Origin of the sequence: Phytopseudomonas dryadis, from assembly GCF_004327355.1 — a bacterium.
GTDB lineage: Bacteria > Pseudomonadota > Gammaproteobacteria > Pseudomonadales > Pseudomonadaceae > Aquipseudomonas > Aquipseudomonas dryadis.
Genome location: NZ_QJUM01000028.1, coordinates 1 through 57,671, shown reverse-complemented (window position 1 = coordinate 57,671; position 57,671 = coordinate 1). Strand labels below are relative to the sequence as shown.

The 57,671-nt window shown below is 65.9% G+C and carries 46 protein-coding genes (1 of these 46 running past the window's edge); 24 read left to right on the top strand and 22 right to left on the bottom strand.

The window, feature by feature from the left end; genetic code table 11:
• From DNK34_RS20445 to DNK34_RS20435, 3 genes are all read left to right on the top strand, one after another.
• A protein-coding gene (locus DNK34_RS20445; RefSeq protein ID WP_131177095.1) for a glycoside hydrolase family 94 protein crosses the window boundary here: on the top strand, positions 1-3,610 show its 3' end. The gene continues 5,015 nt to the left of window position 1, outside the view; only the last 3,610 of its 8,625 coding nucleotides appear in the window; the start codon falls outside the window, past its left edge; the stop codon is at positions 3,608-3,610.
• A gap of 519 nt (positions 3,611-4,129) precedes the next feature.
• Entirely contained in the window at positions 4,130-4,321 is a 192-nt protein-coding gene (locus DNK34_RS20440; RefSeq protein WP_131177094.1) for a hypothetical protein, read from the top strand.
• Positions 4,322-4,433: 112 nt separating this feature from the next.
• On the top strand, positions 4,434-5,162 hold the full coding sequence (locus tag DNK34_RS20435) for a Crp/Fnr family transcriptional regulator (protein ID WP_131177093.1): 729 nt from the start codon (positions 4,434-4,436) through the stop codon (positions 5,160-5,162).
• 193 nt (positions 5,163-5,355) lie between these two features.
• Here the strand turns inward: DNK34_RS20435 and DNK34_RS20430 are convergent, their stop codons facing one another.
• The 11 genes from DNK34_RS20430 to DNK34_RS20380 all read right to left on the bottom strand — a co-directional run bounded on the left by DNK34_RS20430 (position 5,356) and on the right by DNK34_RS20380 (position 17,584).
• Positions 5,356-5,901 (bottom strand): GNAT family N-acetyltransferase, encoded by a 546-nt coding sequence (locus DNK34_RS20430; RefSeq protein ID WP_131177092.1) that lies wholly within the window; start codon positions 5,899-5,901, stop codon positions 5,356-5,358.
• Positions 5,902-6,178: 277 nt separating this feature from the next.
• Entirely contained in the window at positions 6,179-6,538 is a 360-nt protein-coding gene (locus DNK34_RS20425; RefSeq protein ID WP_131177091.1) for a hypothetical protein, read from the bottom strand.
• A 10-nt stretch (positions 6,539-6,548) separates the two neighbouring features.
• Complete coding sequence (locus DNK34_RS20420; protein ID WP_131177090.1) at positions 6,549-7,781, bottom strand: SfnB family sulfur acquisition oxidoreductase; 1,233 nt, start codon at positions 7,779-7,781, stop codon at positions 6,549-6,551.
• A gap of 1,102 nt (positions 7,782-8,883) precedes the next feature.
• Positions 8,884-9,660, bottom strand: coding sequence for an ABC transporter ATP-binding protein (locus DNK34_RS20415; protein WP_131177089.1), 777 nt, complete (start codon positions 9,658-9,660; stop codon positions 8,884-8,886).
• A gap of 44 nt (positions 9,661-9,704) precedes the next feature.
• Positions 9,705-11,039, bottom strand: coding sequence for an ABC transporter substrate-binding protein (locus DNK34_RS20410; RefSeq protein WP_131177088.1), 1,335 nt, complete (start codon positions 11,037-11,039; stop codon positions 9,705-9,707).
• Between the two features lie 73 nt (positions 11,040-11,112).
• Positions 11,113-12,453, bottom strand: coding sequence for an ABC transporter substrate-binding protein (locus tag DNK34_RS20405; RefSeq protein WP_131177087.1), 1,341 nt, complete (start codon positions 12,451-12,453; stop codon positions 11,113-11,115).
• 28 nt (positions 12,454-12,481) lie between these two features.
• Complete coding sequence (locus DNK34_RS20400) at positions 12,482-13,546, bottom strand: branched-chain amino acid ABC transporter permease (protein ID WP_131177086.1); 1,065 nt, start codon at positions 13,544-13,546, stop codon at positions 12,482-12,484.
• Between the two features lie 4 nt (positions 13,547-13,550).
• Positions 13,551-14,432 (bottom strand): branched-chain amino acid ABC transporter permease, encoded by an 882-nt coding sequence (locus DNK34_RS20395; RefSeq protein ID WP_131177085.1) that lies wholly within the window; start codon positions 14,430-14,432, stop codon positions 13,551-13,553.
• Positions 14,432-15,208, bottom strand: a complete 777-nt coding sequence (locus DNK34_RS20390; RefSeq protein WP_131177084.1) for an ABC transporter ATP-binding protein — start codon at positions 15,206-15,208, stop codon at positions 14,432-14,434. Before DNK34_RS20390 ends, DNK34_RS20395 begins: the two co-directional genes overlap by 1 nt.
• Positions 15,205-16,164 carry an AMP-binding protein gene (locus DNK34_RS20385; RefSeq protein ID WP_131177083.1) on the bottom strand — a complete coding sequence of 320 codons (960 nt, stop codon included), beginning with the start codon at positions 16,162-16,164 and terminating at the stop codon, positions 15,205-15,207. Before DNK34_RS20385 ends, DNK34_RS20390 begins: the two co-directional genes overlap by 4 nt.
• A gap of 16 nt (positions 16,165-16,180) precedes the next feature.
• The gene (locus tag DNK34_RS20380) at positions 16,181-17,584 is read right to left on the bottom strand and encodes an LLM class flavin-dependent oxidoreductase (RefSeq protein WP_131177082.1); all 1,404 of its coding nucleotides are present in this window, start codon (positions 17,582-17,584) and stop codon (positions 16,181-16,183) included.
• Positions 17,585-17,924: 340 nt separating this feature from the next.
• On the opposite strand from DNK34_RS20380, the gene minC reads away from it, so the two are divergent.
• The 5 genes from minC to DNK34_RS20355 all read left to right on the top strand — a co-directional run bounded on the left by minC (position 17,925) and on the right by DNK34_RS20355 (position 21,381).
• A complete protein-coding gene (minC, locus tag DNK34_RS20375) occupies positions 17,925-18,662 on the top strand; it encodes a septum site-determining protein MinC (RefSeq protein WP_131177081.1) in 738 nt (245 codons plus the stop codon).
• Positions 18,663-18,889: 227 nt separating this feature from the next.
• Positions 18,890-19,705 (top strand): septum site-determining protein MinD, encoded by an 816-nt coding sequence (gene minD, locus DNK34_RS20370; RefSeq protein ID WP_131177080.1) that lies wholly within the window; start codon positions 18,890-18,892, stop codon positions 19,703-19,705.
• A complete protein-coding gene (gene minE, locus DNK34_RS20365) occupies positions 19,702-19,956 on the top strand; it encodes a cell division topological specificity factor MinE (protein WP_070883881.1) in 255 nt (84 codons plus the stop codon). The genes minD and minE overlap by 4 nt, the downstream gene beginning before the upstream one ends.
• Positions 19,957-20,167: 211 nt before the next feature.
• Positions 20,168-20,803 (top strand): RluA family pseudouridine synthase, encoded by a 636-nt coding sequence (locus DNK34_RS20360; RefSeq protein WP_131177079.1) that lies wholly within the window; start codon positions 20,168-20,170, stop codon positions 20,801-20,803.
• Entirely contained in the window at positions 20,803-21,381 is a 579-nt protein-coding gene (locus tag DNK34_RS20355; RefSeq protein WP_207401622.1) for a class I SAM-dependent methyltransferase, read from the top strand. The genes DNK34_RS20360 and DNK34_RS20355 overlap by 1 nt, the downstream gene beginning before the upstream one ends.
• A gap of 403 nt (positions 21,382-21,784) precedes the next feature.
• On the opposite strand, the gene DNK34_RS20350 is transcribed toward DNK34_RS20355, so the two are convergent.
• The 3 genes from DNK34_RS20350 to DNK34_RS20340 are packed head-to-tail and all read right to left on the bottom strand — an operon-like array spanning position 21,785 to position 26,007.
• On the bottom strand, positions 21,785-22,684 hold the full coding sequence (locus DNK34_RS20350) for a TauD/TfdA dioxygenase family protein (protein ID WP_131177077.1): 900 nt from the start codon (positions 22,682-22,684) through the stop codon (positions 21,785-21,787).
• Positions 22,685-22,713: 29 nt separating this feature from the next.
• Positions 22,714-23,607 carry a TauD/TfdA dioxygenase family protein gene (locus DNK34_RS20345; RefSeq protein WP_131177076.1) on the bottom strand — a complete coding sequence of 298 codons (894 nt, stop codon included), beginning with the start codon at positions 23,605-23,607 and terminating at the stop codon, positions 22,714-22,716.
• A 39-nt stretch (positions 23,608-23,646) separates the two neighbouring features.
• Entirely contained in the window at positions 23,647-26,007 is a 2,361-nt protein-coding gene (locus DNK34_RS20340) for a TonB-dependent receptor (protein ID WP_131177075.1), read from the bottom strand.
• A 337-nt stretch (positions 26,008-26,344) separates the two neighbouring features.
• Between DNK34_RS20340 and DNK34_RS20335 the strand changes: the two genes are divergently transcribed.
• Complete coding sequence (locus DNK34_RS20335; protein WP_131177074.1) at positions 26,345-27,262, top strand: LysR family transcriptional regulator; 918 nt, start codon at positions 26,345-26,347, stop codon at positions 27,260-27,262.
• Between the two features lie 261 nt (positions 27,263-27,523).
• On the opposite strand, the gene DNK34_RS20330 is transcribed toward DNK34_RS20335, so the two are convergent.
• From DNK34_RS20330 to DNK34_RS20320, 3 genes are all read right to left on the bottom strand, one after another.
• Positions 27,524-28,579 (bottom strand): ABC transporter substrate-binding protein, encoded by a 1,056-nt coding sequence (locus DNK34_RS20330; protein ID WP_131177073.1) that lies wholly within the window; start codon positions 28,577-28,579, stop codon positions 27,524-27,526.
• A gap of 276 nt (positions 28,580-28,855) precedes the next feature.
• Positions 28,856-30,463, bottom strand: a complete 1,608-nt coding sequence (locus DNK34_RS20325) for an ATP-binding protein (RefSeq protein ID WP_131177072.1) — start codon at positions 30,461-30,463, stop codon at positions 28,856-28,858.
• The gene (locus DNK34_RS20320) at positions 30,460-31,182 is read right to left on the bottom strand and encodes a response regulator (RefSeq protein WP_131177071.1); all 723 of its coding nucleotides are present in this window, start codon (positions 31,180-31,182) and stop codon (positions 30,460-30,462) included. The genes DNK34_RS20325 and DNK34_RS20320 overlap by 4 nt, the downstream gene beginning before the upstream one ends.
• A gap of 816 nt (positions 31,183-31,998) precedes the next feature.
• Here DNK34_RS20320 and DNK34_RS20315 point away from each other — a divergent pair.
• The 5 genes from DNK34_RS20315 to DNK34_RS20295 all read left to right on the top strand — a co-directional run bounded on the left by DNK34_RS20315 (position 31,999) and on the right by DNK34_RS20295 (position 38,944).
• Positions 31,999-34,914, top strand: a complete 2,916-nt coding sequence (locus DNK34_RS20315; protein ID WP_131177070.1) for a ribonucleoside-diphosphate reductase subunit alpha — start codon at positions 31,999-32,001, stop codon at positions 34,912-34,914.
• A 154-nt stretch (positions 34,915-35,068) separates the two neighbouring features.
• Positions 35,069-36,322 carry a ribonucleotide-diphosphate reductase subunit beta gene (locus DNK34_RS20310; RefSeq protein ID WP_131177069.1) on the top strand — a complete coding sequence of 418 codons (1,254 nt, stop codon included), beginning with the start codon at positions 35,069-35,071 and terminating at the stop codon, positions 36,320-36,322.
• A 159-nt stretch (positions 36,323-36,481) separates the two neighbouring features.
• On the top strand, positions 36,482-37,207 hold the full coding sequence (locus DNK34_RS20305; protein WP_131177068.1) for a hypothetical protein: 726 nt from the start codon (positions 36,482-36,484) through the stop codon (positions 37,205-37,207).
• 152 nt (positions 37,208-37,359) lie between these two features.
• A complete protein-coding gene (locus tag DNK34_RS20300) occupies positions 37,360-37,884 on the top strand; it encodes an REP-associated tyrosine transposase (protein WP_131177067.1) in 525 nt (174 codons plus the stop codon).
• Positions 37,885-38,527: 643 nt separating this feature from the next.
• Positions 38,528-38,944 carry a hypothetical protein gene (locus DNK34_RS20295; protein ID WP_131177066.1) on the top strand — a complete coding sequence of 139 codons (417 nt, stop codon included), beginning with the start codon at positions 38,528-38,530 and terminating at the stop codon, positions 38,942-38,944.
• Between the two features lie 75 nt (positions 38,945-39,019).
• Here the strand turns inward: DNK34_RS20295 and DNK34_RS20290 are convergent, their stop codons facing one another.
• Entirely contained in the window at positions 39,020-39,643 is a 624-nt protein-coding gene (locus DNK34_RS20290; RefSeq protein WP_131177106.1) for a DJ-1/PfpI family protein, read from the bottom strand.
• 422 nt (positions 39,644-40,065) lie between these two features.
• On the opposite strand from DNK34_RS20290, the gene DNK34_RS20285 reads away from it, so the two are divergent.
• Positions 40,066-40,413: a cupin domain-containing protein gene (locus DNK34_RS20285; protein ID WP_131177065.1), complete on the top strand. Its 348-nt coding sequence runs from the start codon at positions 40,066-40,068 to the stop codon at positions 40,411-40,413.
• A 454-nt stretch (positions 40,414-40,867) separates the two neighbouring features.
• The gene (locus DNK34_RS20280) at positions 40,868-42,514 is read left to right on the top strand and encodes a methyl-accepting chemotaxis protein (protein ID WP_131177064.1); all 1,647 of its coding nucleotides are present in this window, start codon (positions 40,868-40,870) and stop codon (positions 42,512-42,514) included.
• Between the two features lie 632 nt (positions 42,515-43,146).
• On the opposite strand, the gene DNK34_RS20275 is transcribed toward DNK34_RS20280, so the two are convergent.
• Complete coding sequence (locus DNK34_RS20275) at positions 43,147-43,563, bottom strand: transcriptional regulator (RefSeq protein ID WP_131177063.1); 417 nt, start codon at positions 43,561-43,563, stop codon at positions 43,147-43,149.
• 119 nt (positions 43,564-43,682) lie between these two features.
• Between DNK34_RS20275 and DNK34_RS20270 the strand changes: the two genes are divergently transcribed.
• The 6 genes from DNK34_RS20270 to DNK34_RS20245 all read left to right on the top strand — a co-directional run bounded on the left by DNK34_RS20270 (position 43,683) and on the right by DNK34_RS20245 (position 49,693).
• Positions 43,683-44,030: a BRO family protein gene (locus DNK34_RS20270; protein WP_165496955.1), complete on the top strand. Its 348-nt coding sequence runs from the start codon at positions 43,683-43,685 to the stop codon at positions 44,028-44,030.
• Positions 44,031-44,199: 169 nt separating this feature from the next.
• Positions 44,200-46,203: a peptidase U32 family protein gene (locus DNK34_RS20265; protein WP_131177061.1), complete on the top strand. Its 2,004-nt coding sequence runs from the start codon at positions 44,200-44,202 to the stop codon at positions 46,201-46,203.
• Between the two features lie 1,257 nt (positions 46,204-47,460).
• Positions 47,461-48,069: a hypothetical protein gene (locus tag DNK34_RS20260; RefSeq protein WP_131177060.1), complete on the top strand. Its 609-nt coding sequence runs from the start codon at positions 47,461-47,463 to the stop codon at positions 48,067-48,069.
• A gap of 14 nt (positions 48,070-48,083) precedes the next feature.
• Complete coding sequence (locus DNK34_RS20255) at positions 48,084-48,662, top strand: hypothetical protein (protein ID WP_131177059.1); 579 nt, start codon at positions 48,084-48,086, stop codon at positions 48,660-48,662.
• Positions 48,663-48,736: 74 nt separating this feature from the next.
• Positions 48,737-49,219, top strand: coding sequence for a DUF3592 domain-containing protein (locus DNK34_RS20250; protein ID WP_131177058.1), 483 nt, complete (start codon positions 48,737-48,739; stop codon positions 49,217-49,219).
• Positions 49,220-49,267: 48 nt separating this feature from the next.
• Positions 49,268-49,693, top strand: a complete 426-nt coding sequence (locus DNK34_RS20245; protein ID WP_131177057.1) for a thiol-disulfide oxidoreductase DCC family protein — start codon at positions 49,268-49,270, stop codon at positions 49,691-49,693.
• 44 nt (positions 49,694-49,737) lie between these two features.
• Here the strand turns inward: DNK34_RS20245 and DNK34_RS20240 are convergent, their stop codons facing one another.
• From DNK34_RS20240 to DNK34_RS20230, 3 genes are all read right to left on the bottom strand, one after another.
• On the bottom strand, positions 49,738-51,687 hold the full coding sequence (locus DNK34_RS20240) for a rhomboid family intramembrane serine protease (protein WP_131177056.1): 1,950 nt from the start codon (positions 51,685-51,687) through the stop codon (positions 49,738-49,740).
• A 163-nt stretch (positions 51,688-51,850) separates the two neighbouring features.
• The gene (gene hglS, locus DNK34_RS20235) at positions 51,851-53,248 is read right to left on the bottom strand and encodes a 2-oxoadipate dioxygenase/decarboxylase HglS (RefSeq protein WP_131177055.1); all 1,398 of its coding nucleotides are present in this window, start codon (positions 53,246-53,248) and stop codon (positions 51,851-51,853) included.
• Positions 53,249-53,372: 124 nt separating this feature from the next.
• Positions 53,373-54,278 (bottom strand): LysR substrate-binding domain-containing protein, encoded by a 906-nt coding sequence (locus DNK34_RS20230; protein ID WP_131177054.1) that lies wholly within the window; start codon positions 54,276-54,278, stop codon positions 53,373-53,375.
• 135 nt (positions 54,279-54,413) lie between these two features.
• Between DNK34_RS20230 and amaB the strand changes: the two genes are divergently transcribed.
• The gene (gene amaB / locus DNK34_RS20225; protein ID WP_131177053.1) at positions 54,414-55,904 is read left to right on the top strand and encodes an L-piperidine-6-carboxylate dehydrogenase; all 1,491 of its coding nucleotides are present in this window, start codon (positions 54,414-54,416) and stop codon (positions 55,902-55,904) included.
• A 66-nt stretch (positions 55,905-55,970) separates the two neighbouring features.
• Positions 55,971-57,257, top strand: coding sequence for an L-pipecolate oxidase (gene amaA / locus DNK34_RS20220; RefSeq protein WP_131177052.1), 1,287 nt, complete (start codon positions 55,971-55,973; stop codon positions 57,255-57,257).
• The last annotated feature ends 414 nt before the right edge of the window (positions 57,258-57,671 follow it).

Genomic DNA, 57,671 nt, shown 5'->3' with positions numbered 1-57,671 from the left:
CGCGCATACCGAGATCGTCGTCTCGCCGGAAGACGACATCGAGCTGCGCCGCCTGCACCTCAGCAACCGCGGCGCACGGCGCCGCACCCTGGAGCTGACCAGCTATGCCGAGGTGGTGCTGGCGCCGGCGCTCAGCGACGCCCTGCACCCGGCGTTCAGCAAGCTGTTCGTGCAAAGCGAGCTGCTGACGCCGCTGCAGGCGATTCTCTGCAGCCGCCGGCCGCGCGCCAGTGAAGAGCGGGTGCCGTGGCTGTGTCACCTGCTGGCGGCGCACGAGGTCGATATCGCGGCGATTTCCTACGAAACCGACCGGGCCCGCTTCATCGGTCGCGGGCGCAACCTGACGCACCCGGCAGCGATGGACGACGAGGCGCTTTCCGGCACGGCCGGCGCGGTGCTCGACCCGATCGTGGCGATCCGCTGCCGGATCGACCTGGAACCCGGGCAGAGCGCGACCATCGACCTGGTGACCGGGGTCAGCGACAGCCGCGAGGGTTGCCTGCAACTGATCAACAAGTACCGCGACCGGCACCTGGCCGACCGCGTCTTCGACCTCGCCTGGACCCACAGCCAGGTACTGTTGCGCCAGCTCAATACCTCCCACGCCGAAGCCCGCCTGTTCGAGCAGATGGCCGCCTCGATCCTCTATGCCAACCCCTCGCTGCGCGCCGCGCCCGGCGTGCTGGCGGCCAACCGGCGCAACCAGAGCGGCCTGTGGGGCCAGGCGATTTCCGGCGACCTGCCCATCGTGCTGGTGCAGATCGGCGCCATGGCCAATATCGACCTGGTGCGGCAACTGGTACAGGCCCATGCCTACTGGCGGCACAAGGGCCTGAGCGTGGACCTGGTGATCTGGAACGAAGACCGGGCCGGCTACCGACAAGACCTGCAGGACGTGATCATGGGCCTGGTCACCTCGGGCAGCGGCGCCCATCTGCTGGACAGGCCCGGCGGTATCTTCGTGCGCCCGGCCCAGCAGCTCTCCAGCGAGGATCGCGTCCTGATGCTGGCCGTGGCGCATCTGCTGCTCAGCGATGAACGGGGCAGCCTGGCCGAACAGATCCACCGGCGCCGGGCCGAGCCGGCCCTGCCCGCCTTCGACGCGCAGCTGATGCCCGAACCGGTGCTGGCCGAAGTCGTCCCCCTGAACGATCCGTCGCTGATCCTGGGCAACCCCCACGGTGGTTTCAGCGCCGATGGCCAGGAATACGTCATCCACCTCAGCGCCGGCCAGCCCACCCCGGCGCCCTGGGTCAACGTGCTGGCCAATGCGCATTTCGGCAGCGTGGTCTCGGAAAGCGGCGGTGCCTATACCTGGCATGAAAATGCCCACGAATTCCGCCTCACGCCCTGGCGCAACGACCCGGTCAGCGACCCCAGCGAAGAAGCGCTCTACCTGCGCGACGAAGACAGCGGGCACTACTGGTCGCCGACGCCGCTGCCGCGCCCCGGAAAGGGCCGCTACGTGACCCGCCACGGCTTCGGCTACAGCGTCTTCGAACACGAGGAAGACGGCATCCGCAGCGAACTCTGGGTCTACGTGGCGCTGCAGGAGCCGGTCAAATTCTCGCACCTGAAGCTGCACAACCGCTCCGGCCGCCCGCGGCGTCTGTCGGTGACCGGCTATGTCGCCTGGGTGCTGGGCGACCTGCGGGAAAAATCGGCCCGCCACGTGGTCAGCGAGGCCGACCCCAACAGTGGCGCGCTGCTCGCGCGCAATGCCTATTCCATCGAGTTTCCCGGGCGGGTGGCGTTCTTCGATGTCGATGCGCCGCAGCGCAGCAGCACCGCCGAGCGCAGCGAGTTCATCGGCCGCAACGGCAACCTGAGCGCGCCCGCGGCCATGGCCCAGGCGCAGCTGTCCGGGCGCAGCGGCGCCGGGCTCGATCCCTGCGCGGCGCTGCGGGTCGAGCTGCAACTGGCCCACGGCGAAAGCCGCAGCGTGATCTTCCGCCTGGGCGCCGAACAGGACGCCCAGGCCGCCTCGCGTCTGCTGCAGCGTATGCGCGGCACGACCTCGGCAGAGACCGAACTGGAACGGGTACGCGCGCACTGGCGCTCGACCCTGGGCGCGGTACGCATCGAAACCCCCGAGCCCGCCGTCGATGTACTGGTCAACGGCTGGCTGATGTACCAGGTGATCGCCTGCCGCTTCTGGGCACGCAGCGGTTACTACCAGTCCGGCGGCGCCTTCGGCTTTCGCGACCAGTTGCAGGACAGCATGGCCATGCTGCATGCCGATCCGGCGGCGGTGCGCCGGCATTTGCTGTTATGCGCCGCGCACCAGTTCGTCGAAGGCGACGTGCAGCACTGGTGGCACCCACCGCTGGACCGCGGCGTGCGCACCGGCTGTTCCGACGACTACCTGTGGCTGGCGCTGGCGACCAGCCGCTACGTGCAGGTGACCGGCGACCAGAGCGTGCTCGGCGAAGCGGTGGGCTACCTCGAAGGCCGCGAGCTGAATCCTGGCGAGGAGTCCTACTACGACCTGCCCAGCCAATCGGCCCTGCGCGAAAGCCTGTACCAGCACTGCGTGCGCGCCATCGAGCGCAGCCTGGCGCGCGGCGTGCACGGCCTGCCGCTGATGGGCCATGGCGACTGGAACGACGGCATGAACCGCGTCGGCGAACAGGGCCGGGGCGAAAGCGTCTGGCTCGGTTTCTTCGGCTACGACGTGCTGCGTCGCTTCGCCGACACCGCCCTGGGCAACGGCGACGCGGTGTTCGCCCGGCGCTGCACGGAGCAGGCCGAGGCCTTGCGCCTGAGCCTGGACGCCCACGCCTGGGACGGCGCCTGGTACCGCCGTGCCTACTTCGACGACGGCACGCCGCTGGGCTCGACCGACAATGACGAATGCCGCATCGACTCCATCGCCCAGAGCTGGTCGGTGCTGTCGGGCGCGGCGCCCGACGCGCGCAGGCGCAGCGCCATGGACTCGCTCGAACAGCACCTGCTGCGCCGCGATATCGGCCTGGTGCAACTGCTCGCGCCGCCGTTCGACCGCGGCGCGCTGGAACCCGGCTACATCAAGGGCTATGTGCCCGGCGTGCGCGAGAACGGTGGCCAGTACACCCATGCGGCCGTGTGGGCGGGCATGGCGTTCGCCGCCCTCGGCGAGCGCGAACGGGCCTGGGAACTGCTGCGCCTGATCAACCCGGTCAGCCATGGCGACAGCGCCGCGGCCATCGCCACCTACAAGGTCGAACCTTATGTGCTGGCCGCCGACGTCTATGGCATGCCGCCCCATGAGGGGCGTGGCGGCTGGAGCTGGTACACCGGCTCGGCCGGCTGGATGTACCGCCTGATCGTCGAATCGCTGCTCGGCGTGCAGCGCGACGGCACCCGGTTGCGCCTCCAGCCGCTGTTGCCGGCGCACTGGCCCGGTTTCACCCTGCACTACCGCCATGGCGCGACGCCTTACCGCATCAACGTGCGCGCCGCCGACGCCGCCGAGCCGACCCTGCACCTGGACGGCATCCGCCAGCCCGGCGACAGCATCGCCCTGCTCGACGACGGGCGCGAGCACCGGGTCGACATCCTCTGGCCGCACAAGGAGGGCGCAGCACAAGCTGTCATGCCTGGCAATCGGCTCCTGCCTACACCCGAATAGAAGCCATGAGCAGCCCCCCGGGTAGCCCGGGTCGAGCGCAGCGATACCCGGGAGCCGTGGCCGCGGTATGGCTGCGGTCCTGGGTTACGCCTGCGGCCAACCCAGGCTACGGGGAGGTCTTGGCCATGAGGGCTATGGGCACTGCCGGGCGCCCGCCTTCGAGTCTCGCCATGGGCGGCGTTGCTACAAGGGTTCCCTGGCTGAAGTCGGCCAACATGGTCTTCGAAAGACGGCTATCGGGTAACAACAGCCATAAAGCCGCAAAGAGCGCAGAAGGCTGGACGAGAACAACAACGCCGCCTTTCGTCCAGCCTCAAGCCTCCAGCGCTCTTCTCGAGCCACCAACATGTTGAAAGGCATGGTCCTAAGGGGTCTGGCGCACCGACGGGCGCAGCCGAAGCTGTCATGCTCGGCGCTCGGCCTCTGCATACCTCGGAGCAGAGACCATGAGCCCCGGCCGGGCTGATCAAGTCCGGGCTGGGCACCGCACAACCTGACAGACAATCCCGGAGGCTTGACATGCTCGACTCCTACTTCGTCGTTTCGCGCAGCTCGGGCAACATCATCCGCGTCATCCAGCGCAGCGCCACCCCCGAAGACTCGGCCACCGTCACCAACGTCTATGCTTCACTGAGTCACGTCGAGCGTTATGAACAGTTGTTCGCCGCCGGCCAGGACCTGATCGACGTCGACAGCGTGTTGCACAGCTAGGGGCTGCTGGCGGTTCAGCACGAGCCCGGCGGGCTATGTACGCTAGCGAACGGAACCCGGTTTTTCCCAGATGTATGCTGGCCGTTTGCCAATCCACCACAGAAGGGACGCCATGCTCGACGACTGCATGCCACAGCAGAACCACTTGCTGGCGGCTCTATCCGGCGAAGTCCAGCAGCGCCTGTTCTGCCATCTCGAACATGTCGCCCTGCCCCTCGGTCAGGTGCTCTACGAATCCGGCGAGACCATGCGTCATGTGTACTTCCCCACCGACTCGATCATCTCCTTGCTCAACGTGATGGAAAGCGGCGCCTCGGCGGAGATTTCCGTGGTCGGCAACGAAGGGCTGGTGGGCGTTTCCCTGTTCATGGGTGGAGAAAGCACGCCGAGCCGGGCCGTGGTGCAGAGCGGTGGCCATGCCTACCGCCTGCAGGGGCAGCGCCTGAAGGATGAATTCAATCGCCATGGCGAGCTGTTGGTGCTGATGCTGCGTTACACCCAGGCCCTGATCACGCAGATGGCGCAGACCGCCGTGTGCAACCGCCACCACTCGATCGACCAGCAGCTGTGCCGCTGGCTGCTGCTGTCCCTGGACCGCCTGCCCGGCAACCAGTTGACCATGACCCAGGAACTGATCGCCAATATGCTCGGGGTACGCCGCGAGGGCGTGACCGAGGCCGCCGGCAAGCTGCAGCGCCAGGGGGTGATCGAGTACAGCCGGGGGCATATCACCGTGCTCGACCGCCCGCGGCTCGAACAGCTGAGTTGCGAGTGCTACGCCGTGGTGAAAAAGGAAAGCGACCGCCTGCTGTCCTACATGTCGCCCCGCCCCCCGCACTGATCGGAGGCCAGGGTGGTAGCCGGGGCAATCGTAATGGGGATGGCAGCCATAGGGCGCAAGCGGACGGCCGATAGGAGCGCCAGAGGCTGGAGGCTGAACGACAAGCAAACCCCATGGGCTCTTTCGTCCAGCTTTCCAGCCTCAAGCGTTTTTTATCGAAGGCCGAAGGCCGCTTGCGCCTTTGAGCGACCACTCAACCCGTTCGCTCGGATACGGCATTTGATCGCTGATGTGGCGCCAGCCGGCACTGCATATGGGTGGTCTGCCACAACGGATCGGCCTCCACGTCGACGATGGCGAAGCCCTGCTTCTCCCAGAAGCGGATGGCGCCGGGCAGAAAGGGATGGGTATGCAGGTACAGCACCTGCACCCCGGCGTTCGCCGCGTGGCGGCGCAGCCTGGCATACAACGCGCCGGCCAGGCCCGAGCGGCGAAAATCCGCGGCCACGAACAGGCGCACGATCTCCACCACCCGGCTGCCGGCGTAGTCGAGCTGGCGGAAGCGCTGGTCGTAGGGCAGATAGCCGATGGCGGCGACGATCTCGCCGGCACAGCGGGCCAGCCAGAAGCGTCCATCACGGCCGTTCAGGTACACCTCGTCGAAGCGCTGCAGATCCGCCGGCAGCGTGCCGCCATCGAGCCAGGGAAAGAGCTCGGCCCGGGCGCGCATGGCGAAGTCGATCGCCTCGGCGACGTCCTCCGGCCCGGCCTCGGCGATATGCAAGGCTGGCTGGCTCATGCCGCGGCGCCGCCCGAGCCCCCGGAAATCACCACACGTCGCTTCATGCCCGAACCTTCCTCCCTATCAGCGCAACGTCCGCTGCGCAGCGCCCTGCCCGTGCCATAGCCGCTCGAGGCACCGACTCGGCCGCCGAGCCAAAGTGCCCGCAACATAGCCCGCCGCGCGCGACCACGCAACCTGGCGAGCGACGCACTTGCGCCGGTGCCGCATCGGCCCCCGGCCAGGGCATCGGCCCTGCCAGCCAACCCCGGCCGTGCCGTTGCCGGCAGGCGGATCAGGCGGGCGCGGTGCCATTGAGATAGTGATCGCCGAGCTGCCGGCGCTGATGCTGCAAGGGCGTCTCCCGCGCCGCCGGCGACGGACGGGGCAGCGACTGGCCGAGCAACTCGACCTGCAGCTCGCTGGCCAGCCGCGCCGCCTCGGCGGCCGCCAGGCGCGCCTCGACAGCGGCCGCGGACGAACGCCCGGCGCGCGCCAGCAAGGCATCGGCGGCATCGATGCGGATCTGCAGGCGACCGACGCTGGCGATTGCCAGGGCATCTTCGCCAAGGGCCTCGGCCCTGAGCTGCTCGACCAGCGCAGCGAGTGCGTCACGGGCGAACAGCAGGTCGCCCAGGGTATGCGAATCGGACATGGTTCTTTCCTCAGTTCCAGGCATGACGGGGCGGCTTGACGCCGTTGAGGCGCTGGTTGCCGACCAGGTGGTACTTCCAGCGCACCGGATCGTGCAGGGTGTGGGTACGGGCATTGCGCCAGAAGCGATCCAGCCCCCGGCTGGCGGAGACCGAACGGGTACCGCCCAGCTCGAACAGGGTGCTGGAGGCGGCCAGGGCGATCTCGGTGGACAGCACCTTGGCCTGGCCGACCACCCGCGAAGCCTCGGCCACGCTGTCCTCGCTCGGCTCGGCCAGGGCGCGATCCACCGCCGCGGCGGACTGCTGCAGGATCGCCTCGGCGGCGCTCAGGCGCCACGCCAGGTCGCCGATGAGCGCCAGGCTCAAGGGGTCCTGCCAGCCGTGCTGCAAGCCGCTGTCGACCCAGGGCCGGGCCTGCCTGGCCACGTTCAGCAACTCGGCGAAGGCGCCCCGGGCGATGCCGGTATCCACCGCGGCCTGGATGATCTGCGACACCGGGCCATCGGCGCTGGGCTGGTCGTAGGCCTTCCACGCCGGGATCACATCGCTGCGGGGCACGCGCACCTTGTCGAGCAGCACCTGGCCGCTGGCGGTGATGCGCTGGCCGAAGCCGTCCCAGCTGTCGATCACGCTCAGCCCCTGGGCATCCCGGGGCAGCAAGGCGATGAACGGCCGGTTCTCCTCATCCACGCCGACCGCCGGCACGATATGGGCGAACAGCGCGCCGGTGCAGTAGGCCTTCTCGCCCTCGATCACCACGCTGTCGCCGTCGAAACGCACCCGCGTCTCGAACGCGGTGACGTTCTTGCTCCCGGCCTCGGAGAAGGCATTGCCGAAGCGGTAGCCCTGCAGCACCTTGGCGAAGAAGCGCTGCTTCTGCTCTTCGCTGGCGGTCAGCAGCAGGTTGTTGATCACCCCGAAATGGTTCTGCGGCAACTGGCCGAGCGAGGCGTCGGCCGCCGAAATCAGGGCGATCACCTCGACCAGGGTGGCCTGGGACACGCCGGCGCCACCGTAGGCCTTGGGCACGGTGATCGCCCACAGGCCGCTCTGCGAGAAGCGGTCGAGCTCCTCCCAGGGCAAGCGTCGCTCACGGTCACGCTCGACCGCCTCGATGGCGAACTCGTCGGCCAGGCGCCGGGCCACCTCTATGGCTTCGGCGTCGCTGGCGATGATATGGGCCGCCCGCGGCGGCGCCGAGCGGGCCTGGGTGGGCACAGGGGAAACGGCGGTATCGGGCATGCTGCTGGCTCCTTGCAGATCAGGTCTGCCAGTGCTGTTGCACGGCCCGTACCAACCCTGAACGCCCTTTGCATTCATAGGGTTAGCTGAAAACCACAAGGCCACGCCCTGTTCCCTGCGAACAATCTGTGGAAGCGCTGTTGGCTGACCAACAGTGCTTTGCCCGATAGTCAGGCAGGAGAATCGACGCTCATTTCGCCGCCGATCCCCCCAGTCGCACGGCGACAACCATGACCCACAGGGAAATAACGCGTTTTTCATCCACCGGGTAGCCCGGGTCGAGCGCAGCGACACCCGGGAGAGGGGTGCCCTGGGTATCGCTTCGCTCAACCCAGGCTACGGACTGTTCGTCGCCGAGCCTCCCGGTCGTACGGTGACAGCCATGCCCCATAGGGAAATAACGCGGCTTTCATCCACCGGTAGCCCGGGTCGAGCGCAGCGACACCCGGGAGAGGGGTGCCCTGGGTATCGCTTCGCTCAACCCAGGCTACGGACTCTTCGTTGCCGGGCCTCCCGGCCGTACGGTGACAGCCATGCCCCATAGGGAAATAACGCGGCTTTCATCCACCGGTAGCCCGGGTCGAGCGCAGCGACACCCGGGAGAGAGTGCCCTGGGTATCGCTTCGCTCAACCCAGGCTACGGACTCTTCGTCACCGATCCCCCCAGTCGTACGGTGACAACCATGACCCACAGGGAAATAACGCGGCTTTCATCCACCGGTAGCCCGGGTCGAGCGCAGCGACACCCGGGAGAGGGTGCCCTGGGTATCGCTTCGCTCAACCCAGGCTACGGACTCTTCGTCACCGATCCCCCCAGTCGTACGGTGACAGCCATGCCCCATAGGGAAATAACGCGGCTTTCATCCACCGGTAGCCCGGGTCGAGCGCAGCGACACCCGGGAGAGGGGTGCCCTGGGTATCGCTTCGCTCAACCCAGGCACGGACTGTTCGTTGCCGGGCCTCTCGGCCGCACGCTGACAGCCATGCCCCACAGGGAAATGACACGTTTTCATCCACCGGGTAGCCCGGGTCGAGCGCAGCGACACCCGGGAGAGGGGTGCCCTGGGTATCGCTTCGCTCAACCCAGGCTACGGACTGGCAGTCAACCGGCCTTGCCACCCAGGTAGAAATGCTGGATATCGTCGCGGCTGGCCAGCTCGGCGGCACCGCCCTCGCCCACCACGCGACCGTTCTCCAGGATGTAGGCGTAGCTGGCATGGCGCAGGGCGACGTTGATGTTCTGCTCGGCGACCAGGAAGCTGACGCCCTCGCGGGCGTTGAGCTGGGCGACGATGTCGAAGATCTCCTCGACGATGATCGGCGCCAGGCCCATCGACGGCTCGTCGAGCAGCACCAGGCTGGGCTTGGTCATCAGGGCGCGGCCGATGGCGAGCATCTGCTGCTCGCCGCCGGAGGTCAGCCCGGCCTGGGTCTTGCGCTTGGTCTTCAGGCGCGGGAACCAGGCGTAGATGCGCTCCAGATCCTGCTCCAGCTCGCGCCGCGTCGGGCGGCGCAGGAAGCCGCCACTGCGCAGGTTGTCTTCGATGCTCAGGTGGGCGAACACGTGCCGTCCCTCCAGCACGTGGACGATGCCCTGGCGGGCCAGCACATTGGCCGCCACGGCGACGGTGTCCTGGCCACGCAAGCGGATGCTGCCGCGGCTGACCCTGGCACGATCGGCCTGGACCAGCCCGGAAATCGCCTTGAGCGTGGTGCTCTTGCCCGCGCCATTGGCCCCGAGCAAGGCGACGATGCCGCCCTGCTCGACCCGCAGCGAGACACCCGCCAGGGCGAGGATGGCGCCGTCGTAGATCACTTCGATGTCGTCGACGACGAGCAGCGTGCTCGGCTCGACGGCAGCCCGGCTCGTAGCGTTCATTGCCTCATCCCCCTCGGGCGCCAGCGCGCCTGGTTGTGCTGCCGTCACTGCTCCGCGCTGCAATCGCGCGGGGTTACCTTCTTCTCTGCCGCGTACTCGGCGGCCTTGGCGTCGATCAGCGGACGCAGGGTCTGGCGGTCGGCCTGCACCCAGTCGGTCAGCAGCTTCCATTGCTTGCCGTCCCACTGCTGCACCTTGGCCGCGCCGCCACCTTCGTGGTCGTTGCACGACAGCTTGAGCGGCTGCATCAGGCCGAGGAAACCGATCTCCTTGAGCCGCGCATCGTCGAGATCGAGGTGTTCCAGTCCCCAGCGGCCTTCCTCGCCATTGAGCGGGCGCTTGCCGAACTTGCCCTGCCCGGCACGGATGGCCTCCACGGCGATGGCGGCATTCACCAGGCCGGAGTTGTAGTACACGCTGCCGAAGCTCTTCGGATCCTTGAGATCGCTCTTGCCCTTGTCGAGGATGTGCTCCTTGATCCGCTGGTGGATGTCGAACGTCGCCCCGCCCGGGTACGGGGTCAGCGCCAGGTAGCCCTTGCCCGCGTCACCGGCGGGCAGCACGTCCTCGTCGGAGCTGGCCCAGATGTCGCCGACGATGCGCTCGACCGGGAAGCCGAAGCGCGCCGCGGTCTTGATCGCCACCGGCGTGGACACGCCCCAGGTGCGCAGGAACACCCAGTCCGGCTTGAGCTGGCGCACCTGGCGCCACTGCGACGCCTGCTCGTTGCCCGGATCGGCCACCGGGATCTGGATGTTCTCGAACCCGTACTTTTCCGCCAGCAGCTTGAGTGGCCCCTGGGTTTCCCGACCATAGGCGGAATCGTGGTAGACGGTGGCGATCTTCTTGCCCTTGAGCTTGTCCAGCCCGCCCTCGCGCTCGGCGACGTAGTTGATGAACGCCGAGGCCTCGCTGTAGAAGGTCAGCATCACCGGGAAGTTGTAGGGGAACACGCTGCCATCGGTGGCTTCGGTACGGCCGTAACCCAGGGTGATCAGCGGAATCCTGTCGGCTTCGGCCTTGTCCGCCAGGGCATAGGCAGCCGGTGCGCCGTTGGGCTGGTAGACCGCCACCGGCGCGCCGTTGAGGCCGTTCTTGAAGCGCTCGTAGCACTCGATGCCCTTCTCCGCCGTCCATTCGGTCTCGCACTCCTGCCAGACCAGCTTGACGCCATTGATCCCGCCTTCCACCTCGTTGATGTAACGCAGGTAGTCGATCATCCCGGCCCAGACCGGGATGCCGCTGGAGGCATAGGCGCCGACCCGGTAGGTGGCCAGCGGGAAGAACTGCTCATCGGGCGCGGCCTGCACGGGCACCGCCAGATGGACGCCGAGAACGAGCAAGGCCGAAGCCAGGGTACGCTGCAAGGAATGTTGCATGGGATTCACTTCCGTGGACGAAATGGGGGTTCGCCCTGTCCCGTTTTCGGGTCGAGGGAGTCGGTTGTCGGGATCACTGTTCGCTGCCGCAGTCGCGCGGGGTGATGCCCTTCTCCCGGGCATAGGCGGCGGACTTGGCTTCGATCAGCGGGCGCAGGGTGTCGCGGTCGGCCTGCAGCCAGTCGGTCACCAGCACCCACTGCTCGCCGTCCCACTGCTGCACCCGCGCCGAACCGCCACCTTCGTGGTCGGAGCAGGACAGCTTCAGCGGCGGCAGCAGGCCCTCGAAGCCGATGGCTTGCAGGCGTGCGGCGTCGATATCCAGGTGCTCGAAGGCCCAGCGCCCTTCCTCGCCGTTGAGCGGGCGGTTGCCGAACTTCTTCTGCCCGGTGCGCAGCGCCTCCACGGCAATGGCGGCGTTGATCAGGCCGATGTTGTAGTACACCTTGCCGAAGTAGCGCTGATCCTTGAGATCGCTCTTGCCGGCATCGAGGATGTGCTGCCTGAGGCGCTTGTGGATCTCGAAGCCGTCGCCACCGGGGAAAGGCGCCAGGGCCTGATAACCCTTGGCGGCCGGTCCGGCAGGAATGACGTCGGCCTCGGAGCCGGCCCAGACGTCGCCGATGATGCGCTCGACCGGGATGCCGAAGCGCGCGGCGGTCTTGATCCCTACCGGGGTGGACACGCCCCAGGTACGCAGGAACACCCAGTCCGGCTTGATCTGCCGCACCTGGCGCCATTGCCCGGACTGCTCGTTGCCCGGGTCGGCCACCGGAATCTGGATGTTCTCGAAACCGTACTTCTCGGCCAGCAGCTGCATCGGCGCCTGGGTTTCCCGGCCGTAGGCGGAATCGTGATAGACGGTGACGATCTTCTTGCCCTTGAGCTTGTCCAGCCCGCCCTCGCGTTCGGCGATGTGGTTGATGCCGACCGAGGCCTGGCCGTAGTAATTGAGCAGCAGCGGGAAGGCATAGGGGAACACACTGCCGTCAGTGGATTCGGTACGACCACCGCCGCCGTCGATCAGCGGAATGCGGTCAGCCGCGGCCTTTTCCATCAGGGCGTATGAACCGGGCGTGCTGTGGGTGAAGAAGAACGCCGTTGGCGCACCATCGAGGCCACCCTTGTAACGCTCGTAGCACTCGACGATCCGATCCACGTTCCACTCGGTCTCGCACTCCTGCCAGACCAGCTTGACCCCGTTGACCCCGCCTTCGACCTCGTTGATGTAGCGGAAGTAGTCGATCTCGCCGGCCCACCAGGGGATGCCGCTGGAGGCGTAGGCGCCGACCCGGTAGGTGGCCATGGGAATGAACTGTTCGTCAGCGGCGGCCTGGGCCAGGGTCGGCAGCAGGGCCTGCGCAGCCAGGACGAAGGCCGCGCCCAGCAGCGTGCGGTGCAGGGGTTTACGCATGGTGCTCACTTTTCTCGGGGGTGGTGGGTCAGAAGCGCAACGGCCAGTTCCTGAGCCGCTCGCCGAGGTTGCCGAGCAGGCGCACCAGGCCCTCCGGCTCCTTGATCAGGAACCAGATGATCAGCGTGCCGAAGAGGATCTTCTGCAGGTTCTGCAACTGCCCGGCATCGACGTTGCCGGCGAACAGCCACTGCCCGGCGTGGCTGAGCAGGATCGGCGTCAGGCTGATGAAGGCCGCACCGATGAAGTTGCCGGCGATGCTGCCCATGCTGCCGATGATGATGATGAACAGCAGCTGGAACGAGCGGTTGATATCGAAGCTGCCGGCACTGGCGGTGCCCAGGTAGGCGAAGGCCCACAAGGCGCCGGCGATGCCCAGGTAGAAGGAGCTGACGGCGAAGGCCAGGCGCTTGTAGCGGTTCACCGGAATACCGATCACCGAAGCGGCGGTGTCCATGTCGCGGATGGCCATCCAGTTGCGCCCCACCTGGCTGCGCACCAGGTTCACCGCCACCCAGGTCAGCAACACCACGCAGCTCAGGGTCAGCAGGTAGCGGCCGACCGGCGAGGCCAGGCTGTAGCCGAACAGTTCCAGGCGCGGCGCACTGATGGTGCCCGAGGAGGCGTAGTTGTAGAACCAGGGAAACTTGGCGAACACCCATTCGAGGAAGAACTGCGCGGCGAGCGTGGTGACCATCAGGTAGAAGCCCTTGATCCGCGAACTGGGAATGCCGAACACCAGCCCCACCGCCCCGGCGATCAGGCCGCCGCCGAGCAGCGCCAGGGGCAACGGCAGACCCGGCACGCGCAACAGCAGGCCATAGGTGGCGAAGGCGCCCACGGCCATGAAGCCGGCGGCGCCGACCGAGGTCTGCCCGGTGTAGCCGGTCAGCAGGTTCAGGCCCAGGCCGGCCAGCGACAGCACCAGGAAGGGAATCAGGATCGCGTTGAGCCAGTAGTCGCTGCCGGTCAGCGGCACGCCGACGAAGGCCAGCGCCAGCAGTGCCGTCAGGGCCAGCGGCCAGCGCCGCCGGGTCAGCGCCAGCGGCGCATGGTCATAGGTCGCGGCAAGGGGTGAAGTGGACAGGCTCATGGCGTCAGACTCGTTCGATGGCGCGGTCGCCGAACAGGCCGGCCGGACGGATGTAGAGGAAGACCAGGGCGAGGAAGTAGGCGAACCAGGGCGTGATGCCGCCGCCGATCAGCGGGCCGATGTAGGCCTCGGCGAGGTTCTCCGCGGCGCCGACGATCAGCCCGCCGACGATGGCCCCGCCGATCGAGGTGAAGCCGCCGATGATCAGCACCGGCAAGGCCTTGAGCACCACCAGCGAGAGCGAGAACTGCACGCCCTGGCGCGCGCCCCAGAGCAGCCCGGCGACCAGCCCGACCACCCCGGCCACGGCCCAGACGATCTGCCAGATGCGGTTCAGGTCGATGCCCACCGACAGCGCCGCCCGGGTGTCGTCGGCCACCGCGCGCAGGGCGATGCCGATGCGGGTCTTGTTGAACAGCAGGGCCAGCAGCGCCACCAGCACCGCGGCCACGCCCGCGGCGACCAGGTCGAACTGGCTGATCATGATCTCGCCGACGAACAGCGGGATGTCCTCGATGCCCAGGTCCAGCGCCCGCACCTGGGCGCCCATCAGCCCCTGGGCCAGGCCCTCGATGATGAACGACAGGCCGAGGGTGGCCATGAACAGGGTGATCTGCGAACGGTTGACCAGCGGCCGCAGCACCAGGCGCTCGATCAGCAGCGCGCCGACGATCATCACCAGCACGGTCAGCGCCAGCGCCACGGCGAAGGGCAGGCCCTGCTCGTGCAGGCTGACGAAGGTCAGCGCGGCGAACAGCAGCATGGCGCCCTGGGCGAAGTTGAACACGCCGCTGGCCTTGTAGATCAGCACGAAACCGATCGCCACCAGCGAGTACATGGTGCCGGCGAGCAGCCCGCCGATCAGGGTTTCCAGAAAGAAGTTCATCAGTGCACCGTTCCCAGGTAGGCCGCGATCACGTCCGGGTTGGCCTGCACCTCGGCCGGCGTGCCATCGCCGACCTTGCGCCCGTAGTCCAGCACCACCACGTGGGCGGACAGCCCCATGACCACCTTGATGTCGTGCTCGATGAGAATCACCGTGGTGCCCAGATCGCGATTGATGTCGGCGATGAAACGGCTCATCTCCTGCTTCTCCTCGGCGTTCATGCCGGCCATGGGTTCGTCGAGCAGCAGCAGCGTCGGCTCGGCGATCAACGCCCGGCCCAGCTCCACGCGCTTCTGCAGGCCATAGGCCAGGCCGCCCACGGCTACATCTCGCCAGGGTTGCAGTTCGAGGAATTCGAGGATGCTTTCCGCCCGCTCGCCGAACTCGCGGGCTTCGCGCCGGGCCCGGGGCAGCGCCAGGGCCTGTTCGAGGAACAGGGTGCGCTGGAAGCGCGACAGGCCGGTCAGCAGGTTGTCGCGCACGCTCATCTTCTTGAACAGCGCGTTGTTCTGGAAGGTACGGCCGATGCCCAGGCGGGCGGCGCCCAGCGGCTGGATCCGGCCCAGGCGCTCGGCGTTGAACAGCAACTCCCCCGAGTCGGCGCGGTAGACCCCGTTGAGGATGTTCAGCAGCGAACTCTTGCCGGCGCCATTGGGCCCGATCAGCGCGCAGATCTCGCCGCGGCGCACGGCGAACGACAGGTCGGAAATCGCCTTCACGCCCTGGAACGACAACGAGATGTTGCGCACTTCGAGAATGGCCGAGGCATCGCTCATGCGGCGTGCTCCAGGTATTCGCGGATCCAGATCGGCGCCGTGGCAGGCGTGGTGCTCGGTGCGGCGCCCTGGACGATGCGCTGCAGGCGCTGGAAGCCGAGCAAGCGCCGTACCCGCGCCTTGATCCAGCGCCGCACGCCACGCCCGGGGGCGCGCTGCGTCCAGTCGCACAGGCGCCGCCGCCAACTGCCCGCGGGCGCCAGGCGCGCCTCGATCTCCGCGGCCAGCCGTTGCAGGCGTGGCGGCGACAACAGCAGGGTCACCGGGGCGATCTCGCGGCGATCGCGGGCCGCCGACTCGCTGCTTTCCGGAAAGGCGAGCCCCTGGCCGCCCTCCAGCCAGTGCTGCAGCAGCACGCGCAGACCGTCCGCCCATTCGCTGCCCTCGTCGCACCAGGATGCCGGTTCGCGGTAGGCCTGACGCCAGCCCTGGCTGTCCGTCGAGGGCTGGCCCTCGATCAGCGCCGACAGCGGCACGGTCCGCCAGCGCCCCTGTGTGGCCGCGATCGGCTGGGCGCAGAACAGCGTCAGCGGCCGGCTGTCGTCGGTGGCGATGGCCAGCCAGGCGGCGGCCTGTTCGCGGCGCTGGACGAAGGCGAAGTCCGCCCTGCCCGCCAGCACCTGGCGGCGCAACGCCTCGCCCTGGCTGTAGCGGGAAATCGACTGGGTATGGCCGCCCAGCTGCTTGGCCGCCAGGGCGAGCAGCAACAGGGTCGGCTCGTAGGCGCCGCTGACCGCCAGCCGCGAGCCGGCGCCGAAGCCCTGCTGGCGCAGCGCCGCGGCCTTGCGTTCGACCTCGCGCAGCACATCGATCCAGCGCCAGGCCTTCCAGATGCCACGGCGGCGGTGACGCAGGGCGATCTCCAGCGGCCGCTGCGCGGCCCAGCGCCGCACATGCCCCAGGGCCTCGTCGGGCACCTGATCGGGCGGGGCGATGTTCAGTTCATGGATGCTCATGGCCACTCCCCGCCGATCAGGCCGATACGGCCGTGGCCGCGCGGACGGACAAGGCCCCCGGATCGCGGTAGGCGGCGCCCGGGTGGCTCTGCGGCAAGCGCGGGCCGTCGCCGAAGAGTTTCTCGCGCAGGGTGCCCGGGGCGTACTCGGTCTTGTAGGCGCCGCGCTTCTGCAGCTCGGGCACCAGCCACTCGACCACGTCGCTGAAGGTCTCGTGGGCCAGGGCGTAGGTGAGGTTGAAGCCGTCCACGTCGGTTTCCTCGACCCAGGCCTGCAACTCGTCGGCCACGGTTTGCGGGCTGCCGACCAGCAGCGGGCCGAAGCCGCCGATGCCGACCCAGTCGGCCAGTTCCTGTACCGTCCACTGCTTGTCGGGATCGGCCGTGGAGAAGGTTTCCACCGCCGACTGGATGGCATTGGTGTGGATATGCTTGAGCACCTGATCCGGCCGGTACTGGGCGAAATCGATACCGGTCCAGCCGGATATCAGCGCCAGCGCCCCTTCGTAGCTGGTGTAGCCCTTCAACTCCTGCCACTTGGCCCGGGCCTTGGCGTCGGTCTCGTCGACGATCACCGTCTGCATGTTGAAGATCAGCACCTTGCGCGGGTCCCGCCCCGCTTCGGCGGCGCGGCGGCGGATATCGGCCACGGTCTTCTTCAGCACTACCTTGGACGGCGCGGCGACGAACACGCACTCGGCGTGGCCGGCGGCGAACGCCTTGCCCCGGCTGGACGCGCCGGCCTGGTAGAGCACCGGCGTGCGCTGCGGCGAGGGTTCGCACAAATGGATGCCGGGCACCTGGAAGTGCTTGCCGTGGTGGTTGATCGCGTGGATCTTGTCCGGGTCGCTGAAAATGCCGCGCACGCGGTCGCGCACCACCGCATCCTCCTCCCAGCTGCCCTCGAACAGCTTGTACAGCACCTCGAGGTACTCGTCGGCATAGTCGTAACGCGCATCGTGGTCGCTCAGGGCCTTCTGCCCGAGATTGCGCGCCCCGCTGTCCAGGTAGGAAGTGACGATGTTCCAGCCGATGCGCCCCTTGGTCAGGTGATCCAGGGTCGACAGGCGCCGGGCGAAGGGATACGGGTGCTCGAAGGTCAGCGACGCGGTGAGGCCGAAGCCCAGGTGCTCGGTGACCAGCGCCATCGGCGTGATCAGCGCCAGCGGATCGTTGACCGGCACCTGGGTGGCCTGGCGAATGGCGGCATCGCCATTGCCGCCCAGGACATCGTAGATGCCGATCACATCGGCGATGAAGATGCCGTCGAACTTGCCGCGCTCCAGCAACCGGGCCAGATCGGTCCAGTACGACAGATCCTTGTACTGCCAGGCGCGGTCGCGGGGGTGCGCCCACAATCCCGGCGACTGGTGACCGACACAGTTCATTTCGAACGCATTCAAGCGAATTTCCCGTGGCATGCAACCTCCCCCTGGGCAATGGTTCACGGCGCCTGGGCGCACGCTTTGCAAGGGCATGAATCACAAACCGTGCCACTCAAAAATCACTTTATTATCAACATGTTGCAATTGCCGAACGGAATCGCTCCTGTATCACGGCATACACGCTGTTGATCAACTGTTCGCTGGAGAACAGTTGCCGCGACCGCGCGCCTGCCGGCCTGTGGCCGCCTGCGCCAGCAACGTCGCGCCGACCGCCGATGTGCCGGGCCGTGGCGACATCCACGGCTTTTGCGCTTGAGCCCGGCAGCCGTTCTCGTTATAAGTCCCGCTACTTTTCCAAGGCCGCATCAGGCAGACCATGAGCCAAGCTGATCTCCTCGCCCAAGACCCCGTGTTCCAGCTCAAAGGCAGCATGCTGGCCATCACCGTGATGGAACTGGCGCACAACGACCTCGCCCGCCTCGACCTGCAACTGGCGGAAAAAGTCGCCCAGGCCCCCAACTTCTTCAGCAACACCCCGCTGGTGCTGGCGCTCGACAAGCTGCCGCAGAGCGAGGGCCGCCTGGACCTCGGCGAACTGATGGCCCTGTGCCGCAAGCATGGCCTGCGCACCCTGGCCGTACGCGCCAACCGCGAAGAGGACATTCTCGCGGCCAATGCCCTGGACCTGCCGGTATTGCCGCCATCCGGCGCCCGCGAACGGCCCATCGACCCCGGCGCCCAGGCCACGCCCAAGCCGCCGGAAAAACCCGCCGAGCCGGAAATCAAGCCGACCCGGGTGGTCACCACCCCGGTACGCGGCGGCCAGCAGATCTACGCCCAGGGTGGCGATCTGGTGGTACTGGCCCCGGTCAGTGCCGGTGCGGAACTTCTCGCCGATGGCAACATCCATGTTTACGCACCGATGCGCGGCCGGGCTCTGGCCGGCGTCAAGGGCAATGGCAAGGCACGCATTTTCTGCCAGCAGATGGGCGCCGAACTGCTCTCCATCGCCGGCCAGTACAAGGTTGCCGAGGACCTGCGCCGCGACCCGAACTGGGGGCGCGCCGTGCAGGTCAGCCTGTCGGGGGACGTGTTGAACATCACCCGTCTTTAACGGATACTGCCGCCACTTTCAAAGGACACACAAAGGGCACCTGGAAGCCTTCAGGCGGACTGTCAGAACAATCACCGGGAGCAAGCCCCATCGGCATCGTGAAACGCCTGGAACGCCCCGCTTTTCCGGCCAGCGAGCAGCACCGATCGCGCTCAGCCCGATTTTTCCGACAGACCGCCAGTTGCTGGCAGGCTCCCGTTTTTTCTTCATTTTTGGGGTGAATCACCTTGGCCAAGATCCTCGTAGTCACTTCCGGCAAAGGTGGCGTCGGTAAAACCACCACCAGCGCCGCCATCGGTACCGGCCTCGCCCTGCGCGGGCACAAGACCGTCATCGTCGACTTCGACGTCGGCCTGCGTAACCTCGACCTGATCATGGGCTGCGAACGCCGCGTGGTGTACGACTTCGTCAACGTGGTCAACGGCGAAGCCACCCTCAGCCAGGCCCTGATCAAGGACAAGCGCCTGGAGAACCTCTACGTGCTGGCCGCCAGCCAGACCCGTGACAAGGACGCCCTGACCCAGGAAGGCGTGGAAAAGGTCATCACCGAGCTGGGCGAGAACTTCGAATACGTGGTCTGCGACTCGCCGGCCGGTATCGAGAAAGGCGCCCACCTGGCCATGTACTTCGCCGACGAGGCGATCGTGGTGACCAACCCGGAAGTCTCCTCGGTACGTGACTCCGACCGCATGCTCGGCCTGCTGGCGAGTAAATCGCGCCGCGCCGAACAGGGCGGCGAGCCGATCAAGGAACACCTGCTGCTGACCCGCTACAACCCGGAGCGCGTCACCCGCGGCGAAATGCTCGGCGTCGAGGACGTCGAGGAAATCCTCGCCATCCGCCTGCTCGGCGTGATCCCCGAATCCCAGGCCGTGCTCAAGGCCTCCAACCAGGGCGTACCGGTGATCCTCGACGACCAGAGCGACGCCGGCCAGGCCTACAGCGATGCCGTGGATCGCCTGCTCGGCAAGGAAGTGGCGCACCGCTTCCTCGATGTGAAGAAGCAGGGCTTCCTGCAACGCCTGTTCGGAGGTCGAGAATGAATATTTTTGACTTCTTGCGTTCGCGCAAGAAGGAAGCCACGGCCTCCATCGCCAAAGAGCGCCTGCAGATCATCGTCGCCCACGAACGTGGCCAGCGCACCCAGCCCGACTACCTGCCTGCCCTGCAGCAGGAACTGGTCGAGGTGATCCGCAAGTACGTCAATATCGACTCGGATCAGGTGCAGGTCGCCCTGGAAAACCAGGGCAGCTGCTCGATCCTGGAGCTGAACATCACCCTGCCGGATCGTTGAAAATCTATTTGGGCTTGCTGCGCGTCGGCCCTGCTGCGTTAAAAACAGGCTCGAAATGCTCATGTACAAAAGTACACTCCGCTTCCTCGCCTGTTTTTGCCTTGCTGGACTCTAGCTCGCAAAGCCCAGAATAGATTTTTCCTAGTTAGGTAAACGAATGGCGGCCTCGATGGCCGCCTTTCGTTTTCATCGCCCAACCCAAAGAACGCCCATGCCGCTCAGCCAAATCGAAATCGTCCACCAGGACGCCGCCCTGCTGGTGATCAACAAACCCACCCTGCTGCTCTCGGTGCCCGGCCGCGCCGAAGACAACAAGGACTGCCTGGTCACCCGCCTGCAGGAGAATGGCTACCCGGAAGCGCGCATCGTGCATCGCCTGGACTGGGAAACCTCGGGCCTGATCGTCCTCGCCCGCGATGCCGACAGCCACCGCGAACTGTCCCGCCAGTTCCACGACCGCGAGACGGAAAAGGCCTACACCGCCCTGTGCTGGGGTTCGCCCGAGGATGACAGCGGCAGCATCGACCTGCCGCTGCGCTACGACCCGCCGAGCAAACCGCGCCACGTGGTCGACCACGAACAGGGCAAGCACGCCCTGACCTACTGGCGCGTGCTCGAACGCCATGCCGAACACAGCCGCGTCGAACTGACCCCGATCACCGGTCGCTCGCACCAGTTGCGCGTGCACATGCTGGCCATCGGTCACCCGCTGCTCGGCGACGGCCTCTACGCCCACGAACAGGCCCTGGCCGCCTGGCCGCGCCTGTGCCTGCACGCCAGCCTGCTCGGCCTGACCCACCCGCAGAGCGGCGAACGCCTGCGCTTCGAGTGCCCGGCGCCGTTCTGATGGATATCCAGCGCTTCTACGAGAACACCAAGGGCGCGCCGGCAATGCCCTCGCTACTGCTGGCCCTGCAACACTGGCAGGCGCCACCCGGCCTGGCCGTGGATCTGGGCTGCGGCGCCGGCCGCGACACTTTGGAGCTGCTGCGTCGGGGCTGGCAGGTGCTGGCGGTGGATGCCGAACCGCTGGCCTTCGATTACCTGCAGCCCCTGGTGCCCGGCGAGCAACGCGCGGCCTTGCGCTGCGGATGCCGCCCGTTCCAGGACGTCGAGCTGCCCGCCGCCGAGCTGATCAACAGCAGCTTCTCCCTGCCGTTCTGTGCGCCCGCTGACTTTCCCGGCCTCTGGCAGCGCATCGAGCAGGCCGTGAAACCCGGCGGCCTATTCGCCGGACACTTCTTCGGCGAACGCGACGGCTGGGCCCAGGACGGCCTGACCATCCACACCCGCGCCGAGGTCGAAGACCTGTTCCAGCATTGGCAGATCATCGACCTGCAGGAAATCGACCGCCGGGGCCAGACCGCCGTCGGCCGCACCAAGCATTGGCACCTGTTCGCCGTGGTGGCCAGGCGTCAATCGTAATGACCTCACAACCGCCCGGTGGACAAGCTTCGCGTTGTCCACCCTACCTGCTTTGTAGCCCGGGTTAGCCGAAGGCGTAACCCGGGGCCGCGGATTCGCGGTGTTCGCACACGCCTCCCGGGTATCGCTGCGCTCAACCCAGGCTACGCGCAGGGCTGGCCGAAGGCGTAACACGGGGCAGCAGCTTCGAGGTCTTCGGGCTGCCCCTGGGTATCGCTGCGCTCAACCCAGGCTACGCGCTCGACCCAGGCTACGGGCTGCCCGCCGACAAGACCTGCCATTTCCATTGTTTGCCGCCACCGCGTGGACAAGCTGCGCGTTGGCTACGCGCCCCGGTCCACCCTGCATGGCCCTCCTCTACCACGGACAGCTTGCCGCTTGTGGCTTGACGCTTGCCGCTGCTTCAGAACGGCCGGCTGCCCGCCAGGCTGACCCGGTGCAGGCGCCTGCGCTGGTCGGCCGGGAAGGCGTTGCGCGCATGCAGGGTGGCCTGGTTGTCCCAGTAGACGATGTCGCCTACCTGCCAGCGATGGGTATAGGACAGCTCGGGCCTGGCCAGGTGCTCGCGCAGGCGCGCGATCAGGGCCTGCCCGTATTGCGGTTCCACGCCCACCAGTTCCACTTCGGTGCGAGCGCCGAGAAACAGCAGGCGCTTGCCGCTCTCGGGATGGGTGCGCACCAGCGGATGCTCGGTGCCCTGGATCGGCTCGATGTCCGGCGTACGGTAGGTGATCTCGCCCATGCGTCCATAGTCGCCGCTGCGCAGGCGCACGAAGGGGTTGTAGTTGATCAGCCGCAGCCCCTCGATTTCCGCCTTGGTCCGTTCGTCCAGGGTGTCATAGGCCAATGCCAGATTGGTCCATAGCGTTTCGCCGCCATCGCGCGGCACTTCCTGGGCGTACAGCAGCGAACCGCTGGAAGGCGTGGGCGTCCACTGGTGGTCGGAATGGGCCGACAGTTCGCTGTTGCCGAGTTCGCCATCCTCGGCGTTGGCCACCTTGACGATGTCCGGCGCCTTGCCGTCCGCCCCGGACGACAGCACCGGGAAATCCGGATGCGGCTGGAAGACCGAGCCGAACCAGGAGGTGAAGCGCAGGAATTGCCCATCGTCGAGCTGCTGCCCCCGGAAGATCAGGATGTGGTGATCGCGCAGCGCCTGCTTGAGTTGCAGGATCTGCGCGGCGCTGGGCGCCTGGCGGGCGTCCAGGCCGTGGACGCGGGCCCCCAGCGGAGCCTGTTGCGGTTCGATACGAAAGTCGTCGGGAAGCGCTGCCGACGGCAGCGCCTGGGCGGTCTGGGTCATGGTTCGTTCGCCTTGAAAAATGGGTGGGCTCAGGAATTGCCGAGGGTTCTGCTGCGCTGGCCGTCGATGCTCACCGGCACGTCACCGGCCAGGGTCACGCGGCGCACCACGCGCGGCTGGTCGCCGTAGTCGTTGACCGCGTAGTGCTGGGTGGCGCGGTTGTCCCAGATCGCCACGTCGCCTGCCCGCCAGCGCCAGCGCACGGTGTTCTCCAGGCGCGTCACATAGCCCTGGAAGACCTCGAACAGGCGCTGCGAGTCGCCCTGGGACAGGCCCTTGATGCGCTTGACGAAGTGGCCGAGCAGCAAGCTGCGCTCGCCGCTTTCCGGGTGCACGCGCACCAGCGGATGCTCGGTTTCGTACACCGTGGAGGCGAACACCTTGCGGTACTGCGCCAGGCGCACCGGATCGACGTCGGGTCTCGCGTAGTCGAAATCGTTGCCGTGCACCGCCCACAGCTTGTCGGCCAGTTCACGCAACGCGTCCGGCAGATCCTGGTAGGCGCTGCTGGTATTGGCCCATACGGTGTCGCCACCGGCTGCCGGCGCCACCACCGAGCGCAGGATCGAGGCCTTCGGGTAGGCCGCGACGAAGGTCACGTCGGTGTGCCAGGTGTTGGCCCGGGTGCCATGGGCGCTGTCCAGTTCCAGCAGGTAGCGGCTGCCGTCGCGCACCGGCACGGTGGGATGGGCCACCGGCTCACCGAGGCGCGCGGCGAAGGCTTCCTGCTGCGCGTCGTCCAGGCGCTGCTCGCGAAAGAACAGCACCTTGTGGCGCAGCAGCGCTCGCTGGATGGCCTCCACGCTGGCCTCGTCGAGGCTGGCGGACAGTTGCACACCGCGCACCTCGGCACCGATGCGGCCGGCGACGGGAAGCAGGTCGAGTTCGAGCGGAGGGATGGGGGCTACGGCGGGTCGAGTCATGGCGTTCTCCTTGAGGTAGGCGGTCGGTTCGTGAACCGGTCAGAAGTCGTAACGCAGGGTCAGGCCGGCCGTGCGTGGCTGGCCGACGGATGCGGTGTAGGAACCGTTGGAAAAGGCGAAAGCGGTCAGGTAGTAGTCCTCATCCGTCGCATTGCGAATCCACAGCGAGGTATCCAGTTCGCCGTCGCCAAGATCGGCGCGTACCCCGACGGAGAGATTGAGCAGGCCGTAGCCGTCGATCCTGGAAAGGTCGGAGTTGTCCAGCGTGCCTTCGGCCTCGGAGCGGTAGGCGTAACCAGCGGTCACGTAGGGACGCAGGCCGTTGTCCAGTTGCCAGAGGTACTCGCCGTTGAGGTTGCCGATCCAGCGCGAGGCGCCGACCACCCGCTCGCCGCTGAGGTCGCAGACCGCCGCGGCGTTGACCGTGCTGACCTCGCCCGGGCATGGCGCGTTCTTGAAGCTCAGGTAGGTGACGTCGTTGAACGAGCCGTTGAAATTCAGGGTCAGCCCGCGCAGCGGCCGGTAGCTGGTTTCCAGCTCCACACCGCGCGAGCGCACGCTGCCGGCGTTGGCCAGCACCGAGGCCGCGGTCAGCGAGCCGGGCACCGTGGCCAGGGTGGTGGCCTGGTAACCGTGGATACCGGTCCAGAAGACGTTGGCGTTGAACTGCAGGCGGCCATCGAGCAGCCGGCTCTTGAAACCGAGCTCGGCATCGTTGGCGCGCTCCGGCCCGACCACCAGCGAATCGCGGCCGAGGCCGGCCTGGGGCGCCACCAGGTTGACCCCGCCGGACTTCTCGCCATGGGCCAGGGAGGCATAGCCGAGCAGATCGTCGCTGAAGCGATAACTCAGGCTGACCAGGCCCGACGGCGCGGCGTTGTGCAGACCGAATTCGCCGGTATCCAGCCCGCCCATCTGGCGCTGGCGGATAGCCGCGTTGGCTGGATCGAGAACGGCGCCACCCTGCGGATCGAAGCGGTGCAGGCGCGCGCGTTTTTCCTCGTAGGTGCCACGCACGCCGACGCTCAGGTCCAGGCGTTCGGTGAGGTGCCAGTTGCCCTGGGCGAACAGGGCGAAGCTGTCGGTGACGATCTTGCCGTTGGTCTGGGTGGTGACGCCGTTGAACACGCCACGGTCGACGCCCGTCAGGAACAGGTCGGCCAGCGGGCCGTACGCCTGCACGGTCTTGTTGCCCAGGTTCTGGCGGAACAGGTAGGCGCCGAGCACGTAGTCGAAGCGTTCGCCGGTCGGCGAGGCCAGGCGGATCTCCTGGGAGAACTGGCGGTCGTGCACTTCGACCCCGCCGTGGTTGACCGCCGGCTGATCGGTGAGGTCGGTGTCGTTGCGCGGGATGAAGTGCCAGTAGCGGTAGCCGCTGATGGAGGTCAGGGTGTAGCCGCCGTCGAGCTGCCAGTTGGCCTCCAGCGAGGTGCCGCCCTGCCAGACGTTGACCCCCTGCGCGGAGTCGATGTTCACCTCGCGCTTGCCGATGTCGTACTGCGGGTTGGCGCCGATCAGCGCGGCGCGCTCGCGAAAGCGATCGGACACGCCGTACAGCGCCCACACCCCGTTGGTGGACTTCTCCTGGTTGTAGTCGCTGATCCAGCGCAGGCTGAAATCCTCGTTCGGCTCGAACAGCAGTTGCCCGCGTACCCCTTCGCGCTCGCCACCGAGGAAGGTGCGGCTGTCGTGCTGGTTGTCGATATAGCCATCCTCGCGGGTACGGTAGAACGCCAGCCGTCCGGCCAGGGTCTCGCTGAGGCCGCCGGACACGCTGCCCTTGCCCTGGAAGTAGCCACGCTCGCCGCCCGAGACCTCGAAGCTGCGCTCGGGGGTGAAGGTCGGCTTGCGCGTGCTGATGTTGATCACCCCGGCCGTGGTGTTCTTGCCGAACAGCGTGCCCTGGGGGCCACGCAGAAGCTCGAGCTGCTCGACGTCGAGCAGGTCGAACACCGCCATGCCGGGGCGCCCCAGGTAGATGTTGTCCAGGTAGATGCCGGCGCTGCCTTCCAGGCCGTCGCTGGCCGGGTTGTTGCCAATGCCGCGCACCGCCACGCTGGACTGGCGGGCATGGATATAGGCGACGTTGACGCTGGGCAGCACCTGCTGCAGATCCTGCACCCGGTAGACCTTCTGCGCCTCCAGGGTGGCGCCACTGAGGGTGGTGATCGGCGTGGGCACGTCCTGGGCGTCTTCCTCCCGGCGCCGGGCGGTGACCGTGACCTTCTGCAGCGCGGCGTCTTCCTGCGCCACGGCGCCATCGGCTGCGGCGCTCTGCGCCTGCAGCGGAGCACTGGCGGCCAGGCCAGCCACCGCCAGGAGCAGGCTCAGGGCGTAATCCGCCGACGCGCGTCGCTGTACGACGGTCGGGCGCAGGGGGAATGGGGGTATCGAACTCATCAATGCTCATCCTTGGGTCAGACGTGCGCCGAGCGGGCGCACGACGCCGCGCCACACGAAATGTGCGGCTCTGTGTTGAAAGGGGTGTAAGGGGGTTGGCCGGGGTTCAGCCGTACCGGGTCAACCGGGACGACAGCGCCACGCAGGCGTCAGGCACAGGGCCGGATAGGGCTTTTTCATGGATGGGTCCTTGCAATCGCTCAGCAGGCAAATATTCCATCTGATTCTATTTAAATAATAAAAATGCGTTTGACGGAATAAGAGCTTGCATTTAAAACCAGCGCCCAGGGCACCCGCAAATGCCTAAAACCTATTTTTCGAATGCCGGGAATGCATCATGGATCTGCGCCAGCTCCGCTACTTCATCGCCCTGACCGAACACCGCAGTTTCGTCCGTGCGGCCGAAGCCATGAACATCACCCAGCCGGCGTTCAGCCGCAGCATCCAGGGCCTGGAACATGAGTTCGGCTGCCAGCTGGTGGATCGCGGCAGCAAGGACCTGCGCCCCACACCCGAGGGCCAGGTGGTGCTGCAACACGCCCTCGCCCTGGTGCAGGGCGCCAGCAACCTGACCAACGAAGTCAGCCAGATGAGCAAGCTCGATGCCGGCGAGCTGCACTTCGGCTCCGGGCCGATACCGGCGGCGAAACTGGTGCCGGACAGCCTGATGCACTTCATGGCCCGCTACCCGGCGATTCGCCCGCGCCTGCTGGTCAACAACTGGGAAAGCCTGGGGCGCAGCCTGAGCCGCAACGAGATCGAGTTCTTCCTCGCCGACATCCGCCCGTTCCTGGCCGACCCGAACTTCCAGACCCATGCCCTGACGCCGCGCCCGACGCTGTTCTTCTGCCGCGCCGCACACCCGCTGCTGGCCAAGGAGAGCCTGTCGACCAACGACCTGTTCGACTACCCCCTGGCCGCCGTGCGCATCCCCATGGGCACGCGCAAGGCCCTGGCCAACCTCAGCGGCAAGGCCAGCTTCGAGCAGCACATCGAGTGCGAGCATTTCCCGCTGCTGGAACAGATCGTGCGGCACACCGACGCCATCGGCGTCGGCCCGCTGGAAGCCCTGCACGAGGCGCTGGAACGCGGCGAGCTGGTGCGCCTGCAACTGCGCAACCTGCCGCAGAGCATGACCCTGCAGGCCCATTGCGGCATCGTCACGCGCACCGGCTACCGGCTGTCACCCGCGGCACGGGCGATGATCGACCTGGTCAAGCAGCGCGACCAGGATCTGGCCGCCGCCGCGGCATGAAGACCGCACCCGGCGCGGTATGGATAGCGGAGGCCGTTATAAGGCGGGAGCGGACAGTGGGCACGATGCTTTTGTGGGAGGGGCTTTAGCCGCGATTGGTCCGTCAAGGGCGCGAAGAGCTCGCGGCTAAAGCCCCTCCCACAGCTCGTAGGATGGGTGAAACCCATCAATATGCCGATGGGTTTCACCCATCCTACGTCCGCTTGCGCCTCGAACCAGCCATCCACGTCGAAACGTCGCCGGATATCCAGACAGGCCCGTTCAGTGACCAGCCGCGACCGCCACCTGCGACCGCAGCGCGGCATCGAGAAACCGCCCATCCACCCACTCGGCGACGGTGAAGCCCTTGCGCAGCAGGCGCTGCTCGAGCGCCAGATCGACCCCGGCCTGCAGGCGGGCCAGGTAGTCGGCATCCAGGCGCGGGTCGAACATGCGCTGCACGTCGCTGCTCTCGAGGTCGCTCTGCAGCAGGGTGCGCGGGTAGCCGGACAGCTCCGCGAGCAGCTCCACGTAGGCCGGCTTGTTGGCCTCGTCGCGCAGCCAGCGCACGGCCTGCTGCTGAGCCTCGATCAGGCGTTCGACCAGTTGCGGATGGCGGTCGACGAAATCGCCAGCGCCCACCAGCATGGCCTGCACGCTGCCGGCGCCGCCCAGGTCGTCGGTGTTCAGCGGCAGGTCGGCCAGGCCGCGCTGCTGCAGGGCGATCAGGTTGGCGCCACCCCAGGTGGCATCGATCTGCCTGGCCGCCAGGGCGGCCGACGCGGCATTGCCGTCCAGATTGACCACCTGCAGGTCGCGCTCGCGCAGGCCCTGGCTGGCCAGCGCCTGGACGAAGGACAGCTGGTAGGCGGTGCCGCGGAAGATCGCCACCCGCTTGCCCTTGAGGTCGGCCAGGGTCTTCACCGTCGAGCCCGGCACCACGCCCAGGTACAGGCGGATGTCACGGGCGGTGGCGCTCAGCAGGCGGGTATCCAGGCCATTGGCCTTGCCGATGATCGCCGCCAGGTCGCCCAGGTAGGCCAGATCCACCTGGCCGTTGGCCAGCGCCTCGTTGACCACCGGCCCGGCGCCCTTGAAGAACTGCCAGCGGATCGTGATGCCGTCGGCGGCGAATTCCCGTTCCAGGATCTGCTGGCTGCGCAGCACATCCACGATGCCCCCGCCACTGTGCTGGCTGCCGGCACTCAGATCCGGCACGGCGATACGGATCTCCCTGGGCGGTTCGCCGGCCGCTGCGGCACTGGGGGCGGAAATGGCCAGCAGAACGGTCAAAGCCGGCGCGACGAGCCCCAGCATCCGGGTGAAAACAGGCTTCATGGTGGTAAACACTCCTGGGCTATCGGCAGAGACGCCAGCGGCGTCCCGGGGCGCTATAGATAGGCATAGCCAGGGAAAATAATTAAATAATAAAAAATTAATTTTTAATCGTTTATAGAAATAAACGAGCAGGAATGGGCCTTCGCCCAGGATTGCCCGCGTGGCATAAAAAATATGCCGCGAAGGCATTGGCCGAAGCGCTATCCGGTTCTTTCCAATGCGCCTTTGGCGGCAGGGCCAAGCCTGCCCCAGGGCTATCGCCCGGAGGGATGCCGGTCAAGCGCCCTGCCGGCGCGGCCAGACCAGGCTGAACCGCGCACCGCCCAGGGCTTCGCTGCGGTCGAGCTGGGCGCGGCCGCCATGCCAGTAGATGATTCGCCGCACGATGGACAGGCCCAGGCCATGGCCGCCCGAGGCCCGGGTACGGCTGTCGTCCAGGCGCATGAACGGGGTGAAGATGCGCGCCCAGGCGTCCTCGGGAATACCGGGGCCGTCGTCCTCGACATCCAGCCGGCAGCGCCGCGGCCCGATCCGGTAGCTGACCCGCACCCGCGACTCGGCATGGCGCAGGGCATTGCCCACCAGGTTCTGCAGGGCGCGATGCAGGTAACGCGGTTCACCTTCGACCAGCACGGCGCCGGCCTCCTGCGCCGAGGCGCCATGGCCGGCCTCGACCCGCACGCTGGCGCGCAACGGCGCCAGCTCGGCGATCACCTGATCGATCAGTGCCCGCAGGTCCACCGGCTGGAAGCTCAGCGCCGGCGCCCCCTGCTCCAGGCGCGCATAGGTGAGCATCTCGTCGACCAGCTTGTCGAGATCCTGGATGTCGTGGTCCATGCCGTCCATGTACTTGCGCCGCGCCGTTTCGTTGGCCGCCTCGTCGATCATCTCCAGCCCGAAGCGCAGCCGCGCCACCGGCGTGCGCAGCTCGTGGGACACCGCCCGCACCAGCTCGCGCTGGGTATTCAGCGACCCCTGCAGATGCTCGGCCATGGCATTGAACGCCGCCGCCAGCCGCCCCACCGAGTCGCCGCTGCCACCGGCGGGCACGCGGGCATCCAGGCTGCCGCGGGCGATCCGCGTGGCGGCCTCCTCGACCTCGCCCAGGCGCCGCTCCAGGGGCCGCACCAGCAGATAGACCAGCAGCCCGACCAGGCTCAACCCGAGCACGCCGATCAACAGCAGCAACTGCGCCGGGTAGGGATTCATCTGATACAGCGGGCCGATTTCCAGCACCCAGGGCGTGGCGACGATGCCGGCGAACACATGGATGGTGTCGCCGCCCTTGCCCAGGGCCATCACCGTATCGCCCTCCTCCACCCGGCGCCGTTGGTCGACGTCCAGGTTGGCGTCCTGCAGGCGCACCAGGCTCAGGTCGAAGCCGAACTGCTTGTCCCGCTTCAGCTCGGCCAGGCGCCGGGGCTGCTCGTCCAGCGGATGGCGGATCAATTCGTCGATCAGCAGGTAAACCGTGGCCCGGGCCAGTTGTTCGCTGATCTGCTGCACTTCGCCGACCAGCGCCAGCCCGCTGTCGCCGATGCGGCTGTAGACCTGCGCCGCATGCGGGCCGGTCTGCCGCACCAGCACCTGCCCCTGCTGCAGGCGGCCGCGCTCGCCGCTGTCCAGCGCCGCCTCGCTCAGCGGCCTGACGGACAGCGGTATGCCCAGCAGGCGCCCCCAGATCGCCACCGCCCGGCGCCGCTCCACCTCGACCATGGGCGACAGGTTGTCGGCCATCAGGCGGAAGGTGCCACGCGCCAGGTTCTCCCGGTACTGCTCGGCGCGCACCTCGTTGAGCAGGTGCAGGGTGCCCGCGCCCAGCAGGGCCACCAGCACCAGCACGCCGAGCAGGCCGCCATAGATGCGCAGGAAGATGGCGTTCATGGCCAGGCTTCGGCGGCGCCGGCCACGAACAGGTAGCCCTTGCTGCGGATGGTCTTGATCAAGCGTGGATGCAGGGGGTCATCGCCGATCTTGGGACGGATGCGCGAAATGCGCACGTCGATGGAGCGATCCAGGCCATCGTATTCGATGCCCCTGAGCGCGGCGAAGATCTCCTCGCGGGACAGAATGCGCCCGGCGTTGGCCGCCAGCAGCCAGAGCAGGTCGAACTCGGCGCTGGTCAGCTCGATGCCCTGCTCGCCCAGCCAGGCCTCGCGCAGGGCGTGGTCGATCAGCAGCGGGCCGAAGCTCAGCCGGTGCGCCGCCTGCGCGGCCGGCTCGCGAGCCTCGCGGCGGCGCAGCAGGACACGGATGCGCGCCAGCAGCACGCGCGGGCGCACCGGTTTGCACACATAATCGTCGGCCCCGCTTTCCAGACCGAGCACCTGATCCATCTCGTCGCTGCGGGCGGTGAGCAGGAGGATCGGCCCGGCGTAGCAGCGGTCGCGCACCCTGGCGCAGATGGCCAGGCCGTCTTCGCCGGGCAGCATCAGGTCGAGGATGACCAGATCGGGGCATTCGTCGACAATGCGCGCCGCGGCGCGAGCGCCATCGGCCTCGATGCTCACCTGCAGGCCATTGCCCCGCAGGTAGTCGGCGGTCAGTTCGGCCAGCCGTGGATCGTCTTCGACGATCAGGATGCGCCAGGGTTGTTGCTGCACGACGGCCTCCGGGAAGGAAAGATGGCGCCTCGGCGCCACCGCTGCAGGCGCAATGTGCAGCAAGCTGCATCGTCGCGCCACGGCAAAGGCGGCGATTGTAGCAATGGCGGCCAGCGCAGCGCAGATCCGGGCCCTTGATGGGCGTCGCGGCGCGTTTGCATATTGCAGGCCAGAATGCCCGGAAAAACCCTACATCTTGTGTTTATGTGACGAGCTGAAATGTCCTCGCCGATGGCGGAAAAAAAACCGTCGCCCTCGACCAACGGCCAAGGTCTTCGCTGCCCAGTAATCACGGGCACTTGAACGACTTACCCCAGGTTAACCCACAGCCTTATCCACAGCCCGCGGGGCTTGCCTTGGCGTCGACACCGCACTATCTTGTATCTCCAATGTTCAAAACACCTACATGTTGGGTTTTTGCACAAAACGGACACAAGCACGAATGCCCTATCAAGGTCCATGGCCAGCGCCCTGTCGGTGCATTGAAAATGCATTCCGCACCACGCTCGGCAACCTTGGGCAACGGCGCGGCGATCATGGAAAACGTCGCCGACAGGAACAGACGCAGCACCTACCGCTTGTGCCGGCACCCCTACATCTAGTAGTGCCGGGCGAGACGGGAAGCAACCAGTAAAGCCAGGGACGAGGCGTTCCGGCATCCGATGCAGTACCCGGCCATCACCGCCAATTTGCAACACCCTGCCGGCAGCCTCCGGGCCGTCGTCAGGTTTTGTCGACTGGAATGAACGACAGGTACCCGCAACGCTCTGCCACAGAACGTCTCACCCGGAAAATTCATCGATCACGGAGACCTCCATGCACACCGACACCACTCGCGAGAACCCTCAGGCCCAGGCGCCTCAGGGTGCAGACGCCACCCAGGACCTGGCTGCCACCGCACCCGGCCAGTTGCGTGTGATCAAGCGTAACGGCACCGTGGTGCCGTACACCGGTGACAAGATCACCGTCGCCATCACCAAGGCGTTTCTCGCAGTGGAGGGCGGCACCGCCGCCGCTTCGTCGCGCATCCACGACACCGTCGCGCGCCTGACCGAACAGGTCACCGCCACCTTCAAGCGGCGCATGCCCTCCGGCGGCACCATCCATATCGAAGAGATCCAGGATCAGGTCGAACTGGCGCTGATGCGCGCCGGCGAGCAGAAAGTCGCCCGTGATTACGTGATCTACCGCGAAGCCCAGGCGAACAAGCGCAAGACCACCGACGCTGCCGATGGCATCGCCCAGCCGCACCCGAGCATCCGCGTGACCCTGGCCGACGGCAGCCTGGCGCCGCTGGACATGGGCCGCCTGAACACCATCGTCACCGAGGCCTGCGAAGGCCTGGCCGAAGTCGACGGCGCTCTGATCCAGAAGGAAACCCTGAAGAACCTCTACGACGGCGTGGCGCAGAAGGACGTCAACACCGCCCTGGTGATGACCGCCCGCACCCTGGTCGAGCGTGAGCCCAACTACAGCTACGTCACCGCCCGCCTGCTGATGGACAACATCCGCGCCGAGGGCCTGAGCTTCCTCAACGTCGCCGACAGCGCCACCCACCACGAAATGGCCGAGCTGTACGCCAAGGCGCTGCCCGCCTACGTCGAAGCCGGTGTCGAATTCGAACTGCTCGATCCCAAGCTGAAGACCTACGACCTGGAGAAACTGGGCCGCGCCATCGACCACGAGCGTGACCAGCAATTCACCTACCTGGGCCTGCAGACCCTGTACGACCGTTACTTCATCCACAAGGACGGCGTGCGTTTCGAACTGCCGCAGGTGTTCTTCATGCGCGTGGCCATGGGCCTGGCCATCGAAGAGAAGAAGGACCGCGAAGACCGCGCCATCGAGTTCTACAACCTGCTGTCGTCCTTCGACTACATGTCGTCGACGCCGACCCTGTTCAACGCCGGCACCCTGCGTCCGCAGCTGTCGTCGTGCTACCTGACCACCGTGCCGGACGACCTGTCGGGCATCTACAGCGCCATCCACGACAACGCCATGCTGTCCAAATTCGCCGGTGGCCTGGGCAACGACTGGACCCCGGTGCGCGCGCTGGGCTCCTACATCAAGGGCACCAACGGCAAGTCCCAGGGCGTGGTGCCGTTCCTCAAGGTGGTCAACGACACCGCCGTGGCGGTCAACCAGGGCGGCAAGCGCAAGGGCGCGGTCTGTGCCTACCTGGAAACCTGGCACATGGACATCGAGGAATTCATCGAGCTGCGCAAGAACACCGGCGACGACCGCCGCCGCACCCACGACATGAACACCGCCAACTGGATCCCGGACCTGTTCATGAAGCGCGTGTTCGACGACGGCCCCTGGACCCTGTTCTCGCCGAGCGAAGTGCCGGACCTGCACGACCTCACTGGCAAGGCCTTCGAAGAGCGCTACGAGTACTACGAAGCCCTGACCCAGTACGGCGGCAAGATCAAGCTGTTCAAGACCATCCAGGCCAAGGACCTGTGGCGCAAGATGCTCTCCATGCTGTTCGAGACCGGCCACCCGTGGCTGACCTTCAAGGACCCGTGCAACCTGCGCAGCCCGCAGCAGCACGTGGGCGTGGTACACAGCTCCAACCTGTGCACCGAGATCACCCTGAACACCAACAAGGACGAGATCGCCGTCTGCAACCTGGGCTCGATCAACCTGCCGAACCACATCAATGACGGCAAACTGGACACCGCCAAGCTGGCCCGCACCGTGAAGACGGCCGTGCGCATGCTCGATAACGTCATCGACATCAACTACTACTCGGTGCCGCAAGCGCGCAACTCCAACGTCAAGCACCGCCCGGTCGGCCTGGGCATCATGGGCTTCCAGGACGCCCTGTACCTGCAGCACATCCCCTACGGTTCCGAGGCCGCGGTGGACTTCGCCGACAAATCCATGGAAGCGGTCAGCTACTACGCCATCCAGGCCTCCTGTGACCTGGCCGACGAGCGCGGCGCCTACGAGACCTTCCAGGGTTCGCTGTGGAGCAAGGGCATCCTGCCGCTGGATTCCCAGCAGATCCTCATCGAGGCCCGTGGCCAGAAGTACATCGACGTCGACCTGAGCGAATCCCTGGACTGGGCGCCGGTGCGGGCCCGCGTACAGAAAGGCATCCGCAACTCGAACATCATGGCCATCGCGCCGACCGCGACCATCGCCAACATCACCGGCGTGTCGCAGTCCATCGAGCCGACCTACCAGAACCTGTACGTGAAATCCAACCTGTCGGGCGAGTTCACCGTGATCAACCCCTACCTGGTTCGCGACCTCAAGGCCCGCGGCCTGTGGGACTCGGTGATGATCAACGACCTCAAGTACTACGACGGCTCCGTGCAGCAGATCGAGCGTATCCCGCAAGAACTGAAAGACCTGTACGCCACCGCCTTCGAAGTCGACACCAAGTGGATCGTCGATGCCGCCAGCCGTCGCCAGAAGTGGATCGACCAGGCCCAGTCGCTGAACCTGTACATCGCTGGCGCCTCGGGCAAGAAGCTCGACGTGACCTACCGCATGGCCTGGTACCGTGGCCTGAAAACCACCTACTACCTCCGTGCCCTGGCCGCGACCAGCACCGAGAAATCCACCATCAACACCGGCAAGCTGAACGCGGTATCCAGCGGCGGTGACCAAGGCCTCAGCGCGGCCCCTGCCGCCGCGCCGGCCACCCAGGCCTCGCCTGGCCCGGCTCCGGTACCGAAGGCTTGCGCCATCGACGAGCCGGATTGCGAAGCCTGCCAATAAAGCAGCGGCAAGCTGCAAGCCATGAGCTGCAAGCTTGCCGTGATCATCGCCGTGACGTGCGCTGAACAGGGCGGACATCAGTGTCCGCCACACCCCGTAACCCCTTGCAGCTTGAAGCTTGCCGCTTGAAGCTGCTCCTGAAAGGAGCCCCCTCATGCTGAGCTGGGATGAATTCGACAAGGAAGACGGCGCAGAAGCTGCCGCTCCGAAACAGACCGCCGCACAAGCCAGTGCCGACATGAGCCTGGAAAGGCTCAACCAGGTAGGCGACGCCGCCGCCCTCGAAGCCCGCGCCATCGACGCCAACGACTCCGATGCCATCGCCCGTGCGAAAAAGGCCCTGAACGACCTCGACATCCAGGAAGGCCTGGACGAACTCGAAGGCACCTCCGCGCGCGTGGAAGTCGGCGACAAGCAGATGATCAACGCCCGCGCCGACCTCAACCAGCTCGTACCCTTCAAGTACGACTGGGCCTGGCAGAAGTATCTGGATGGTTGCGCCAACCACTGGATGCCGCAAGAAGTGAACATGAACGCCGACATCGCTCTGTGGAAGAGCACCGACGGCCTCTCCGAGGACGAGCGCCGCATCGTCATGCGCAACCTCGGCTTCTTCTCCACCGCCGACAGCCTGGTTGCCAACAACCTGGTACTGGCCGTGTACCGCCTGATCACCAACCCCGAGTGCCGCCAGTACATCCTGCGCCAGGCCTTCGAGGAAGCGATCCACACCCACGCCTACCAGTACTGCATCGAATCGCTGGGCATGGATGAAGGCGAGATCTTCAACATGTACCACGAGATCCCGAGCGTCGCGAAGAAAGCCTCCTGGGGCCTCAAGTACACCCGCTCGATCTCCGATCCCAAGTTCGAAACCGGCACCCCGGAAACCGATCGCCAGTTCCTCAAGAACCTGATCGCCTACTACTGCGTACTGGAAGGCATCTTCTTCTACTGCGGCTTCACCCAGATCCTCTCCATGGGCCGCCGCAACAAGATGACCGGCACCGCCGAGCAGTTCCAGTACATCCTGCGCGATGAATCCATGCACCTGAACTTCGGTATCGACGTGATCAACCAGATCAAGATCGAAAACCCGAGCCTGTGGGACGCCCAGATGAAAGACGAAGCGACCCAGATGATTCTGCAGGGCGCCCAGCTGGAAATCGAATACGCCCGCGACACCATGCCCCGCGGCGTACTCGGCATGAACGCGGCGATGATGGAGGACTACCTCAAATTCATCGCCAACCGCCGCCTGACCCAGATCGGCCTCAAGGAAGAATACCCGGGCACCACCAACCCCTTCCCGTGGATGAGCGAGATCATGGACCTGAAGAAAGAGAAGAACTTCTTCGAGACCCGTGTGATCGAGTATCAGACGGGTGGGGCGTTGAGCTGGGATTGATGGCCGGCAAAATGCCAGGGTAAGTATTCCGAACCTGTCAGGGTAAGGGACCGAGCAAGGTCGGTGCGCGCAAGCTCACCGGCCTTTTTCGTTTCGCCAGCTCTGATAGCCTCCAAGTCGGCATATTTCATATTCCACACGTGATACAACAAGGACGATATGTCTCCCAAACGACTGGCCTATTCGCTTGCTCTCGTTGCGTGCATTGTCGATCTGCAGGTAAAGGCCGCAGACAATGCTGTCGACCTTATCTATAACGAGGGTATTGAGGCGCACAATCAATTGCGGCAGTTGCTAGCTGATCAAAGTGACGACAAGGATGAATTGAACAGATACTTGAATCTATTCGATTCGCGCATGGAGAGTGCCGCTGAACGGGGGCATCCAGCAGCAGTATTCCTCCAAGCCCAACGATCCTTTACAAAGCGCAATGCCGATCCGACAACGGCCCAAGAGAGCCGACAAAAAGCTTGCTCGTCACTGGATGGCTGGGCGAAGAAAGGATTCGTGGCAGCGGCCGTTTTGTATCAACAGGAATGTAATACGGCTTTCAAACGTTATCGGCTCAACAGCCCCGAACATCTGGCAGTGGTGGACATGGTGGAAGCTACCCTTCATCAAACCGACCCAGCCATTGCCTACTACCCACTGCCGTTCATCTCTGATCAGTGCTTTGCCACCACCCATCCGCCACAGATGCAGCGGCTTACATACGAACAGTTCCGGACTGAAGCAGAATTCATTCTTGGCAACGCTCGAGTACCTGAAGATAGGGAGTCCATGCAGCGCAACCTAGACTGGCTGGACAAGGCCTTTGAGCATGGATGTTCTGCTACTTGGGATTTACGGGAAGTCCTGCGTGAGCAAATGACAAAATCGCCGTAGACAGCAAGTAGCAAGTAGCCCGGACAACCCCGCAATGGTGGATGAAAAGAGCGTCATCCACCCTACACGAGACGGAAATCGGGGTGTAGGGTGGACAACGCGAAGCTTGTCCACCATGGTGAAAACACCTGCATGCTCAAGGATGAGCCACCATGCCCGATTACCGCCGCGCCCGTGCTCCCGGTGCCACCTACTTCTTCACCGTCAATCTGCGTGACCGCAGCAGCGATCTGCTGATCCGCGAAATCGACCTGTTGCGCGAGACGGTGCGAGCCACCAGAATTCGTCATCCCTTCCATATCGATGCCTGGGTGGTGCTGCCCGAGCATATGCATTGCCTATGGACACTACCGCAAGGCGATGCCGACTTCGCCTTGCGTTGGAAGGTCATCAAGTTCGCCTTCGCCAAACGCTTGCCGATCACCGAAACACGCACCGTCAACCAGCAACGGCGACGCGAGCGCGGCATCTGGCAACGGCGTTACTGGGAACACCTGATCCGCGACGAGCAGGACTACCAACACCACTTCGACTACATCCACTTCAACCCGATGAAACATGGGCATGTCGAGCGCCTGGCGGATTGGCCGTACTCGAGTTTTCATCGGGCGGTGGCGATGGGCATTTATCCCGAAGACTGGTGTTTCGAAGCGGATGATGGTGATTACGGGGAGTGAGGCGGGCCAACGCCCAGCCCCTCATTTGTTTTTCTTCTGGGTGAAGCGTCCGCTAAATGGCCCGGCCGAAACACGGTGGGCGGGCATCTTGACAGCGACCCCATGTCGCCGGGCTTCATGTTTCAGCTGCTGCATGCGGATGTCCAGCCGGGCACCTACAGCTCTGAGGACAGTGAGTTGCATGCCACCTATTACGTGCAGAACGGCAATGGCAATACCACGACGTACGCCGGCGACGGCAGTGACGGCAGCCGCTTCGTGCTGACCGTGACCGCGATGGACGACCGCCACGTCGACCGGCGTACTGCGCCTCAACGGTGGTGGCGAACAGTTCCTGCAGGTCGCCAACGGGCGATTCTCGGCCAACTACAACGGCCGCTGAATGTCGCAGATGCTCTTTTAGCAAGTGCTCCGGCCCCCGGCGCAAGGATGGATGAACAAAGCGTCATTGATCGTTGCCAGGCGGACGACCACAGGCAACTGTGGAGAATGAGGCCATGCGCCGGAGGCACAATGGTGCGCGACACGCTGCGTGGGGAGGGTCGACCCGGCGTGCTAGACTCCCCGCCGCGGATGATCGCCAGCGATGGGGATCATCACCTGCCGCCGAATTCCATCGACCACAACCGCCCCATACGACGACATGATCGACCCCGTACTCGCGGAACTCGCCCTGGGCGCCTTGGGTGGCCTGTTCACGCTACCGACCTATGCCCTGCTCTGGCCACTGCTGCTGATCGTGACCGCCCTGGCGAACCGGGTCCTCGGTTATGGCGCCATGGCCGCGACCCTGGGCTTCCTGTTGCTTCTGCCATTCTGCGTCGGCGTCATGGGCATTCCCATGTACCTGGCAGGCAAACTGCTCGAGCAGTGGCAACTGCATGGCATGGAGTTGCAGGCCCATATTGTCGCGGGCCGCACCTATTCGGCGAAGAGCTTCGTCTACTTCATCGGTTGGGCGGTCAGCTTCGGTTCGATCATCGCCCTGATGGATAAACTGCCTCCCCTACGGCGTCTGTCACTGGCATGGAACCGCTGGGTAGATCGGATCCCCGGCTGATACGGTACGTTGCAGTGGCAACCATCCGGATGCCTTGAGCGTCCCGAGCGACATGACCCGGCGAAGCGTGGAGCGTCAGGCCGGCATAACGACGCCAGACGGCAGATAGGGCCGGATATGCCCGAGCGCCCGCGCCACGTACTCGTCCTTTTCGCCCACCGGCGCCACGTAGTGCAAGGCGGCGCTGGCAGGCTCCAGGCCGACCAGCCGCACGAGCGCCCAGGCCGCCAGGTAGCAGGAGGCCAGGCAGCCGCCGGCCGTGGCCAGGTTGCCCTTGGCGAAAAATGGCTGTTCCAGCACCTGGATACCCGCCTCCTGCACCCAGGGCCTGGTGGTCAGATCGGTACAGCCGGGCACGCCGTCGAGCAGGCCCAGCCTGGCCAGCAGCAAGGTGCCCGAGCATTGCGCGCCGATCAACTGGCGCTGCGGGTCGAGTCGCGCGAGAAGTCGCATGATGTCAGCATCCTCGGCGATTTCACGGGTGCGGCTGCCGCTGCCGACCAGCACGGCACCGAACTGCTCGATATCCTCCAGAGCCGCCTGGCGCCTCAGCCGCACGCCATTCATCGAGGTGACGTCCTCGCTGGGCGACACCAGGGATACGCGCCAGTCCGGCCGCCTGATGCGGTTGAGGATGCCCAGGGCGATCAGCGAATCCAGTTCGTTGAAACCTTCGAAGGTCAGAATGGCGATGTGCATGGCGGCCTCAGGGTGATCGAGCTGTTGCATTCTCGGCTCGCCGGCTCCTGCCGGACAGGCACAGTCACAAGCGATTGCAGCCTTACAGCCGAGGCCCGGCGAGCAATGCTGGATGCCCCCTTACCCTAATGCCAGTCAGTTAAGCGTTTGGCCCGCAAAAAGTCGGTTGGCCCAAGCCCTGTGGGAGCCGCGACCCCGCGGCGATTGGCGGCCATGACAGGCTTTGTGCGATGGCCAGCAGCGCATCGCGCCGCGGTCGACGCGGCGGTTTGCCGCTCTTCTGCAGGCGCCCCCGGCTCCTTCTCTGATCGCGGGCCTGCGTACAGCGCGGATGGACAGCCCCATGTCGACCCCAGGCAACTGGCCTGCACCGCGCCGCTCTATGGTGAACGCCCTTTACCCGTCACCCTCAGGAGCTGTCCATGCCCAACCCGCCGATCACCGTGCTGCGCGATACCCAACCGATGCCCGTCGTCGATGCCTGCAAATGGCAGCGCATCGAAGGCGACCCGCATACGGTCAACCTCAACGCCTACACCTCCGATGACGGCAGCAAGATCATGGGCACCTGGATCTGCACGCCCGGCAAGTGGCGCGTGGCATACGTGAAGTGGGAGTACTGCCACGTCCAGGAAGGCTCCTGCATCGTCACCCCGGACGGCCAACGGCCGATCCACCTCAAGGCCGGCGATATCTTCGTGGTCGAACCCGGCATGACAGGCACCTGGGAGGTGCTGGAGACGCTGCGCAAGTATTTCGTGTTCGCCTGAAGACAGCCCCCACCTTGCGGGTGGGTGGCGCAGGCCAGGTGCGGCAAGGTCGTTCGCACTCGGGCCGAGATAACGACAGCACTCTCGCCCCGGCTGCCAGTCCCAGCCACGCACGGCCCTTCCTGCATCACCCTCCGCAGTCCTGCCCCGTACAGCTGCCGCCGAGCGCCATTCGCCCTCGCTCGCCGGCATTGCATCGGCAAACGGCGCGCCCCGTCGATCGATGCAACCCGCCACGCGCTGCCTATCAAAGCGCGAATTGTAATGCGCTGCAAAAATATCGTTTCGCCAGCATGTCCCAGGTCAACTAATCTGCGAACGGTTAAACCTATAGTTCAATAACGAAACTGATCATGGTTTCAGTAGCAATGACGGCTGCCGCCAGCGAATACCTCAGTTTTCCCCTGACCTGCCGATAACCCTTTCATGTCCGCCGACCAGAGAGAGCGCCAGAATGCCGCAAACCCGCCAGCTATCCATTCGCACCACGCTTTACCTGAGCTACGCCATCCTGGTCGCCCTTCTGCTGCTGGTAGCCGGTGCTTCCCTCTACCAATTGGCGGCCGCAAAAGACAGTTTCTCGCGCTATATCAACGGCATCGACCATCGCGCCCAGCTCGCCGGGCAGTTGGCCAACGCCGCCAAGGATCGCGCCATCGCCCTGCGCAACCTGGTGCTGATCGTCGATCATGCCGAACGCGCCGGCCAGCGCTCCGCCGTCGAGGCGGCGAGCAACCTGGTCACCCGGCAACTCGACGCCCTGGGCCTGGAGATCGCCCAGGACGATGATGTCTCCGCGACGGCGCGCACGCTGTTCAACAACATCCAGGCCATCGAGCGGCGCTACGAGCCCATCGCCAAGAACATCGCCGACCAGGTATTCGCCGGGCAGGACGCGAGCGCCATCGAGATGATCGCCCGGCAGTGCACGCCCCTGCTGCGGGAGCTGACGGCAGCGATCGACGAATACCTGGACTACACCGCGAAACTGGCTGCCGAACAACTCGAGCAGAACGATGCCAGCTACCGCCAGCAACGTGCCCTGCTGCTGGGCATCGCCCTGTTCTCCGCCCTGCTCGCCATCGTCCTTGGCCACCTCATCACCCGCAGGCTGCTGAAGGCGCTGGGAGCGGAGCCGAGCGACCTCGACCGCCTCGCCCAGCAGGTAGCCGAGGGCGACCTGCGCCAGCACGCCGGTGCGGAAAGCGGCCAGGGCGTCCTCGGTTCGCTGCGGCAGATGCAGCGCAACCTGCGCGACATGGCGCAGCGCATCGACGCCTCCTCGCAATCGGTGGCCGCCGCCAGCCAGGAAATGGCCGAATCGAGCCAGCTCAACGCGGCCGGTGTCGCCAAGGCCCAGCAGGAGATCGAGCAGATCGTCACCGCCATCCACGAAATGTCGGCCACCGTCCAGGATGTGGCGCGCAACGCGGAAGCGGCGGCGCAGGCAGCCGGCGAAGCGGACACGGCCGCCATCCTCGGCCAGGACAAGACCCGCCATGCGGTCGACCTGATCGGCGAGCTGGCGGGGGTCATCGACAGGTCCGCCGAGGCCATGGCCCGACTGAAGCAGGAAAGCGGCAATATCGGCAGCGTGCTCGACGTGATCAAGGCGGTCGCCGAACAGACCAACCTGCTGGCCCTCAACGCCGCCATCGAAGCGGCGCGCGCCGGCGAGGCCGGGCGCGGCTTCGCCGTGGTAGCCGACGAGGTGCGCGGCCTGGCCCAGCGCACCCAGGGCGCCACCGCGGAAATCGAAAGCCTGATCGGCAACCTGCAACGCATCGCCGACGAGACCGCGCAATACATGCAGCACTGCCAGACCTCCAGCCAGCAGTCGGTCGGCGGCGTCTCGGAAGCCGGCGAAGCGGTGGTGCGGATCGTCGGCATGATCGAACGGATCAACGGCATGAACCAGCAGATCGCCGCGGCGGCAGAGGAACAGAGCACGGTGGCCGAGCAGATCGGCCAGAGCATCGTCGCCGTGCGCGACAACAGCGCCCAGTCCGCCGAGGCCTTCGCCGCGACCCAGCGGGAAAGCGAGAGCCTGGCCAGAACCAGCGAGGCACTCCGGGAAAACATCGCCCGCTTCCAGCTCTGAAAACCCGGGCCGCCGGCGGCAATCGTACGGCGGCTCGCGGCGCCCCGCCGTCTCATCCAACCAATGCGCAGCATGGCCACATTCGTGTGGGAGCCGCGACCTCGCGGCGAATCGTGGCCATCGCGCGATTCTTGCAACATGGCCGCCAGCGCATCGCGCCGGGGGGCGACGCTCCTACGGGTGAACCCTGACTCCGCACGGGCTCTTGCAGGCCGGATCAAGAGGGTATCTACACGGGATTCAGCAATAAGCCACATTGGCGTAGGAGCCGCGACCTCGCGGCGAATCGTGGCCATCGCGCGATTCTTGCAACATCGCGCCGAGGGCGACGCTCCTACGGGTGGACCCTGACTCCGCACGGGCTCTTGCAGGCCGGATCAAGAGGGTATCTACACGGGATTCAGCAATAACCACATTTGCGTAGGAGCCGCGACCTCGCGGCGAATCGTGGCCATCGCGCGATTCTTGCAACATCGCGCCGAGGGCGACGCTCCTACGGGTGGACCCTGACGCCGAACGGGCTCTTGCAGGCCAGAGAGCAAGACGCTATCTACGGGTTGGCGGGCGCCTCCCCGCTTTTACTTGCCGCTTGTAGCTTGCGGCTTAATGGCCGCCGTCACACCGGCCCGGGCTCAGTCGGTGTCCGGCTTCTTGTTGCCCGCCTGCGCGGCGAGGGCGAACGCCATGATCACATCGCGCACGACCTTGCGCTGCTGCGGCGGCAGCACCAGAAAGGCCTCGATGGCCTCACGTTCCGGATAGAACTTCGGGTCTTCCCAGCGGCCGCGCTGCTCGCGCGCGGCCAGGGCGGCCCGCTCGCCGAAGCGCAAGGCCTGGGGCTCCACCTTCAGCCATTCGGCCAGCACCTGCAGCTTGTCCTGGGAAGGAATCGCCTCACCACGTAGCCAGCGGGAAACCGCCTGGAAGGTTACCGAGCGCCCCCAGTAACGCGAATTGAACTCACGCTCCAAGACAGCCGGGCGATCTGGGTATCCTGCAGCGAGCATGGCATTACGCAAACGCTGGGCGAATTCGGTTTTCTCAGTCATGGAGGCGGACGTTAAATTCCGCGTCCATGCTTGATTGAACATTCGGTTGCATATTAAATGGAATTGATGATTTCATCGTGAGTAAATGACAGAGACAGGGCATGCCAGGGAGGCGAACGATGCGGCCACAACGTCCGATAGTCGAAGGCCATGCGCTCGAGGATCACGAGATAACCCTGCGCTACGCAACGGACGGCCAGCCGTGGTTCGATGCCGAAGCGCTGTGCACCGTACTGGAGTACCCCGACTGGCAGAGCGCCCTGCTCGAATACTGCCGGCCCGAAGGCATTCTGTTCGGCAGCGACACAACCCCACAAGCGATGATCAACCTGGAAAACCTGCAGCGCCTCAGCGCCCATGGCACGGCCCCGGGGATCAGGCGCTTGCGCAACTGGCTGGACCAGGCGCTGCGCCAGTGCCCGGCAGAAGCGGACAGCCCGAACGGCGCCAGCCGGGCTCATGGCTGAACCCGCGATCGCCCTGCCATGGCAGGGGAACACCGAAGGCGCTACCGACCAGGCAGCGCAATAGCCCGGGCGCCATCGCCGCCAGTTGGCGGCTCGAGATGCCCTCCGCCCCGCGGACCGCTACAATGCCCACCTTGACCGTGCTCAGCCTCTCTATAAAGAAAAAACCATGTCCTTGCCCAAGAACCACCTGGAACTGCTCAGCCCTGCCCGCGATGTCGCCATCGCCCGCGAGGCCATCCTGCATGGCGCCGACGCCGTCTACATCGGCGGGCCGAGCTTCGGCGCGCGGCACAACGCCTGCAACGAGGTCAGCGACATCGCCCAGTTGGTGGAGTTCGCCCACCGCTACCATGCCCGGGTATTCACCACGATCAACACCATCCTGCATGACGACGAGCTGGAACCGGCGCGCGCGCTGATCCACCAGCTCTACGACGCGGGCGTGGATGCGCTGATCGTGCAGGATCTGGGCGTGCTGGATCTGGACATCCCGCCAATCGAGCTGCACGCCAGCACCCAGACCGATATCCGCACCCTGGGCCGGGCGAAGTTCCTCGATCAGGCCGGTTTCTCGCAACTGGTGCTGGCCCGCGAGCTGAACCTGAAGGAAATCCGCGCCATCGCCGACGAGACCGACGCGGCCATCGAGTTCTTCATCCATGGCGCGCTGTGCGTGGCCTTCTCCGGGCAATGCAACATCTCCCATGCGCAGACCGGCCGCAGCGCCAACCGCGGCGACTGTTCCCAGGCCTGCCGCCTGCCCTACACCCTCAAGGACGATCAGGGCCGCGTCGTCGCCTTCGAGAAGCACCTGCTGTCGATGAAGGACAACAACCAGAGCGCCAACCTGCGCGCCCTGGTCGAGGCCGGCGTGCGCTCGTTCAAGATCGAGGGGCGCTACAAGGACATGGGCTACGTGAAGAACATCACCGCCTACTACCGCCAGCGCCTCGACGACATTCTCGAGGAGCGCCCGGATCTGGCCCGCGCCTCCAGCGGCCGCACCGCGCATTTCTTCGTGCCCGATCCGGACAAGACCTTCCACCGTGGCAGCACCGATTACTTCGTCAGCGAGCGCAAGATCGATATCGGCGCCTTCGACTCACCGACCTTCACCGGGCTCTCCGTCGGCCACGTCGAGAAGGTGAACAAGCGCGACCTGATCGCCGTCACCCAGGCGCCGCTGTCCAACGGCGACGGCCTCAACGTGCTGATCAAGCGCGAAGTGGTGGGCTTTCGCGCCAACATCGCCGAGCTCAAGGGTGAGTTCGAGGAAGACGGCGCCAAGCGCTGGCGCTATCGCGTCGAGCCCAACGAGATGCCCGAGGCGCTGCACCGCGTGCGCCCCAACCACCCACTGAGCCGCAACCTGGATCACAACTGGCAGCAGGCGCTGCAGAAGACTTCGGCCGAACGCCGGATCGGCATCCAGTGGCAGGCCACGCTGCGCGAAGAGCGCCTGAGCCTGACCGCGCGCAGCGAAGAAGGCGTGCAGGTCAGCGTCGCCCTGAACGGCCCCTTCGGCCTGGCCAACAAGCCCGAGCAGGCGCTGGAGCAATTACGCGACCTGCTGACCCAGCTGGGCACCACCCTCTACCACGCCCAGGGCGTGGAGCTGGATGCGCCGCAGGCCCTGTTCATTCCCAACTCGCAGCTCAAGACGTTGCGCCGCGAAGCCATCGAGGCGCTCACCCAGGCGCGCCTGGCGGCGCACCCGCGCGGTGGACGCAAGGCCGAGAGCGATCCGCCGCCGGTATACCCGGAGTCGCATCTGTCGTTCCTGGCCAACGTCTACAACCACAAGGCCCGCGCGTTCTACCATCGCCACGGCGTGCAACTGATCGACGCCGCCTACGAGGCCCACGAGGAAACCGGCGAGGTGCCGGTGATGATCACCAAGCATTGCCTGCGCTTCTCCTTCAACCTGTGCCCGAAACAGGCCAAGGGCGTTACCGGCGTGAAGACCAAGGTCGCACCGATGCAACTGGTACACGGCGACGAGGTGCTGACCCTGAAATTCGACTGCAAGCCCTGCGAGATGCACGTGGTGGGCAAGATGAAGGGCCATATCCTCGACCTGCCGCTTCCCGGCAGCGCCGCGACCCAGGTGGTCGGCCATATCAGCCCGGAAGACCTGCTCAAGACGGCACGCCAGCGCGCACCGCACTGAGGGGTTGGCCCAGGCTCTGCCGCGGATCATCGGCAGAGCCGCCGATCCGGGAGCGACGGCGGCAAGCCGGGCGTATCGCCTGCCACCCGCCCCTCACCCCCGGCCCCTCTCCCAGAGGGAGAGGGGAGCAGAGCGGTATCTGTGTCTATCCGGCAGACGCAGAACAGCGCAAAGACCGCACCGGATCCAGAGCTGACCAGCGATCGAGCCCTCCTCCCGCTCTGGAGGGAAAGGAGCAGAGCGGTATCTGTGTCTATCCGGCAGACGCAGAACAGCGCAAAGACCGCACCGGATCCAGAGCTGACCAGCGATCGAGCCCTCCTCCCGCCCTGGAGGGAAAGGAGCAGAGCGGTATCTGTGTCTATCCGGCAGACGCAGAACAGCGCGAAAACCGAACCTTATCCAGAGCAGACCAGTGATCGAGCCCTCCTCCCGTCCTGGAGGGAAAGGAGCAGAGCGGTATCTGTGTCTATCCGCAGGCGCAGAACAGCGCGAAAACCGAACCTTATCCAGAGCAGACCAGTGATCGAGCCCTCCTCCCGCCCTGGAGGGAAAGGAGCAGAGCGGTATCTGTGTCTATCCGCAGGCGCAGAACAACGCGAAAACCGCAGCAGATCCAGAGCGGCCAGCGATCGAGCCCCCGACCTGGCGCAAAGCAGTAGAGCTATATCCGCGTATATCCGACCGCGCAGAACATCGCAAAGACCGCACCGGATCCAGAGCTGACCAGCGATCGAGCCCCCTCTCCCTCCGGGAGAGGGCCGGGGTGAGGGGCTTTGTCGATGATCCCCTGGGCACATGGCATACGCAGTCATACCAGGCAACGCGCAGGCTCATCTGCCGACAAGGACGTTACCCGCCACCATCAGGATCATTCCCCGTTGCGCAGTGGCATGGGCGGACAGCCTCTCTGCCCTGCAATTCCGTTACCGACGCTTCCCGAGCATGTGCGATCTGCGCAGCTCATCCTGTTGCTCAAGGTATCGGCAACGGTTGGCGGACAAGCGATATTTTCCGTCGATATCGTGCTACGCACACCGGCACCGAGCTCCGTTGCTGACGCCCAAGGGAACGTGAGACACGAATTACCTGCAACCAGCCCTGCATCGCTGTTCGAGTTGTCGTTCATCTCACAAAACCGGCCCAGGCCTCTCGCGCTTTGCCTCGTCAATCCTTAGAATCCCGCCGCCAATCGAGGATCCGGCCCTCAAACCGAGGACACCTCCGTTTCTACAGCGCAACACGTCAAGGACGAGCATGAAAACACTGCATCATCTGGCCGCCGCCGCATTGCTTCTGGCACTCACCGGCTGCGTGTCGTTCAATCCCGCCGGGCCCATCGGCGATCCGGCCCAGAAAGCCGCTCAGACCCAGCCACGCGCCGCCATGATCGAAGACGTGGCGATTACCGACGGCAAGATCGACGAGGCGCTGCGCAAAACGCTCAGCGCCCAGTTCACCCAACAGTTGATCCGCCGGGTAGAGCGCGGAGAGTACTTCGAGGAACTGATCAGCTTCCCCGCCACGCTCGGCGAGCAGGACGTGGCACTCCAATTCACCTTCACCTCGTTGCAAGGCAAGCGCACGCCTCACCCGGGTTACTTCCCCGGCGCCCTGCTGACCCTGACCATCTGGATCTGGGTGAACGGCCCGATCTATGTCGACAAGTACGACGTGGCCGGCAGCCTGGAGATCGTCGATGCCAGCGGCAAGGTTCTGGCCAGCAGCGAGCAGGCGATCAAGCTGCAACAGAACACCGGCCTGTGGGACAGCGACTACTTCAACATGTCGCTGGGCTCCGACCAGCTCAACCAGTTGGTCGAGCAACTCCTGCAAGACGGCACCCGTAAACTCCCTCACCCCTGACAAGGATGTACCCCATGAAACACCTCTTTGCCGCACTGCTGGCCAGCGCGCTGTTGACCCTGACCGGCTGCATGTCCTATTCGCACCACGACCTTCAGCCCGTCGAGCAGTGGCCGCTGGCCGCACCCCAGGTCGAGAAACCCTCGGCCTATCTGCAGCTCGACAGCCAGTACCTGTTCAATGACCAGAACCGCGCCGGCGGCTTCGATCAGACCAAACTGGAACAGCTCGTCCTGGCCCAGTACCAGAGCAGCGAGCGCTTCGGCAACGTGACCACCGCCAAGGAATCCGCCGACCTGTATGTCAGCGTGCGGGTGAGCAATCACGAACGCGGCAGCCTCGCCAGTGCCTTCATCACCGGGCTGACGCTCTTCATCATCCCCGGCAAGTTCAGCAACGAACTGACCATGGAAACCCAGTTCAAGGATGCTGAGGGCAAGTTGCTGGGCACGGTGGAGAAACGCGAAACCATCACCACCTGGATGCAGCTGCTGCTGATCTTCGCCGTACCGTTCAACGAGTCGGCCGACAACATCCTTGTCCAGCTTACCCGCAGCAGCCTGGAAGAGGCGCAACGCCGGAAGCTGATCTGAGGCAAGCAAAAGGGGCAGCGAGCTCGATGCTCGCGCCCCTTGGACAGCGTTTACGCGATCAAGGATTGATGAGCATGTACTACCCCAGAGAAGAACAGCGCGACTTTCTGTTCACCCTGTCCTCCTTCGCCATCTGGATGATTCCCGTCTTCGCCTTCATCGCCTTTCTGGCGCAGAGCGGCGCCACGGTTGCAATTATCAAGATGTGGCCAGCGACCCAGGAAGGCGTCGTTACCTCGGTGCAAGGCGTGCCGGCAAACGACAGCGTGGAGCGTTATGAATACAGCTTCAGCATGCCCGACGGTATGCGTTTCACCGGCGCTGCCGAGCAGTATCGTCTTCCCGACACCCCGAGGTACTCCGTGGGCCAGACCATCGAAATCATGCACTCCCCTGTGCTACCGAGCGTTCACATGCCACGTGAAATCTACGAGCACAGCCGCATGAACTTTCTGGTGTTCACGACCTGCATCGCTGCGATTTTCGGGCTACTCGCCGTGTCGATCCATGCGCTGGTCAGGCAGTGCTCCCACGCACGGGAAGATCTTCATTACTGAGCCCGCAGTTGCGCTACCCTGAGCGCATCGCCAGTGCGGAGGATGCAGATGCCTTATCCCCCCTATTTGCAGGCCGGTGATCGGGTCGTGCTGTACGATGGCGTGTGCAAGCTGTGCAACGGCTGGAGCCGCTTTCTGCTGCGCCATGATCGCGACGCCCGCTTCAAGCTGTGCTGCGTACAGTCACCCCAGGGGCAGGCGATCCTGGCCTGGTTCGATATGCCGCTCGATCGTTTCGACACCCTGCTCTACGTCGATGGCGAACACGCCCATGCCAGGAGCGATGCCTTTCTGCGGATCATCGCCGAGTTGCCGGCGCCGTGGCGCTACCTGAGCGCCTTGCGCCTGTTGCCACGGGGCCTGCGCGACTGGGGCTACGAGCGCATCGCGCAGAATCGCTATCGGCTGTTCGGCCGCTACCGGCATTGCCCCCTGCCCCGCCCCGAAGACCGCGCGCGTTTCCTGCATGAGTGACACGCGGTTGGCGCGCCGGCCCCGGGCGTGGTCTGATGCCCCGGCTACCAGCCCCAGCCCGACGCCGGCCGGGGCGGCTCCTGGCGCTTGAACTGACGCTTCCACTGCGGCTGCTCTTCCAGTTGCGCCTGATAGGCGTCACCGGCTCCTGCCGCGGGCAAGGCCGTGTCGATGTCCAGCAATTGCGTCGCCTGCCGGCCGCTGACATAGAAGCGGCCGCCATCGAGGGCCTGCAGGTACAGCTGCTCTCTCTCGGGATGGGCCAGCGGATACAGACGCAACAGTTGCCCGGTGCGGCCCGAACTGGCCAGTACGAAGTTGGATTCCAGGTGCAGGATCAGCGGCTGCCGGCCATCACGATCGATGAAGGTGGTATTGACGTAACGTGGTGACACATGCCGGTCCATACGGAAGAACACCCGTTCGCGGCGCGCATCGAGCTCGGGATAGAACACCCCGTCCTCGTACAGCAGCCAGAGGCGCCCCTGACCATCGCGGCCCATCTGCCTGGCGCCTTCGTCGCCCACCGGCGTCAGCGTCTGGCTGGCCAGGTCCAGGCGCAACGGCTGGCGCTCGGCCGGCAACAGGTACAACGCATCGCCCTGGCTGGAGAACTGCAGGGTCTCGCCCTGGGGCCAGCGATACCGGTTATCGCCCTCGCCCGGCAATTGCACCTTCTCCAGTTGCTTGCCGCTTTCGGCGTCGAGGATCACCAGGCTGTTGTCCACGCGATCCAGGCTGTACAGCCGCCCCTCGCGCAGCAGCAGGCGGCTCGGGAACTTGCCGGTCACGGTCGTCCAGTCGATGCGGCCGCTGGCCAGGTCGATGCGGCTCAGCGCGCCCTTGACCAGGCTGCTGACGTAGCCCTTGCCATTGGCCTCGTCGAGCTGCAGGTCGGAGACACCGACACCGAAGCACTGCTCCACGGGGCACCCCCACAGGTCGTTGCCGGCGTAAGGGTGGTCGATCAGGGTGCGCACCGGCGCATTGCGCGCCAGGTCGTATTCGATGATCTGCGCCTGGTTGTAGTTCTTCAGCAGGAACACCCGTTGCGGATCGGAGCTCGGCACCATGCGCCCGACGAAGGGCACGGGAATGACCAGGCCCTTGGCCTGCTCGGGCGTAGCCGGCGACAACGACGCCTGGCGCTCCTGGGCGACACGCTGATGCAGATCGCTCAGCCGTCGTGTTTCCTCGACCTCCCACAACGCCAACTGGCGCAAGCCCTCGCTGTCCGGATGACTGGCGACCCGGCCGAATAGCTGCAGGCCACTGAGCCCGAGCACCAGCAGCACACCCAGGCCCACCGCGACGCGCGGCGGCCAGGCGCTGATGATATAGGCCGCGGCAACCGGTGCGACCGCCAGCAGGCCGAACAGGAAACCCGCGACATGGGCGACGTTGTCCGTGCCGCCATCCAGCAGGCCATAGACCAGCACCAGGATCGGCATCAGCAGCGCGCTGCGCAGCAGCTTGTCGGGCTGCCTGGTCTCTCCGCCCTCGTTCATCGCCCAGAGCTTGAGCCCCAGCGCCACGCCGAGTTCGGCGCCCGCCAGGCTCATGATCGCACCGGAGGCGCCGACGCTGATGTAGATGATCTGGGTCACCTGGCCGAAGAGCGAGACCTGCTCGCGGTCGAAGTTGAGGGTGGCGGAGGCGAAGCTGGCGAACAGCCCGCCGAGCAGGTACAGCGCCAGCCATTGCCAGCGCGCCAGCAGGCTTTCCAGGGTGGTGCCGATCAGCAGCAGAGCGAACATGTTCTGCCCCAGGTGCAGCAAGGAGCCATGCAGGAACATGCTGGTGAACAGCCGCGCATAATCGCCGGTGGCCGATAACGAGGCGACGTTGGCGCCGAGCAGCATCAGCTCGGTTTCGTCATAGGGGCCAAAATGACCGAGCGTGTCGGCCATCCACCAGTAGGCGCCAAGGTTGGCGATGATCAGACACAGGGTCAGCCAGGGCAGGCGCAAACGATGTTGGCCAGTGGGTTCCATCTGCTGTGCACTCCTTCTTTCAAGATGTTCTGGTAGGCGTGTAGCCCCCGCAGCCTGCAACTTTCCCGCAAATCGTCGTACAGGTCACCCGACGCGATGGCAGGCTGTGAACCGGCTCGCCGTATTCGCAACAACGCGGCTGGCGCTGAAACCTCAACAGCCCCTAAGCCAATGCCGGCAACCCCAGTGCCTCGGCACAGGCCTCGAGCGAGCGGGACTGGGTTTCGCCGTACAGGCTCAGCTCGTCCAGCACCGTGGCGCCCAGGGCGGCCTGGAAGTCCGCCTGGCTGGAGCTGATGGCGTAGTCGCTGCGAGCGCCGTCGCCGAGGTTGGACTGGAAGATACCCGCCGCGCTGACCGGCAGGAAGTCCTCGTACACCAGGGGCTCGTAGCGAACGTGCCCGGCCGCGATCAGCGCCTCCAGGCGTTGCGGGCGCTCCGCCTGGTCGCGGGCGGCGATGCCCTGGGGCGTGGCGAAGTAGCGGAAATAGGCCAGTGCGTCACGGCGCATCGACTCAAGGCTGTCGGGAAAGGCCTGGAAGCGCTCGGCCAGCAAGGCCTGGTAACGCACCGCGTTGGCCTCGCCGGGAAACTCGCCCAGGGCCTCGCGGGCGCTGTCGAGCAAGCGGTCGTAGAGCGCCCGGCCCTTGGGCGTGAGGGCGGCGCCACGCTGTTCGATCTCGCCGAAGCGTGCCGTGTGGCTGCCCTCGGCACCCTGCTGGCCGACGAAGGCGACCCGCTCCTGCAGCGCCTTGAAGCTGGTCTGGCGCAGCAGGATCGGGCAGGCGCGCCGCGGCGGCCCCTCGATCACCGCTTTCGGCGTGATGCCATGCCCGGGCATGCCGGCCTGAACCGCGTCGATATCCAGCGTGCGCGGCGTCAGGTGGTTGATATGCGGCCCCTTGAAGGCCACCACATCGGCGATCAGCCGGTGCTGGTCGTGCAGTTGCCGGTACTGCTCGGCGCTGACGGTGGCGTTGCTGTGCCAGCGGAAGGTTTCCAGCGCCTCGCCGACGAACGCCTCGGCCTGTTCCGCCGTGAGCCCGCCATTGCGCTCGCACAGTTCGATCAGCTCGACGGCCCGCGCGGTGAAGATATCGCGTTGCGCCAGCAGCTCGGCGGCCAACTCGCGCAACGCGGGATCTTCGATCAGCTCCAGGCGCAGCAGCGAGGTGAAGACCCGGAACGGGCTGGCCTGCAACGAGGCTTCGTGGATGGCGCGAAACGCCGTGGAGTGCACCGGCACACCCGCCGGGGCGAGGTCGTAGTAACCCACCGGCTGCATGCCCATGACCGCGAACAGACGCCGGATCATCGACAGCTCCGCGGCGCTGCCGACACGGATGGCGCCATGGCGCTCCATGTCCAGGCGCTCGATCTCGCCGGTGGCGCGCAGGTGCCCGGCGACCTCGGGCCGCTCGCGCATGACCCGCGCATTGGTCTGCGCCACCAGTTCCAGCAAGGCGCCGTAGAGCGGCACCTCGCTTTTGTACATGTCGGACATCGCGCGGGAAAAGCGGGCGCGGATGCTGTCCGGGCTGACGAAGCCCTGTGTCTGCATGGTGAGCGGTCTCCTTGTACGCGGTGGAATTCTGCGCGGCTCGCGGCGCCGTGGCAAACGACATCCGCTCAGTTTTCCATTCCCTGGCGGAATGATGATCCAGGGAAGCCGGGGCCGGCCCGTCTCAGAGAAACGGGCTGCGCGCCCCGGCCTTGTGCAGAATCCAGTCGACCAGATGGCGCACCTTGGGGATGTCCAGGGACGGCTCGCTGCAGGCGATGAAGTGGGCGCCTTCACTGACCTTGAGGTGCTGCCAGGGAATCACCAGCTTGCCTTCGGCCAACTCGTCCTCGATCAGGAAACGCGGCACCAGGGCTACCCCGCAACCGGCACGGGCGGCGCGGATGCACATGGAAAAGGTGTCGAAACGCGGGCCGTGGTAGCTGTATTCGGTGTTGATGCCCTGCTCCTCGAACCATTCGTGCCAGGCCTCCGGCCGCGACGCGCATTGCAGCAGCACCAGCGAGGTCAGATCGGCGGCGCTGTCGAGCGCGGCGGCGGGCAGGATCGCCGGGGCGCAGACCGTCACCACCTCCTCGCCGAACAGCTCGATGCACACGGCACCCGGCCAGGAACCCTTGCCATAGAAGAACGCCACATCGGCCTTGGCCTGCACCAGGTCGAAAGGTTCCAGCTCGTTGCGGATATCCAGGTGGATGCTTGGGTGGCGCCTGGAAAAGCCCTTGAGATTGGGGATCAGCCAGCGCACGCCGAAGGTCGGTTGCGTGGCGAGCCGGAGCACTTCCGTCTCGCCGCCATAGGAGAGGATGTAGCGGCTGGACATGTCGACCTGGGTGAGGATCTTGTTGACCTCGGCCAGGTACAGCTCGCCCGCCGGGGTCAGTTGCAGGCGCCGCCGCACCCGGTGGAACAGCAGGTGCTGGAGCATGTCCTCGAGCTGCGCGACCTGCTTGCTCACGGCGCTCTGGGTCAGGTGCAGCTCCTGGGCGGCGCGGGTGAAACTCATGTGCCGGGCGGCCGCCTCGAAACACTGCAAGGCGGTCATGCTGGGGAGCAGGCGTTTGGACATGGACGTCTTCCGTGCAGGCGTGTAAAGGGTTCATTCTCTGAGGGAATGAACTGGTGCGTAAAGGTCATTTGTGACGAAACCCGTTCCGTGGCATTACTCAGCAACGCCTTCGCTCACCCGATACAGGAGATAAACATGGTCGACGAGCTGCTCGAAAGCCTTGGGGTCAGTGCTGCCGCCTATCAGGGCGGCAACCATGCCGTGCATACCCCGATCGACGGGAGCCGCATCGCCCAGGTCAGCCTGGAAAGCCCGGACGCCGTGCGCGGCAAGATCGCCAGCGGCCAGCAGGCCTACCTGGCCTGGCGCGACGTGCCGGCGCCGCGCCGCGGCGAGCTGGTGCGCCTGTTCGGTGAAGTGCTGCGCGAGCACAAGGCCGCGCTGGGCGAGCTGGTGTCCATCGAAGCCGGCAAGATCACCCAGGAAGGCCTGGGCGAAGTGCAGGAAATGATCGATATCTGCGATTTCGCCGTCGGCCTGTCGCGCCAGCTCTACGGCCTGACCATCGCCTCCGAGCGCCCTGGCCACCATATGCGCGAGACCTGGCACCCGCTGGGCGTGGTCGGGGTGATCAGCGCCTTCAACTTCCCGGTCGCGGTGTGGGCCTGGAACACCAGCCTGGCTCTGGTCTGCGGCAACGCGGTGATCTGGAAGCCGTCGGAGAAGACCCCGCTCACCGCCCTCGCCTCCCAGGCCTTGCTGGACAAGGCGCTGAAGCGCTTCGGCGACGCCCCCGACGGGCTGGCGCAATTGATCATCGGCGACCGCGAAGCCGGCGAAGTCCTGGTCGACGACCCGCGCGTGGCGCTGGTCAGCGCCACCGGCAGCACCCGCATGGGCCGTGAAGTCGGGCCGCGGGTGGCGGCCCGTTTCGGCCGCAGCATCCTTGAGCTGGGCGGCAACAACGCCATGATCCTCGCGCCCAGTGCCGACCTCGATCTGGCCGTGCGCGGCATCCTGTTCAGCGCCGTCGGCACCGCCGGGCAGCGCTGCACCACCTTGCGCCGCCTGATCGCCCACAGCTCGGTCAAGGACGAGGTGGTCGCCCGCCTCAAGGCGGCCTACAGCAAAGTGCGCATCGGCGATCCGCGTCAGGACAACCTGGTCGGCCCGCTGATGGACAAGCAGGCCTTCGATGCCATGCAGAGCGCCCTGACCCGCGCCCGCGACGAAGGTGGCAAGGTGTTCGGCGGCGAGCGCCAGTTGCAGGATCAATACCCCGACGCCTACTACGTCAGCCCGGCCATCGTCGAGATGCCCGGCCAGAGCGAGGTGGTGCGCTCCGAGACCTTCGCCCCGATCCTCTACGTGCTGGGCTACGACGAGTTCGAGGACGCCCTGCGCCTGAACAACGAGGTGCCCCAGGGCCTGTCGTCGTGCATCTTCACCACCGACCTGCGCGAGGCGGAGCGCTTCCAGAGCGCCTCGGGCAGTGACTGCGGCATCGCCAACGTCAATATCGGCACCAGCGGCGCGGAGATCGGCGGGGCCTTCGGCGGCGAGAAGGAAACCGGCGGCGGCCGCGAGTCCGGCTCGGACGCCTGGAAGGCCTACATGCGCCGCCAGACCAACACCGTCAACTACTCCCGCGAGCTGCCGCTGGCCCAGGGCATCGTGTTCGATTGAGCCCCGCGAGGCGGGGTCGTAGCGCCATCGTTGCAGTCAGGATCGCTGTTCGAAGAGGGTCGCGGCATGGGTACTGTCCAGCAAGCCTGTCTCTGGGAAACACTGACGCCCGAGGAGCCTCTGTGCGGCGCCCTGGACGGCCACGCCGCTGTCGATGTGTGCGTCATCGGCGGCGGCATCACCGGTCTGTCGGCGGCGCTGCACCTGCTCGAACAGGGTAAGACGGTCTGCGTGCTGGAGGCCCATGCGGTGGGCCATGGCGGTTCGGGGCGCAATGTCGGCCTGGTCAATGCCGGCACCTGGATCAAGCCCGACGATGTCGAGGCGACGCTGGGCCAGCCGCTCGGCCAGCGCCTGAACGAGGTGCTCGGCCACGCGCCGGCCGAGGTTTTCTCGCTGATCCGGCGCTACGCCATCGATTGCCAGGCACGCAACGCCGGCACCCTGCACATGGCCCACAACGCCGCCGGCCTGGCCGACCTGCGGTCCCGCGAGTCGCAGTGGCAACGGCGCGGCGCCGACGTCGAACTGCTCACCGGCGCCGAATGCGCGACCTATTGCGGTACCGACAGGATCACCGGCGCCCTGCTCGACCGCCGCGCCGGCACCATCAACCCCATGGCCTACACCATCGGCCTGGCCAAGGTGGTGACCGGCCTGGGCGGCAAGGTGCATCAGCACTCGCCGGTGCAGACGTTGCAGCGTGAGGGCGATGGCTGGCAGGTACGCACCGCGCAAGGCACGGTCAGCGCGGAGAAAGTGGTGATCGCCACCGGCGCCTACACCGAGGGCGAATGGACGCAGCTGCGCCGCAGCTATTTCCGCGGTTACTACTACCAGGTCGCGTCCGTGCCCTTGAGCGGCGCGGCCGCCGACCAGGTCCTGCCCTATGGCCAGGGCTCCTGGGACACCCGCACCGTGCTCAGCAGCATCCGCCGCGACGCCGATGGCAGGCTGCTGCTCGGCAGCATGGGCCGGGCCAACAACAAGCCGGCCTGGTTCATCCGCAGTTGGGCCGACCGTATCCAGCAGCACTACTTCCCCGCGCTGGGCAAGGTCGACTGGCAGATGCACTGGACCGGCTGCATCGACTTCACCCCGGATCACCTGATGCGCCTGTTCGAACCGGCTCCCGGCATCGTCGCCGTGACCGGCTACAACGGCCGCGGCAATACCACCGGCACGGTGATCGGCCAGGCCTTCGCCCGGTTCCTGCTCAGGGACGAGCCGGATGCGCTGCCCATTCCCTTCACGCCGATGAAGTCACTGCGCGCCGCCGAGCTGAGAAGCTGCGCCTATGAGACGGGGTTTTCCCTGTACCACGCGGGGCAGTGCCTGCGCGTGGTGCTGTGATCAGGCAAGGTTTTTGTAGCGAGCGCCTGCAGAAGAGCGGAAAACCGCCCCCGCGTAGGCGCGTCGACCTCACGGCGCGATGCGCTTGCGGCCATCCCGCAAGATCCGTGGCGCGGCCGCCATTCGCCGCGGGGTCGCAGCGCCTACGGAATTGCACAAAGCCACCGACCGTGTAGGCGCGTCGACCTCGGCGCGATGCGCTTGCAGCCATCCCGCAAGATCCGTGGTGCGACCGCCATTCGCCGCGGGGTCGCAGCGCCTACAAAATTGCACAAAGCCACCGACCGTGTAGATACTCTGTTAGTGGTCAAGCGTTTTTCAGGTGTTCATTGCTGAATAGCTCGGATGAATCGAAAGGCACACCGAGCTTCAGGCAAGCCCAGACGCCAGTCAGGTATTTACGCATGACTGCAC

What these genes read in the sequence shown, in the direction of transcription:
- DNK34_RS20440 (WP_131177094.1), top strand. Translation starts at nt 4,130, where the DNA reads ATGCTCGACTCCTACTTCGTCGTTTCGCGCAGCTCGGGCAACATCATC.
- DNK34_RS20435 (WP_131177093.1), top strand. Translation starts at nt 4,434, where the DNA reads ATGCTCGACGACTGCATGCCACAGCAGAACCACTTGCTGGCGGCTCTA.
- DNK34_RS20430 (WP_131177092.1), bottom strand. Translation starts at nt 5,901, where the DNA reads ATGAGCCAGCCAGCCTTGCATATCGCCGAGGCCGGGCCGGAGGACGTC.
- DNK34_RS20425 (WP_131177091.1), bottom strand. Translation starts at nt 6,538, where the DNA reads ATGTCCGATTCGCATACCCTGGGCGACCTGCTGTTCGCCCGTGACGCA.
- DNK34_RS20420 (WP_131177090.1), bottom strand. Translation starts at nt 7,781, where the DNA reads ATGCCCGATACCGCCGTTTCCCCTGTGCCCACCCAGGCCCGCTCGGCG.
- DNK34_RS20415 (WP_131177089.1), bottom strand. Translation starts at nt 9,660, where the DNA reads ATGAACGCTACGAGCCGGGCTGCCGTCGAGCCGAGCACGCTGCTCGTC.
- DNK34_RS20410 (WP_131177088.1), bottom strand. Translation starts at nt 11,039, where the DNA reads ATGCAACATTCCTTGCAGCGTACCCTGGCTTCGGCCTTGCTCGTTCTC.
- DNK34_RS20405 (WP_131177087.1), bottom strand. Translation starts at nt 12,453, where the DNA reads ATGCGTAAACCCCTGCACCGCACGCTGCTGGGCGCGGCCTTCGTCCTG.
- DNK34_RS20400 (WP_131177086.1), bottom strand. Translation starts at nt 13,546, where the DNA reads ATGAGCCTGTCCACTTCACCCCTTGCCGCGACCTATGACCATGCGCCG.
- DNK34_RS20395 (WP_131177085.1), bottom strand. Translation starts at nt 14,432, where the DNA reads ATGAACTTCTTTCTGGAAACCCTGATCGGCGGGCTGCTCGCCGGCACC.
- DNK34_RS20390 (WP_131177084.1), bottom strand. Translation starts at nt 15,208, where the DNA reads ATGAGCGATGCCTCGGCCATTCTCGAAGTGCGCAACATCTCGTTGTCG.
- DNK34_RS20385 (WP_131177083.1), bottom strand. Translation starts at nt 16,164, where the DNA reads ATGAGCATCCATGAACTGAACATCGCCCCGCCCGATCAGGTGCCCGAC.
- DNK34_RS20380 (WP_131177082.1), bottom strand. Translation starts at nt 17,584, where the DNA reads ATGCCACGGGAAATTCGCTTGAATGCGTTCGAAATGAACTGTGTCGGT.
- minC (WP_131177081.1), top strand. Translation starts at nt 17,925, where the DNA reads ATGAGCCAAGCTGATCTCCTCGCCCAAGACCCCGTGTTCCAGCTCAAA.
- minE (WP_070883881.1), top strand. Translation starts at nt 19,702, where the DNA reads ATGAATATTTTTGACTTCTTGCGTTCGCGCAAGAAGGAAGCCACGGCC.
- DNK34_RS20360 (WP_131177079.1), top strand. Translation starts at nt 20,168, where the DNA reads ATGCCGCTCAGCCAAATCGAAATCGTCCACCAGGACGCCGCCCTGCTG.
- DNK34_RS20355 (WP_207401622.1), top strand. Translation starts at nt 20,803, where the DNA reads ATGGATATCCAGCGCTTCTACGAGAACACCAAGGGCGCGCCGGCAATG.
- DNK34_RS20350 (WP_131177077.1), bottom strand. Translation starts at nt 22,684, where the DNA reads ATGACCCAGACCGCCCAGGCGCTGCCGTCGGCAGCGCTTCCCGACGAC.
- DNK34_RS20345 (WP_131177076.1), bottom strand. Translation starts at nt 23,607, where the DNA reads ATGACTCGACCCGCCGTAGCCCCCATCCCTCCGCTCGAACTCGACCTG.
- DNK34_RS20340 (WP_131177075.1), bottom strand. Translation starts at nt 26,007, where the DNA reads ATGAGTTCGATACCCCCATTCCCCCTGCGCCCGACCGTCGTACAGCGA.
- DNK34_RS20335 (WP_131177074.1), top strand. Translation starts at nt 26,345, where the DNA reads ATGGATCTGCGCCAGCTCCGCTACTTCATCGCCCTGACCGAACACCGC.
- DNK34_RS20330 (WP_131177073.1), bottom strand. Translation starts at nt 28,579, where the DNA reads ATGAAGCCTGTTTTCACCCGGATGCTGGGGCTCGTCGCGCCGGCTTTG.
- DNK34_RS20325 (WP_131177072.1), bottom strand. Translation starts at nt 30,463, where the DNA reads ATGAACGCCATCTTCCTGCGCATCTATGGCGGCCTGCTCGGCGTGCTG.
- DNK34_RS20315 (WP_131177070.1), top strand. Translation starts at nt 31,999, where the DNA reads ATGCACACCGACACCACTCGCGAGAACCCTCAGGCCCAGGCGCCTCAG.
- DNK34_RS20310 (WP_131177069.1), top strand. Translation starts at nt 35,069, where the DNA reads ATGCTGAGCTGGGATGAATTCGACAAGGAAGACGGCGCAGAAGCTGCC.
- DNK34_RS20305 (WP_131177068.1), top strand. Translation starts at nt 36,482, where the DNA reads ATGTCTCCCAAACGACTGGCCTATTCGCTTGCTCTCGTTGCGTGCATT.
- DNK34_RS20300 (WP_131177067.1), top strand. Translation starts at nt 37,360, where the DNA reads ATGCCCGATTACCGCCGCGCCCGTGCTCCCGGTGCCACCTACTTCTTC.
- DNK34_RS20295 (WP_131177066.1), top strand. Translation starts at nt 38,528, where the DNA reads ATGATCGACCCCGTACTCGCGGAACTCGCCCTGGGCGCCTTGGGTGGC.
- DNK34_RS20290 (WP_131177106.1), bottom strand. Translation starts at nt 39,643, where the DNA reads ATGCACATCGCCATTCTGACCTTCGAAGGTTTCAACGAACTGGATTCG.
- DNK34_RS20285 (WP_131177065.1), top strand. Translation starts at nt 40,066, where the DNA reads ATGCCCAACCCGCCGATCACCGTGCTGCGCGATACCCAACCGATGCCC.
- DNK34_RS20280 (WP_131177064.1), top strand. Translation starts at nt 40,868, where the DNA reads ATGCCGCAAACCCGCCAGCTATCCATTCGCACCACGCTTTACCTGAGC.
- DNK34_RS20275 (WP_131177063.1), bottom strand. Translation starts at nt 43,563, where the DNA reads ATGACTGAGAAAACCGAATTCGCCCAGCGTTTGCGTAATGCCATGCTC.
- DNK34_RS20270 (WP_165496955.1), top strand. Translation starts at nt 43,683, where the DNA reads ATGCGGCCACAACGTCCGATAGTCGAAGGCCATGCGCTCGAGGATCAC.
- DNK34_RS20265 (WP_131177061.1), top strand. Translation starts at nt 44,200, where the DNA reads ATGTCCTTGCCCAAGAACCACCTGGAACTGCTCAGCCCTGCCCGCGAT.
- DNK34_RS20260 (WP_131177060.1), top strand. Translation starts at nt 47,461, where the DNA reads ATGAAAACACTGCATCATCTGGCCGCCGCCGCATTGCTTCTGGCACTC.
- DNK34_RS20255 (WP_131177059.1), top strand. Translation starts at nt 48,084, where the DNA reads ATGAAACACCTCTTTGCCGCACTGCTGGCCAGCGCGCTGTTGACCCTG.
- DNK34_RS20250 (WP_131177058.1), top strand. Translation starts at nt 48,737, where the DNA reads ATGTACTACCCCAGAGAAGAACAGCGCGACTTTCTGTTCACCCTGTCC.
- DNK34_RS20245 (WP_131177057.1), top strand. Translation starts at nt 49,268, where the DNA reads ATGCCTTATCCCCCCTATTTGCAGGCCGGTGATCGGGTCGTGCTGTAC.
- DNK34_RS20240 (WP_131177056.1), bottom strand. Translation starts at nt 51,687, where the DNA reads ATGGAACCCACTGGCCAACATCGTTTGCGCCTGCCCTGGCTGACCCTG.
- hglS (WP_131177055.1), bottom strand. Translation starts at nt 53,248, where the DNA reads ATGCAGACACAGGGCTTCGTCAGCCCGGACAGCATCCGCGCCCGCTTT.
- DNK34_RS20230 (WP_131177054.1), bottom strand. Translation starts at nt 54,278, where the DNA reads ATGTCCAAACGCCTGCTCCCCAGCATGACCGCCTTGCAGTGTTTCGAG.
- amaB (WP_131177053.1), top strand. Translation starts at nt 54,414, where the DNA reads ATGGTCGACGAGCTGCTCGAAAGCCTTGGGGTCAGTGCTGCCGCCTAT.
- amaA (WP_131177052.1), top strand. Translation starts at nt 55,971, where the DNA reads ATGGGTACTGTCCAGCAAGCCTGTCTCTGGGAAACACTGACGCCCGAG.